General features: G+C 72.4%; 33 protein-coding genes and 1 pseudogene. 4 read left to right on the forward strand and 30 right to left on the reverse strand.

Annotated features, from left to right (window positions below):
- From Q0283_RS14060 to Q0283_RS14075, 4 genes and pseudogenes are all read right to left on the reverse strand, one after another.
- Positions 1-813: pseudogene (locus tag Q0283_RS14060) on the reverse strand (hypothetical protein); the annotation flags it as partial.
- Entirely contained in the window at positions 777-2,249 is a 1,473-nt protein-coding gene (locus Q0283_RS14065) for a chromosome segregation SMC family protein (RefSeq protein WP_298045194.1), read from the reverse strand. The gene Q0283_RS14065 and the pseudogene Q0283_RS14060, both read right to left, overlap by 37 nt.
- A 73-nt stretch (positions 2,250-2,322) precedes the next feature.
- A complete protein-coding gene (locus Q0283_RS14070) occupies positions 2,323-3,297 on the reverse strand; it encodes an ABC transporter ATP-binding protein (RefSeq protein WP_183524828.1) in 975 nt (324 codons plus the stop codon).
- Entirely contained in the window at positions 3,294-4,202 is a 909-nt protein-coding gene (locus tag Q0283_RS14075; RefSeq protein WP_298045196.1) for an ABC transporter permease, read from the reverse strand. Before Q0283_RS14075 ends, Q0283_RS14070 begins: the two co-directional genes overlap by 4 nt.
- A 272-nt stretch (positions 4,203-4,474) precedes the next feature.
- Between Q0283_RS14075 and wecB the strand changes: the two genes are divergently transcribed.
- Complete coding sequence (wecB, locus tag Q0283_RS14080; RefSeq protein WP_183524823.1) at positions 4,475-5,635, forward strand: non-hydrolyzing UDP-N-acetylglucosamine 2-epimerase; 1,161 nt, start codon at positions 4,475-4,477, stop codon at positions 5,633-5,635.
- Between the two features lie 100 nt (positions 5,636-5,735).
- Here wecB and Q0283_RS14085 read toward each other — a convergent pair whose 3' ends face one another.
- From Q0283_RS14085 to coaD, 15 genes are all read right to left on the reverse strand, one after another.
- Positions 5,736-6,926 carry a polysaccharide pyruvyl transferase family protein gene (locus Q0283_RS14085; protein WP_183524822.1) on the reverse strand — a complete coding sequence of 397 codons (1,191 nt, stop codon included), beginning with the start codon at positions 6,924-6,926 and terminating at the stop codon, positions 5,736-5,738.
- Positions 6,923-8,164: a glycosyltransferase gene (locus Q0283_RS14090; protein ID WP_183524821.1), complete on the reverse strand. Its 1,242-nt coding sequence runs from the start codon at positions 8,162-8,164 to the stop codon at positions 6,923-6,925. Before Q0283_RS14090 ends, Q0283_RS14085 begins: the two co-directional genes overlap by 4 nt.
- A 3-nt stretch (positions 8,165-8,167) precedes the next feature.
- Positions 8,168-9,988 (reverse strand): glycosyltransferase family 4 protein, encoded by a 1,821-nt coding sequence (locus Q0283_RS14095; RefSeq protein WP_298045198.1) that lies wholly within the window; start codon positions 9,986-9,988, stop codon positions 8,168-8,170.
- A 141-nt stretch (positions 9,989-10,129) separates the two neighbouring features.
- A complete protein-coding gene (locus Q0283_RS14100) occupies positions 10,130-11,338 on the reverse strand; it encodes a glycosyltransferase (protein WP_183524817.1) in 1,209 nt (402 codons plus the stop codon).
- Between the two features lie 11 nt (positions 11,339-11,349).
- Positions 11,350-13,311 carry a glycosyltransferase family 4 protein gene (locus Q0283_RS14105; protein ID WP_298045200.1) on the reverse strand — a complete coding sequence of 654 codons (1,962 nt, stop codon included), beginning with the start codon at positions 13,309-13,311 and terminating at the stop codon, positions 11,350-11,352.
- A gap of 71 nt (positions 13,312-13,382) precedes the next feature.
- A complete protein-coding gene (locus Q0283_RS14110; protein WP_298045202.1) occupies positions 13,383-15,149 on the reverse strand; it encodes a glycosyltransferase family 4 protein in 1,767 nt (588 codons plus the stop codon).
- Complete coding sequence (gene wecC, locus Q0283_RS14115) at positions 15,146-16,396, reverse strand: UDP-N-acetyl-D-mannosamine dehydrogenase (RefSeq protein ID WP_183524811.1); 1,251 nt, start codon at positions 16,394-16,396, stop codon at positions 15,146-15,148. Before wecC ends, Q0283_RS14110 begins: the two co-directional genes overlap by 4 nt.
- 109 nt (positions 16,397-16,505) lie before the next feature.
- Positions 16,506-17,729: a glycosyltransferase family 4 protein gene (locus Q0283_RS14120; RefSeq protein ID WP_298045205.1), complete on the reverse strand. Its 1,224-nt coding sequence runs from the start codon at positions 17,727-17,729 to the stop codon at positions 16,506-16,508.
- A 3-nt stretch (positions 17,730-17,732) separates the two neighbouring features.
- Positions 17,733-18,992: an LCP family protein gene (locus tag Q0283_RS14125; protein ID WP_298045207.1), complete on the reverse strand. Its 1,260-nt coding sequence runs from the start codon at positions 18,990-18,992 to the stop codon at positions 17,733-17,735.
- 66 nt (positions 18,993-19,058) lie between these two features.
- Positions 19,059-19,988, reverse strand: coding sequence for a bifunctional DNA-formamidopyrimidine glycosylase/DNA-(apurinic or apyrimidinic site) lyase (gene mutM / locus Q0283_RS14130; protein ID WP_298045209.1), 930 nt, complete (start codon positions 19,986-19,988; stop codon positions 19,059-19,061).
- Positions 19,981-20,745 carry a ribonuclease III gene (gene rnc, locus Q0283_RS14135; protein ID WP_298045211.1) on the reverse strand — a complete coding sequence of 255 codons (765 nt, stop codon included), beginning with the start codon at positions 20,743-20,745 and terminating at the stop codon, positions 19,981-19,983. The genes mutM and rnc overlap by 8 nt, the downstream gene beginning before the upstream one ends.
- Before the next feature lie 6 nt (positions 20,746-20,751).
- Positions 20,752-20,955: a 50S ribosomal protein L32 gene (gene rpmF / locus Q0283_RS14140; protein ID WP_029139287.1), complete on the reverse strand. Its 204-nt coding sequence runs from the start codon at positions 20,953-20,955 to the stop codon at positions 20,752-20,754.
- A gap of 2 nt (positions 20,956-20,957) precedes the next feature.
- Positions 20,958-21,479 (reverse strand): DUF177 domain-containing protein, encoded by a 522-nt coding sequence (locus tag Q0283_RS14145; protein WP_255459411.1) that lies wholly within the window; start codon positions 21,477-21,479, stop codon positions 20,958-20,960.
- A 283-nt stretch (positions 21,480-21,762) separates the two neighbouring features.
- The gene (galU, locus tag Q0283_RS14150) at positions 21,763-22,674 is read right to left on the reverse strand and encodes a UTP--glucose-1-phosphate uridylyltransferase GalU (protein WP_183524793.1); all 912 of its coding nucleotides are present in this window, start codon (positions 22,672-22,674) and stop codon (positions 21,763-21,765) included.
- Positions 22,675-22,775: 101 nt separating this feature from the next.
- Positions 22,776-23,246 (reverse strand): pantetheine-phosphate adenylyltransferase, encoded by a 471-nt coding sequence (coaD, locus tag Q0283_RS14155; RefSeq protein WP_183524790.1) that lies wholly within the window; start codon positions 23,244-23,246, stop codon positions 22,776-22,778.
- 24 nt (positions 23,247-23,270) lie between these two features.
- Between coaD and Q0283_RS14160 the strand changes: the two genes are divergently transcribed.
- Positions 23,271-24,617 carry an aminotransferase class I/II-fold pyridoxal phosphate-dependent enzyme gene (locus tag Q0283_RS14160; protein WP_183524787.1) on the forward strand — a complete coding sequence of 449 codons (1,347 nt, stop codon included), beginning with the start codon at positions 23,271-23,273 and terminating at the stop codon, positions 24,615-24,617.
- Here Q0283_RS14160 and rsmD read toward each other — a convergent pair.
- Genes rsmD through Q0283_RS14180 form a run of 4 tightly spaced genes read right to left on the reverse strand, consistent with a single transcriptional unit; the run spans position 24,606 to position 29,927 of the window.
- On the reverse strand, positions 24,606-25,235 hold the full coding sequence (gene rsmD / locus Q0283_RS14165; protein WP_183524784.1) for a 16S rRNA (guanine(966)-N(2))-methyltransferase RsmD: 630 nt from the start codon (positions 25,233-25,235) through the stop codon (positions 24,606-24,608). The two genes, Q0283_RS14160 and rsmD, sit on opposite strands and share 12 nt — an antisense overlap.
- Positions 25,236-25,244: 9 nt before the next feature.
- Complete coding sequence (locus tag Q0283_RS14170) at positions 25,245-27,464, reverse strand: ATP-dependent DNA helicase RecG (protein WP_298045214.1); 2,220 nt, start codon at positions 27,462-27,464, stop codon at positions 25,245-25,247.
- A complete protein-coding gene (locus Q0283_RS14175) occupies positions 27,461-28,456 on the reverse strand; it encodes a DAK2 domain-containing protein (protein ID WP_183524780.1) in 996 nt (331 codons plus the stop codon). Before Q0283_RS14175 ends, Q0283_RS14170 begins: the two co-directional genes overlap by 4 nt.
- A 10-nt stretch (positions 28,457-28,466) precedes the next feature.
- The gene (locus Q0283_RS14180; RefSeq protein ID WP_298045215.1) at positions 28,467-29,927 is read right to left on the reverse strand and encodes a polysaccharide biosynthesis tyrosine autokinase; all 1,461 of its coding nucleotides are present in this window, start codon (positions 29,925-29,927) and stop codon (positions 28,467-28,469) included.
- A gap of 583 nt (positions 29,928-30,510) precedes the next feature.
- On the opposite strand from Q0283_RS14180, the gene Q0283_RS14185 reads away from it, so the two are divergent.
- Positions 30,511-31,110 carry a DUF3515 domain-containing protein gene (locus Q0283_RS14185; protein ID WP_255459410.1) on the forward strand — a complete coding sequence of 200 codons (600 nt, stop codon included), beginning with the start codon at positions 30,511-30,513 and terminating at the stop codon, positions 31,108-31,110.
- Positions 31,111-31,146: 36 nt separating this feature from the next.
- On the opposite strand, the gene Q0283_RS14190 is transcribed toward Q0283_RS14185, so the two are convergent.
- From Q0283_RS14190 to leuC, 6 genes are all read right to left on the reverse strand, one after another.
- Positions 31,147-32,247, reverse strand: coding sequence for a D-alanine--D-alanine ligase family protein (locus tag Q0283_RS14190; protein WP_183528257.1), 1,101 nt, complete (start codon positions 32,245-32,247; stop codon positions 31,147-31,149).
- Between the two features lie 71 nt (positions 32,248-32,318).
- Positions 32,319-33,422 (reverse strand): NAD(P)H-dependent glycerol-3-phosphate dehydrogenase, encoded by a 1,104-nt coding sequence (locus tag Q0283_RS14195; protein WP_298045217.1) that lies wholly within the window; start codon positions 33,420-33,422, stop codon positions 32,319-32,321.
- Positions 33,419-34,141, reverse strand: a complete 723-nt coding sequence (locus Q0283_RS14200; protein ID WP_183524773.1) for a 1-acyl-sn-glycerol-3-phosphate acyltransferase — start codon at positions 34,139-34,141, stop codon at positions 33,419-33,421. The genes Q0283_RS14195 and Q0283_RS14200 overlap by 4 nt, the downstream gene beginning before the upstream one ends.
- Positions 34,142-34,150: 9 nt before the next feature.
- Positions 34,151-35,479, reverse strand: coding sequence for a UDP-N-acetylglucosamine 1-carboxyvinyltransferase (gene murA / locus Q0283_RS14205; protein WP_183524769.1), 1,329 nt, complete (start codon positions 35,477-35,479; stop codon positions 34,151-34,153).
- A 116-nt stretch (positions 35,480-35,595) separates the two neighbouring features.
- Positions 35,596-36,198 carry a 3-isopropylmalate dehydratase small subunit gene (gene leuD / locus Q0283_RS14210; protein ID WP_183524766.1) on the reverse strand — a complete coding sequence of 201 codons (603 nt, stop codon included), beginning with the start codon at positions 36,196-36,198 and terminating at the stop codon, positions 35,596-35,598.
- A gap of 2 nt (positions 36,199-36,200) precedes the next feature.
- Positions 36,201-37,679, reverse strand: a complete 1,479-nt coding sequence (leuC, locus tag Q0283_RS14215; protein ID WP_298045219.1) for a 3-isopropylmalate dehydratase large subunit — start codon at positions 37,677-37,679, stop codon at positions 36,201-36,203.
- A 138-nt stretch (positions 37,680-37,817) separates the two neighbouring features.
- Here leuC and Q0283_RS14220 point away from each other — a divergent pair, with 138 nt between their 5' ends.
- Positions 37,818-38,546 carry an IclR family transcriptional regulator gene (locus Q0283_RS14220; RefSeq protein ID WP_183528254.1) on the forward strand — a complete coding sequence of 243 codons (729 nt, stop codon included), beginning with the start codon at positions 37,818-37,820 and terminating at the stop codon, positions 38,544-38,546.
- A 58-nt stretch (positions 38,547-38,604) separates the two neighbouring features.
- On the opposite strand, the gene Q0283_RS14225 is transcribed toward Q0283_RS14220, so the two are convergent.
- Positions 38,605-40,746 (reverse strand): acyltransferase family protein, encoded by a 2,142-nt coding sequence (locus tag Q0283_RS14225; RefSeq protein ID WP_298045222.1) that lies wholly within the window; start codon positions 40,744-40,746, stop codon positions 38,605-38,607.
- Between the last annotated feature and the right edge of the window lie 375 nt (positions 40,747-41,121).

Raw genomic sequence — 41,121 nt, forward strand, 5'->3', positions numbered from 1 at the left:
CAGCCGGTCCTGCAGCCCGGCGAGCTCGGCACGCTGGCGGCGGGCGCCCTCGTGGGCACCGGCCAGCTGCTCGTTGAGCCGCGCCAGCTGTTCGGTGACGGCCGTGAAGCGGGCGTCCGAGGCGTTCAAGGCATCCAGCGCGGACCGCTCGGCGGCCTCGGCCTCCCGGACCTCCCGGTCCAGGCCCGCCCGGCGGAACCGCAGGCGCTCCACCTCGTGACCCGCCTCCGCGGCGGCCCGGGTGGCTTCGTCCGCGGCGGCCTGGCGCTCCAGGCGGCTGCCGGCACCGGAACCGCGCGCGTCGGTCCAGCCGGGTCCCACCACGTGCCCGTCCCGCGTGGCCAGGCGCAGCGGGGCACCGTGCAGCCGGCCGGGTAGGAGCCCGGAGTCCAGCCAGGCCACGGCGGCGTCCAGGTCCTCCACCAGCGCCGTGCCGGCGAGCAGGGTGCGCACGGTGCCGGCCAGTCCCGTCCCGGCACCCGGAGCGTCCATGGTCACCACGGCCAGGGCGTCCACGAGCCCCTCGGGCAGGGCCTGTGCTGTGCTCCCGGGGTCCTGGTGACCGCGGGGCTCACCCGAGTACAGCAACCTCGCGTCACCGGCCCCCTCCTCGCCCAGCCGGCCCGCGGCCTCGACGGCGTCGGCGGCCGAACCGTGACCGGGCAGGACCAGCTGGTCCGCCGGTCCGCCCAGGGCCGCCGCGACGGCCGCCTCCCACCCTCCGTCCACGTGCAGGACCTCGGCGAGCGCGACCGGTGCGAGGTCGGCGAGCGCCGTCACGGCTGCGCCCGCCTCGGGCTCGAGCGCCTCCACCAGGGCGTCCCGGCGGGCGATCGCCGCCCCCTGGGCGGACTCCGCCGCGGCCAGGGTCTCCTCGAGGCGGCGCAGGCGGTCGCGGAGCTCGTCGGCCGTGCCGGAGGCCTGCTCGTAGGCGGCGTCCAGTTCCTCCTCGGACTCGAGCGAGCCGGCCAGCCGGTCCTGCTGGTCGGTGAGTTCGGCACGCAGGGAGGCCGCCGCCGCCTCGGTCTCGGCCAGCCCCGTTCGGTGGCCTGAGGGGCCTCGACGCGGCCGGCGGCGACGGCGGCCTCCCGGCGCCGGTCGGCGGCCTCCTGCACCAGCCGCGTGTAGGCGTCGGAGGCGCGACGGGCCTCCTGCTCGGCCTGGTCGCGGTCCCGGCTGGCCTCCTCCAGCTCCCGGCGCGCCTGGCCCACCCCGGCGGCGGCGGTCTTGGCCTCGACGGCGGCGCGGCGGGCCAGGTCCTCGGCCGTGTCCGGGTCAGGGCCCGCGGGGGCCGGCGCCGGGGTGCGGCGGGACCGTTCGCGCTCGGCGGCCACTGCGGCCAGGGAACGGTAGCGCTCGGCCAGGGTGGAGAGCTGGTACCAGTGCTCGCGGGCGGCCGTCGAGGCATGGGCCGCCGTGGCCTGGCGGGCGGCGACGGCTGCGGCGGCCTCCTCGGCGAGGGTCACCTCGGCCTCGGCCTGGGACACCGCCTCCTCGAGGTCCCGGTCGCCGGCGCCCAGTCGTTCCAGTTCGGCCTGCTGGCGGTGCACGTCGTCGGCCAGCAGCCGCGAGCGGGCGTCCCGGACGTCGAACTGGATGCGCTGGGCCTTCCGGGCGGTCGTGGCCTGCTTCGACAGCGGTCCGAGCTGGCGGCGGACCTCCTCGGACAGGTCCCGGACGCGGTCGAGGTTGCCGCGCATCGACTCGAGCTTGCGGACACTGCGTTCCTTGCGCCGCCGGTGCTTGAGGACACCGGAGGCCTCCTCGATGAAGCCGCGCCGCTCCTCCGGGCTGGCCTGCAGGATCCGGTCGAGCTGGCCCTGACCGACGATCACGTGCATCTCGCGGCCCAGGCCGGAGTCGGAGAGCAGTTCCTGGATGTCCAGCAGGCGGCAGGACGAGCCGTTGATGGCGTACTCGGAGCCCCCGTTGCGGAACAGGGTGCGCGAGATGGTGACCTCGGAGTACTCGATCGGCAGGGCGCCGTCGGAGTTGTCGATGGTCAGGGAGACCTGGGCGCGGCCCAGCGGGGACCGCCCCGAGGTGCCGGCGAAGATGACGTCCTCCATCTTCCCGCCGCGCAGGTTCTTCGCGCCCTGCTCCCCCATCACCCAGGCCAGGGCGTCCACCACGTTCGACTTGCCCGAGCCGTTGGGGCCCACCACGGCGGTCACGCCCGGTTCGAAGTGGAAGGTGGTGGCCGAGGCGAAGGACTTGAAGCCGCGGACGGTCAGGGTCTTGAGGTACATGGGTCCGGTTCGGGTCGTGGACGGGGCCGGTCGGCATCACCGGCCAGGTCAGCGGAAACGTGCGGGTCTCGTCTCAGACCCGGACGACCTCCACGGGTCGGTAGTCCCTGCGCAGGCCCATGATGAACTCCTCGGCCTCCTCGAGGCGCTGCTTGGCCAGCAGCCAGTTGTACTTGCGGTAGTGGTACATCGTCTCCTCGGTCTCGCCGTCCGCGATGACCCGGCCGGCGTCCAGCCAGAGGACCCGGGTGCAGGAACTCGTGATCTGCTTGGCGTTGTGGCTGACCAGGACCACGGCCCCGGCTTGCTCGCGCAGCTTCTCCATCCGCGCCTTGGAGCGGTCTCGGAACTGGGCGTCACCGGTGTTCAGCGCCTCGTCCAGGACCAGGATGTCCGGGTTCTTGCTGGTGGCGATCGCGAACCGCAACCGCCCCCCCATCCCGGACGAGTAGGTCTCCATCGGCAGGTGGATGGCATCGCCGAGACCGGCGGACTCCTCGATCTCGGGCAACCGGGCCATCACCTCGGACCGCGGCATGCCCATGGCCAGGCACCCCAGGATGATGTTCTGCCGCCCCGAGATGCTGGGCACCAGGGCAGGGGACACCCCGAGCATCTGCGGGGTGCTCCGGGCCCACACCTGTCCGGTGGTCGGGGTCAGCTTGCCGGCGATGATCCGGCTCAGGGTGGTCTTGCCCGAGCCGTTGCGGCCCACCACCCCGAGGGACTCCCCGGTGCCCACCACGAGCGAGAACTGCTCCAGGGCGTAGACCGAGACCCGCGGTTCCCGGCGCACGGCCCCGTACACGATCCGCTTGTGCCACGGCAGCCTGCCCTGCAGTTCCTTCTTGGTCGACGAGACCTTGAAGGTCATCGAGATGCCATCCAGGACCAGGGCCGGATTCTCGCCGCGGTCGACGGCCGGAGGCACGGCGCGCTCGGCGGCCGCCGCGGTGTCCTGGTCGCCGGACGGGTCGAGCAGGTCGTCCTCGTCGTCGTCATCGTCGGCCTCGGGCATCTCGAGGCGCTTCTTCGGGGCCGAGGTCATCGGGTCTCCTCCTTGCCGTACTTCTCGTCGGCTCGCCAGAACACGAGGGTGCCGACGACCGCCAGTCCCAGCGCCCATCCTCCGAGGATCAGCCAGTTGTCCCACCCCGGCGTGGTGGAGTACAGCAACGACTCGCGCGTCATCGTCAGGACCTGGTGCATGGGGTTGAGCTCGAGGATCGCCAGGATGTCCGGGTCGCTCACGAACCGCTCCACCGAGTAGAACACTCCGGAGCCGTAGAGCCAGAGCCGGATCGCGAAGGTGATGAGCTGCGCCACGTCCCGCACCCGGGACACCCAGCGGGCCAGGATCAGGCCGATGCCCAGGCCCATCAGGACCTGCAGGAAGAGGATCGGCACCAGCAGCAGCCACCGCCAGGTGACCTCCTCCTGTTCCGGGAGGACCAGGATGAGCAGGAACATCATCACCAGCGCCGGCAGGAAGGCGAACAGTTCCTTGACCACCGCCGAGATGGGCATGGCGGCACGCGGGAAGTCGAACGCCTTGACCACGGCCCGGTTGGCCACCAGGCTGTTGGCGCCCTGGGTCACGCACCGCGAGGTGAACTGGAACATGAACACGCCGATGACGAGGAAGCCCAGGTAGTTCTCCACACCCCGGCTGGTCTGCAGGAGCACGCCGAAGACCAGGAAGTAGGTCAGCCCGTTGAGCAGGGGGGTGAGGACCAGCCAGACGTTGCCGAGCAGGTTGTTCCGGTTGCGGGTGCCCACGGAGGCGCGCGCCTCGAAGACGATGAAGTCCCGGTACCGCCACAACCGGGCGAGGTAGTGGTGCAGGGGCAACCGGGCCCCCACTCGCTCCAGGCCTGACATGCGCACCTGCACGTGTTCGGGTCCTGCCGCGACGGCCACCTTCGCATCGGCCCGTTCGGCGCTCTTCGGCACGTGCTCTCCGTTCATCTGAAGCAGGACGCCGCCGCCGGGGGCTGGGGACGGTCATCACTGCCGAACAGTATAGGGCGGTCACGGCCGTGGACCCGGGTCACCGCGGACCTGGCCGGACACCGCCGGCGGGGACCAGGGCGGGCCGATGGGAACTGCCGGCCCGGCGCCGTCCGGACGGCGTGCCGCCGTCCAACCCCGCGGTACACGGTTGCGGCGGTAGCATCGGACCGGACCGTATCCATCCTGAGCACCACCCAGCGAGGAAGCATTCGATGACGCGCAAGAAGATCATGCCGATCTACGGCACCCGCCCCGAGGCCATCAAGATGGCCCCCATCGTCCGGGCGCTGAACGCCGACGAGCGCTTCGACTGCTTCACCACCGTGACCGGCCAGCACCGCGAGATGCTCGACCAGGTCAACGACCTGTTCGGCATCACCCCCGATGCCGACCTGAACATCATGCTCCCGAACCAGACCCTCAACGGGATCATGGGTCGCACCCTGTCCGGTCTCGACAGCCTCATCCAGGAACAGCGGCCGGACGCCGTGGTGGTCCAGGGTGACACCACCACCTCGACCGCCGGTGCGATCGCCGCGTTCTACCTGGGGGTCCCCGTGGTGCACGCCGAGGCCGGGCTGCGCAGCGGCAACCTGTTCTCCCCGTTCCCGGAGGAGGCCAACCGCAAGATCACCTCCCAGATCGCCTCCCTGCACCTGGCCCCGACCTCCACGTCGAAGGCCAACCTGCTGCGGGAGGCCGTGACCGAGGAGGACGTCGTGGTGACGGGGAACACCGTCATCGACGCCCTGCTGACCACCGTCGAGAAGAAGGTCCCGTTCACCGACCCCGAGCTGGGCGCTCTCGCGGAGCGGGTGGCCTCCGGCACGGGACGCGTGCTGCTGGTCACGACGCACCGGCGCGAGAACCAGGGCGATGCGATGCGCGGGGTGGGCCGCGCCCTGGCCCGGCTGGCGGCCCGGTTCCAGGACGTGACCATCGTGCTGCCGGCCCACCGCAACCCCGTGGTGCGCGAGGCCGTCCTCCCCGCGCTCGAGGGCCTGGACAACGTCCTGGTGACCGAGCCCCTGGCCTACGGCGAGTTCACCCACCTCATGGACGTGTCCGAGGTCGTGCTGACCGACTCGGGCGGAGTCCAGGAGGAGGCCCCGTCCCTGGGCAAGCCGGTGCTGGTCATGCGCGAGAACACCGAGCGCCCCGAGGCGGTCACGGCCGGAACGGTCAAGCTCATCGGCACCGACGAGGAGCGGATCGTCTCGGAGGTCTCCGAGCTGCTGACCGACCGCGCGGCGTACGACACCATGGCCCAGGCCGTGAACCCCTACGGCGACGGACGGGCCGCCGAGCGGACCGCGGCCGCCATCGCCCAGCTGCTCGGGGTCGGAGAGCGCATCGACGAGTTCGGCGTCTGAGCGTACGGACCCGCCAGCGGCGGGGACAGGGGCCCGTCGGCCGGGTGGTGTGCAGCCGCGCCGCGGCAGCACACCACCCGTCGGCTCCCGTCCGGCGCCGCTAGCGCCTCCGGGCGCGCTCGTTCTCCCGGTCGATCCACGCCAGGCGCATGCGGCGGCGTGCCAGGCCGGTCGCGGCGGGCACCACCTCGTCCAGCGCGGGGAGCACCTCCGACCATGAGCGCGGCCACCAGGACCCCGGGTTCAGCTGGAGCCGCATCTGGCGCACCAGCGCGTCCAGTGCCGCCGTGCCATCCCGCTCCAGGCCCCGGATCACCCTCGTGTCCAGGGGTGCCTCCAGGCCCCCCAGCCGGGGGGCCAGGTCCAGTCCGGCGTCCAGGTCCCCGATCAGGTCCGGGCGGCCGATGGAGTTCAGCAGGGCGGAATTCTTCGTGTTCGGTGACAGGGCCAGCGAGGGGATGCCGTAGCGCAGGGCCACCAGCAGGCCGTGGAACTTCATGGTCGCGAAGGCCGTCAGGGCGCCGATCGCCGCGGAGATCTCGTCCGGGGTCCGCCCCGAGACCACCGAGTCCGGGGTGAACGGCAGTTGGGCCATGGCCGGGGCGTCCCGGTGCCGCTGCCTGCCGTTGCCCAGTTCCAGGACACTGATGGCGTAACCGTGGTCCCGGGCCGCCTCGACGAGCCGTGCGAGCCCGGAATAGTCATTGTCCTGGTCGAACTTGCCCTGCCGTACGCTGATGCCCAGCGTCGGCCGGCCCCCCGTGCCCAGCAGGCCGGCGTCCGGCTCGGGCAGCGGCAGGCCGAACACCAGGTCCGGGTGGACCTCGACCGGCACGCGCGGCCGCAGCTGGGCACGGATCCACGCGGCCGATTCCTCGTCCCGGGCGCTGATGTACTGCACGTTGGGATGGCCGAAGAACTCCGCCATCTCGTCGATGACGGGCTGGCGCCGGAGCCGGTCGTGCAGGGTCACGCCGACGCCGCACACGTACACCGGCCTCCGCAGCCATTCCCGGCGCCAGTACAGCTCGGAGACGCGATCGGTCAGCACCAGGTCACCGCCCCCGATGACGATCGCCTCGTAGGCGTCCACGACGGTGCCCGGGTCCCGGCTCAGGTAGGGCGGGACCAGGACGTCGTGCGCCACCGATACGTCGAAGTGGGGCGAGAGCACACGTCGCCAGAGCTGCAGGAACAGCTCATCGCCGTAGTTGCCCCAGCCGAAGAAGCCGACCAGCCCGACCGCCGGCCGGTTCCGGTAGGCGGCCACGAGGTCCCCGCGACGCCTCATCCCGCGATGCCGGGGCCGGCACCCCGCGCGGCCCCGGTGGCGGTGGTTCCGGCCTCGGGCGGTGCGGCGTCCAGGCCCAGACCCTCCCGGATGGCGAGGGCCAGCTGCGGGGAGACCACGCGCCAGTGGTGCCGTTCGGCGAAGGCCCGGGCCGCGGTCCGGGCAGCGGTGGTCGTCAGCCGCTCGGCCCGTTCCAGGGCGTCGGCGACGTCCCGGGCGGAGCCGCCGTCGAAGAACTCGGTGAACTCGCCGGAGAGCAGCGACGGCAGCACGCCGACCCGGGCGGCCACCAGTGGCAGGTCGAAGCTCGGCCCGAGCAGGGCGCCCCCGGAGTTCAGGGCCCGCTCGTGCGGCAGGACCATGACGTCGGCGGCGCGCAGCAACCGCTGCACGTGGTCTCCCGGGACGCGGCGGTCCTGGACCAGGACGTAGGGATGCATCCGCAGCTGGCTCACGAGTGCACGGGTCTGCCGGTCGGATCCCGCGCCGCCGGCGATGATGAGCCGGCGGGGCCGCGCGGACCGCTCCAGGAGCAGGTTGAAGGCCTCCACCAGCCGTTCGATCCCCTTGTAGGCCTTGATCGCCCCGACCACGGCGTAGACCATCTCGTCCGGCTCGATGCCGAGCATGATCCGGGCGTGGTCCCGCGGCAGGTAGTCCTCGTAGGAGCCCAGGTAGGAGGGGTGCGGCACGCAGACGATCCGGTCCGCGGGCAGGGACAGGACCTCCTGGACCAGTTGCGGGGTGTCCTCGCTCATGACGTGGATGAGGTCCGCGACGTCGGCGACGGCCTGCTGCAGGCGCAGTTCCTCCTCGAGGAAGGCCGCGTCGTGGTTGACGACGTTGTGCACGGTCCACACGAGCCGGCCGCCGGCCTCACGGAAGCGGTGCACCTCGGCCAGGAACCGGTCGATCCTCACGGCGGCGTCCTTCGCGCTGGTGGCGCCCTGGGTGACGAACGCGAGCCAGTGCAGGTGGTAGATGACGCCACGGCTCTGGCCCTGCAGCCGGGCGAGCGTGCCGAAGGACCAGGGATCGGTCACCGGGGTGACCGCCAGCCCGTGGTCGCCGAACGAGGCGTAGGACAGGGCCTGGTAGGGATTCATCCGGGCCACGGGTCCGTACCCGAACAACCAGGGTTCGGCGTTGTCCCGGATGGTGTAGTAGCGCGCGGCCGAGACGGCCTCGTGCACCGGCGAGCCCTCCTCGGGCACCATGCCCTTGAACTGCAGCTCCACGTCCTATGCTCCTTCGGTCGTTGCGGTGGCGCGACGTCGCGCCCGCGTGATGACGGACTCGAACACGGTGCGGTACCGCGGCCCGTTGTGCTTCCACTGCCGTTCGGCCTCGACCCAGTCCCGGCCCGCGCGGCCGAGCCGGGCGCGCTCGGCCGGGTCGGCCAGCAGTCCCTGCACGACGTCGGCCAGGGAGACGTGGTCCTCCGGCTCGAACAGCAGCCCGCGGTGCGGGGCGTCCACGATCTCGGCCAGGGCCGGCAGGTCCGAGACGACCACGGGCCGTTCCAGGACCATGGCCTCGAAGGGCTTGAGGGGCGTCACGTAGGTGGCCGCCCGCTCCCGGACCCGCGGGACGACGAAGACGTCGATGAGCCGGTAGTAGTCCGGAACCCTCTCGTGCGGGACGGGGCCGGTGAAGACCACCCGGTCGCTCACCTTCAGCGCGGCGGCCAGCCCCTTGAGCTCGGTGACGCGATCTCCCCCGCCCACCAGGACGCACTGGGCCCGGACGCCCCGTTCCTGCAGCAGGGCCGCTGCGCGGACCAGCAGCTCCTGGCCCTCCCGGTAGTGGTCCATGTTGGACACGTAACCGAAGGTCGGCATCGTGATCCCGTGCCGTGACGCCAGGTCCTCGTCCCTCTCGCCCGGGGAGAAGTTCTCGAGGTTCACCCCGTTGGGCACCAGGCTGATCCTCTCCGGCGGCACGCCGCGGGAGACCAGTTCGTCCCGCATGGCCGTGCCGAGGGTCAGCACGTGGTCGGCCTCGCGCATGCACACGTTCTCCACGGCCACGCGGCGCCGGAAGATCTCCGAGTCGTCCTCGACCTCCGTCTCCGAGGTCCAGTTGGACTCGAAGAAGGACCGCACCTCGTAGACCACGGGGATCCCGGTCTTGGCCTTGAGTGCCAGGGCCACCAGCGCCGTCTCGAAACCGCGGCGTCCGGAGGAGACGTGGATGACGGCCGGGCGGATCTCCCGGACCTTGCGATAGGCCAGCCAGGCGAAGTCCTCGAGCCAGCGGTCGCTGGGCACCGTGCCGTAGCCGATGCCGGTGTCCAGCCGGTGATGGACGATGCCCTCGAAGTCCTCGACCGGGGCGAAGGCGTCCCCCACCACGCTGCGGGGGAAGCCGGGTTCGGTCAGCACGACCGGTTCGAGGCCGGCGGCCTTCTCGGCCTTGAAGTTCTCGTGGCTGCGGGAGGTGAAGCCGTTGGAGAAGAACGGCCGGGATTCCTTGACCAGGTGCAGCACGATGTTGTCCGCGGCCGGCGTCACGGGGTCGACCGGGCCGGGGATCCTCGGGAACCAGCCGGACAGTTCGCGGGCCCGGCCGTTGACCTGGGCGAGGTTCTGCCGGAAGGCCGGGTCGGTGCCCGCCAACCGCGCGGTGGCATCGAGCTGTTCGGTGATCGCGCCCGCGCGGATCGCCAGTCTGCGCGAGGCGAGCTCGAAGGCGCGGTCCCCGCCGAGGTCCTCGCCGAGCACGTCCCGCCACAGCAGGCCCACCCCATAGCCCTCGGGCCCCTGGGGCGCCAGGGCCTGGTTGCCGGCCACCGACGGCCCGGCCGCGGCCAGGCGCCGGACCTGCCGGAGGTCACGGGCCCACTCGACGGGTTCGCGCAGGGTGTTGTAGTAACCGATCCGGGCGAGTGTCCGGCCGGCGGCGGGCAGCGAGAGCTCCCCAGCGCGCACGCTGCCGCGGAACCGGACCAGGTGTTCCCTCAGCTTCCGGGCCCGGCGCCGCAGCTCCCTCTTCGGGCGCAGGCTCTCCACCCCGAGCGGGTGCTTCCACAGGGCGGTCAGGGCGTTGCGCTCGGCGGTCACCTCGGTCAGCTCCGCGTGGGCCCGGCGCAGTTGTTCCCGCAGGAGCCGATTCTGCCGGGACTCCGACGGGCCGTGCTCGTCGGTGATGATGTGGTGCTCGATGGTGGTCTCCCGAGGTGGATGGTCTGGCTCGACGCGATTCTAGCGAGCGGGGTTCCCGGCGCCGAAAACCCCGGTCCCGGCGCCCAACCGGTCGCGGACCTGCCGCGCCAGGTCGGCGCTGACGCGTTCCGCGTGGTGCCGCGCGGCGAAGGCGCGGGCGGCCGCCCGCGCCTCGGGGACCAGCAGGCGGTCTGCGCGCTGCAGGCTGGCGGCCACGTCATCCGGCGCGGAACCGGTGAGGAACTCGGTGAAGGATCCATCGAGGGTGCCGGGCAGCACGCCCACCCGGTTGGCCACGAGGGGCAGGTCGAAGCTCGGTCCGAGCATGGCGGCACCGGAGTTGAGGGCCACCTGGTGCGGCAGCACCATGAGGTCGGCGGCTCGCAGCAGGTACTGGACCTGGTCGTTGGGCACCTTGACGTCGTGCAGCAGCACGTGCGGGTGCATGCGCAGCCGCCGCAGCAGCCGGCGCGTCCTGGCGTCCCGGTCAGGTCCGCCGGCGATCACCAGGCGGCGCGGGACGTCCGAGCCGGCCACCAGCCGGTCGAAGCCGGCCACCAGGGTCTCGATGCCCTTGTAGGCCTTGATGGCCCCGAAGACCACGTAGACGACCTCGTCCTCGTGCAGGCCGAGCATGGTCCGGGCCTGGTCGCGCGGGACGACGTCCGGGTAGGCGCCCAGGTAGCTGGGGTGGGCAGACACCACGGTCCGGGCCGGGTCGAGCACCAGGAAGTCGGCCACCAGCTCGGCGGTGTCCTCACTCATGACGTGGACGATGTCCGCCAGGTCGGCCACGGACTGCTGCAGGGCCCGCTCGACGTTGAGGTAGACGGCATCATGCGGGGCCAGGTTGTGGACGGTCCAGACGAGGCGACCGCCGGCGTCCCGGAACCGGCGCAGGCGCTCGAGGTACGTTCCCATCAGCGCCTCTGCCTGCTGCTCGGACTTCGCGCCGCGCAGCACCGTGTTCAGCCAGTGCAGGTGCAGCACGATGCCCCGGGTCTGGTCCATCAGGGGGATCAGTGCCTCGAAGGACTCGGGGTCCAGTACCGGGGACACGGCCAGTCCCTCGTCGCCGAAGTGGCGGTAGGTCAGGGCCTGGTAGGGGTTCATCCGGGCGACCGGGGTGTAGGCCACCAGCCACGGCCGTTCCCCGCCGGCCGCAACGGTGGCGTTGCGCACCGCGGCCAGTGCCTCGTGGACGGGGGACCCTGGCTCGGTGCGGAATCCCTGTAGCTGCAATTGCACGGCCGTGCTCCTTAGTCGGTTCCCTGGTGGTCGGCCGGCTGGTCGGCGGGGACGCGGTCCACGCTGGGCCCGGCGACCCGCTCGAAGACCTCCGCGTAGCGGGGGCCGTTGTGCTTCCACTGGCGCTCGGACTCGATCCAGGCCCGTCCGGCCCGGCCCAGCCGTTCGCGCTCGGCGGGGTCGTCCAGCAGCTCGGCCACGGCCCGGGCCAGCGACGGCACGTCCTCGGCGACGAACGTGCGCCCGCGCTCCGGGGCCGCCACGATCTCCGTGAGGGCCGGGAGGTCGGAGACCAGGACGGGCCGTTGCATGGCCATGGCCTCGAAGGGCTTGAGCGGGGTGACGTAGACGGCGGCGCGTTCCCGGATGCGCGGGACCACGAAGACGTCGATGAGACCGTAGAGGTCCGCGATCTCGGTGTGGTCCACCGGGCCGGTGAAGATCACCCGGTCCTCGATCCCGTGCCGGGCGGCGAGCCCCTTCAGGGTCTGGACCCGTCCACCGCCGCCCACCAGCACGCACTGGGCGTCGATCCCCTGCTCCTTCAGCAGCACCGCGGCCTCGATGAGCAGCTCCTGGCCCTCCCGGCGGTGGTCCATGTTGGAGACGTAGCCGAAGGTCGGCATGGTGATCCCGTAGCGCTCGGCGAGGCCGGCATCGCGCGGTCCCGGGCGGAAGTTCTCCAGGTTCACGGCGTTGGGCACCAGGGACACCTTGGCGGCGTCGACGCCGCGGGAGATGATCTCGTCCCGCATCGCGGTCCCGAGCGTCAGCACGTGGTCCGCGGCCTGCATGCAGCGGGTCTCGACCTCCATGCGGCGCCGGAAGATCTCCCCCGACTCCTCCATTTCCAGGTTGGGCGTCCAGTTCGCCTCGAAGAAGGACCGCACCTCGTAGACCACGGGGATCCCGGTCTTCTCCTTCAGGGCCAGGGCCACCAGGGCGGTCTCGAAGCCGCGGCGGCCGGAGGAGACGTGGATGACGTCGGGGCGGATCCTGCGGACCTGCTGCCAGGCCAGCCAGGCGAAGTCCTCCTGCCAGCGGTCGGCGGGGACCTTGGCGTAGTCCACGCCGGTGTCCAGCCGCCGGTGCTCGATCCCGTCGTAGACCTCCACGGCGTCGAAGTCCCCTCCCACCACCGACCGGGGGAACCCGGGCTCGGTCAGGACCACGGGCGTCCAGCCCGCCTGCTGTTCGGCCTTGAAGTTCTGGTGGCTGCGCGAGGTGAAGCCGTTGGAGAAGTAGGGCCGGGACTCCTTGACCAGGTGCAGCACGACCCGCCGGCCGGCCGGTTCCACGGGCTCGAACCCGCCGGGGATCCGGGGCAGCCAGCCGGAGAGCTCGGCGGCCCGCCCGTTGACCTCGGCCAGTGCGCCGGCCATCCGGGGCGCCCGGTGCGTGGACTGCGCCAGGGTGTCCAGGGACGTGGAGATGCTGCCGGCCCGGTTGGCCAGCCGGCGCAGTTCGTCCAGGTAGGCACCGTATGCCGTCGAGTCCGGGTCCTGGCCGTACCGGTCGGCCAGCAGGTCCAGCCACAGCCGGGCGCGGGGGCCCTCGAGCTCGGCCGGGTCCAGGGCCATCAGGGGGCCGGCCCCCGCGTGCCGGTGGGCCCGCGCCCGGCGGCGCAACCGGACCAGTTCCGCCAGGGCCTCGGCCGGCACGCTGCCGAGCTGGTCGTAACCGATCCTCAGGGCCTCGCGCACGGCGGCCGCCGGGGCCAGCCGGCCGGAGGCGGCGTCCCGGACCACGCCCACACCCCGGCGGCGCAGCTCCCGGGCCCGCCCGCGCAGCGCCCCGGCCAGTCCCCCGGGCACGTCCAGGGTCAGGGCGCTGAGCCGGCCGCGCAGGGCCAGGCGTTCGGACGTGCGTTCGGTCAGTTCGTCGTGCAGGGTGTAGAGCTCCTGCCTCAACAGCTCGACCTGGGTCTGCAGGTCCGGCTCGGCCGGCATCTCGTCGATCGGCTGCTGCGGCACGGTGGCTCCTTCGGTCGGCGGGTGGGGTCGGCGGGTCCCGGGTGTCGGGCGCCGGGAGGACGCGGTCCGGGTCAGGGCCGCTCGCCCGGTTCCACGCCCAGGGCGGCGTAGACGGCGGTGTAGGCCTCGGCGTTCTGCTGCCAGGTCCGGGTCCGCAGGGCCCATGCACGTCCGGCCTCCCCCAGTCGCTGACGTCGTCCGGGGTCGGCCAGCAGCCCGGACAGGGCGTCGGCCAGGGCCGCATCGTCCCCGGGCGGCACGAGCAGGCCGGTGAGCCCGTCCTGGACGAGTTCCGCCAGGGCGGGCAGGTCGGAGGCCACCACGGGCCGGGCGGAGGCCGAGGCCTCCACCGTCTTCATGGGCGTGACGACCCGGGTGACCGGCAGGTCCCGGCGCGGCACCACGAAGACGTCGAGGGCGGCGTGGTTCCAGCGGGCCTCGGAGCGCGGCACCCGGCCGGTGAACTGGCAGCGGCCCTCCACGCCCAGGTCACGGGCCAGCACCCGCAGCGCCGGCAGGGACACCCCGTCGCCGACGACCCGCAGCCGCAGCCGCGGGTGCTGCGGGGCGAGCCGGGCCACGGCCCGCACGAGCACGTCCAGTCCCTCATAGTCGACCACCGAGCTCACGGTCCCGACCAGGACGTCGTCCGGGTCCAGGCCCAGGTGCGCACGTGCCTCGGCCCGCCCGGGCGGTTCGGGGACGAAGGCCTCGTCGACGGCGTTGGGACACAGCCGGATGGATCCCGCGGGCACGCCCGCACCGAGCAGCCGGGCCCGCATCTGCTCGCCCAGGGTCACGACGGCGTCGGCGGCCCGGGCCGCCTCGTCCTCGCGAGCACGGAACTCACGGTAGTACTCGGAGTCCAGGGCCCCGGCCGGACGCGTGGCGGCCCAGCTGTCCGCCCGCTGGCCGCGGACCTCGTAGACCCAGGGCAGACCGTGGGCGCGGGCGACGGCGTCGACGACGAGGGCGTTCGTGAAGTGCGTGGTGGTGTGGAGCAGTGCCGGGCGCAACCGTTCGACCTCCGCCGAGAGCAACCGGGCGTGCTGGTCCAGGCGGGCGACGGCGTCCCGGGCCAGCGCGCCCGGCAGCAGCCGGCGGTAGTGCACCCCGTCCACCTCGTCCTCGCGCCGCGCCCACGGGATGCCGACCTCCACCGGGTACCCGGGGCGGGTGACGGCGTGGACGTCGAAGCCGGCACCGGCCAGTGACCTCAGGACACCGTGGCTGCGCTGGGCGTAGCCGCTGGTGGTGTGCGGCAGGGAACTCGTCAGCACGTGCAGGACCCGGCCGGGCACCGCGGGGGCGCCCCGGACGGGCCCGGGGTCGGGGCGGTGTCCGGCCAGCACGCGCCGTTCCGCCTCCAGCCGGGCGGCCAGGGCGCGGTTGCGCCCGTGGCGCCGGGCCAGGTCGACGGCACCCGTCACGTCACCGTGGTACAGGGCCACCCGGGCCGCCGCCGCGTGCCAGGGGGCCGTCCGGACGGCCTCGGGGACGGACGCCAGCAGGGCCCCGGCGGTCGCGGCGTCCCCGGAGCCCAGGGCCGCGGTCGCCATGACCGCGGCCCCCCGGGCCCCGGGTGCGCCGGCACCGTCCAGGGCGCGGCGCGCGGCGTCGTCGTGCCCGAGCACCTGGTGCCCGACGGCGGCCACGGCCCCGCCGGCGAACGTGCCGGTCCTCGTCAGCAGCCCGGCCACCGGCCGGGTGACGGAGTCCGGCAGGCGTCGGGACAGCTGCAGGGCGAACTGCACCGGGTCCTGGGACACCTCACCGCGGACGGTGCGCAGGGTGGCCCGGGCGTTGGCCAGCCAGGGGGTACCGGCTCCTCGCGTCACCGCTTGCGCCACTGCCCCCGGGTGTCCACGACCCGCTTGTCGGCCACGCGGTCGCCGAGCCCGGCGAAGGCCGTGTGGTCCACGAGCAGCACGATGATGTCGGCGGCCTGAACGGCCTCCTGCGTCTGGGCCAGGCGCAGGTTCTCGTACCCGGCCAGGGCGGCCGGCAGCTCGTCCACGTGCGGTTCCACCGCCAGGATCGTGGACCCGGTGAACTCCTGGGCCATCCTGGCGGTGATGCTCAGTGCCGGGGACTCGCGCAGGTCATCGATGTTGGGCTTGAACGCCAGCCCCAGCGCGGCGATCACCGGGGCCCGGCCGGTGGCGTTCTGCACGTCGAAGGCCTCGGCCTTGACCTGGCGCACCACCCACTCGGGCTTGGCGTCGTTGATCTCCCGGGCGCTGCGGATCAACCGGGCCTGGTCCGGGGCGGCATCGACGATGAACCACGGGTCCACCGCGATGCAGTGCCCGCCCACGCCCGGACCCGGCTGCAGGATGTTCACCCGCGGATGGCGGTTGGCCAGCTCGATGAGCTCCCACACGTCGATGTCCAGCTCGGCGCAGATCATCGACAGCTCGTTGGCGAAGGCGATGTTCACGTCCCGGAACGAGTTCTCCACGAGCTTGGCCAGCTCGGCGGTGCGGGTGTCCGTCAGCAGGATCTCACCCTGGCAGAACGTCTCGTACAGCGCCTTGGTGCGCTCGGCCGCCTCCGGGGTGGACCCGCCCACGATCCGGTCGTTGCTCACCAGCTCGGTCATCACCTTGCCCGGCAGCACCCGCTCCGGGCAGTGGGCGAACTGCAGCGAGCGCTGCCCGGCCAGGTCCGGGCGCTCGGCGTAGACCACCTGGGCCAGCTGCTCGGTGGCCCCGGGCGGGGAGGTGGACTCCAGGATGACCAGTTCCCCGCCGCGCAGCTGCGGGGCCAGCCCCCGGCCGGCGGCCTCGATGTAGGACAGGTCCGCGCTCTTGTCCGCGTGGAACGGGGTCGGCACGGCCACGATGTAGGCATCGGCCGCCGGGGTCTGCGTGCTGGCCGAGAGCAGGCCCTCGGAGACCGCCTTGCGCACGTAACCGTCCAGGTCCGGCTCCACGAACGGGACACTGCCGGCGTTGACCGCGTCGACCGTGCGCTGGGACACGTCCACGCCGTACACGCGGATCCCATTGCCGGCCAGCACGGCCGCCGTCGGCAACCCGATGTAACCCAGGCCGATCACGGCGACGCTGGAGATGTCTGTCATGTGAGAAGTCCTTCAGTCGGTGGAGCCGGGCGGCAGGCCACCCCGTGGGGCGCACCGTGGGACACGGTGTCCGCTGTTCGTGGGGGCCGGGGACCGCTGGCGAATCCGGTCAGAGGCGATTATAGGGTCTGGCCCCGGCGGTCCCGCGCATCACGGCCTGCCGGGCCAGCCCCACGAACCGCCGGCCCAGCTCGGGCAGGTCGGCGTTCCGGCGCACCCAGTCCCGGCCACGGTCGTCGACGGCGGTGCTCGCCGGATCGGCGGCGAGCCGGCGCCAGCAGGCGGCCAGGACCTCCGCGTCCGCGGGCACGAGAGTGGCGGCACCGGAGGACTCGAGCACCCGTGCGGCCTCGCCGGTGACCATCCCGGTGATGTGCCGGCCGACGGCGAGCAGTTCATAGGTCTTGGATGGGATCGTCCACTCGAAGCTGGGCCAGTCCGGGCGCAACGCGACCAGGCACGTGTCGGCCCACTCGTACTGTTCGCGCAGCCGGGCCCCGTGCACCGGCTCCAGCATCTGCGCGGGTCCGCCCAGCGAGTCGTTGAGGGCCGCGAGCGCCTCGCGCCGCGTCCCCGATCCGACCAGGCGCACGGTGATCCGCTCCGCACCGTCCCGCACCAGTGCGGCCGCGCGGATGACGGTCTCCAGCCCCTGGCTCTCTCCGTGGTTGCCCAGGTAGAGCACGTTGAGCTCCCCCGCCGCCCGCGCGCGCGCCGGCACGGACCGGAGCTGCCGCAGGGGCACGCCGTTGCCGACCACCTCCACCGGGGAGATGCCCCGCTCCACCAGGCGCTCGGCGAAGCCCTCGGTCACGGTCACCACGAGGTCGGCCGCCCGCTGGGTGCCGGTGACGAGGGACTCCATGATCCGGCTCAGGGCCCCCGCGGAGACCCCGGACTCCCGGGCCAGGTCCGGCCACGCGTCCCGCATCTCCACGATCAGCGGCACCCGGCGCAACCGGGAGAGGGTCCACCCCGCGACGACGGTCGGCAGGGCGGGCACGGTGATCACCAGCACGTCCGGCCGGTCGGCGCGCAGGGCCACCGGAACGGCGGCCAGGGCGTGGACGATGTGGCCCAGGAACCGGCCGTCGCGGCTGCCGGCCAGGGCGGGAAGCCGCAGGGTCCGCAGGATCCGTTCGCCGTGCGGTCCCCGGCGCCGACGGGCGTCGACGGCGGTGGTCCCGCCCGGCACCTGCGCGGGGTCGGCCGGCGGGGCCACCACGTCGACGTCCCAGCCCTCCTGGCGGAAGGCCTCGACGAAGGCGGTCCATCGCCGCTCGGGCGGGGTGCGTTCGGGCAGGTAGGAGTGCGTGATGAGCTGGACGCGCACGGGTCAGGACCCCACGCAGGGGTTGACCGGGACGACCGGCTCGGCAGAGGTCCCGCCCGGGGTCCCCGTGCCGCCGTCCCCGGGGGTCGGCGCGTCCGAGGTGCCCGGACCGCCGGTGGCGCCGGGTTCGTCCGTCCCGGTCGTCGCGGGAGCGGAGGACGGTTCGGCGGACGGCGCCGGGGAGGTGGCCTTGCCGGACGGCGTCGCGCCGCCGTCCGGGCCGTCCTGGCCCTCCTCGGTTCCGCCGGACAGGTACTCGTCCAGCTGGTCGTCCCGCAGGGCACGGCGCAACTCGGCCATGGCCTCCTCGTCCTGTTCCACGATCGAGGCACCGCCCGGGCCCTCGGTCGGGGACCCGTGCGGCACGGTGAACGTGTGGATGTCCCCGGAGCGGATCCCGTTGAGCTGGAGTCCGTAGCCGGCGATCGTGGCGGCGTCGAGGCCCTCGTCCACGGTGATGAACGGCACGATGGCGTTGATCACGTCCGTGAGTTTCTGGGGGTTGGCCAGCGTGTCCACGGTGAGGACCTGGTCCACCATGGCCGAGACGAACCGCTGCTGGTTGGCCACGCGCTCGAAGTCACCGCCCATGAAGGCCTTGCGCTCGCGCACGTAGCGCAACGCGTCCGCCCCCTGCAGCAGGATCTCCCCCTGCGGGAAGTACGAGGGATTGATCTGCCCGGAGGAGAAGGTGTTGGGGTTGCAGACCTGGACGCCTCCCACGGCCTCGGTCAGCCCGTTGAAGCCCTCGAAGTCGATCACGGCCAGGTGGTCGACGTTCACGCCCACGAGGTTCTCCACGGTCGCGGTCACCAGCGGGTAGCCGCCCAGGCCCAGCGCCGCGTTGATCTTGCGCTCTCCCTCGCCGGGGATCTCGACCCAGAGGTCGCGCACGAGGGACATGACGTAGACGTCCTGGCGGTCCTCCGGGACGTGGACGAGCATCATGGTGTCCGAGCGCTCCCCGTCCTCCCCCTTGTTCTCCGCCGTGTCCATGCCCTCGCCGCGCGAGTCGGACCCGAGCAGCAGCACGTTGAGGGCGCCGTCGTCGACCGCGGCCTGGGTGGCGATGCCCGCATCCACGGTCTGGCGCTTGTCGTTGAAGGCCGTGGCGATCGAGGCGACGTAGATGCCCACGACGACGAGCACGACCAGCACGAGGGCAGCGGCCACCAGGAGCGCGTTGCGGACGGTGTGGCGCCGCCGGGTGGGCTTGCGCACCTCGCGTCGGGGCGCGTACTGACCGGGGTCGGGTGAGGACACAGGGGTTTCCTAACGACTACAAGAGGATCCGTCCCATGCTAGCGCCCGCGCGGGACGACGGCGTGACTACCAGCGGGCCCGTCGCGGCACCGGTTGGCAGCGGGGACAGTATGCGGAGGACCGGTTCATGAACCGGTCCCGGACGATGATCGACTCGCGTCCCTGCCGGGCACAGCGGCGGCAGGGCTGCCCGGCCCGCCCGTAGACGTCGAGGGAGCGGTCGAAGTAGCCGGAGTCCCCGTTGACGTTGACGTAGAGCGAGTCGAAACTGGTCCCGCCCTGGGACAGTGCCTCCGCCATGACCTCGCGCACGGCCTCGAACAACCGCGACGACTCGGTGCGGTTCAGGGTCTCGGTGGGGCGGGCGTAGTGCAACCGGGCCCGCCACAGCGCCTCGTCCGCGTAGATGTTGCCGATGCCCGAGACGAGTGTCTGGTCCAGCATGGCGCGCTTGAGCCCGGTCCTGCGCAGCCGCAGCCGGCGATGCACCGCCTCCGGGTCGAAGACCGGGTCCATCGGGTCGCGGCCGATGTGGGCCACGGAGGCCGGCAGCAGCTGTCCGGGGCGGTCGGCCGCCTCGACGAGGGGGTCCAGGAACAGTCCGCCGAAGATCCGCTGGTCCACGAAGCGCAGCTCACGGGAGCGGTCCTCACCGTCTCCCGCGTCCTCGGCGGGCTCGAGCAGGAGCCTGATGCGCAGGTGCCGCGGTTCGGGGTCGCCGGGCTCGCTGACCAGCAGCTGTCCGCTCATGCCCAGGTGGGCGACCAGGGAATGCGCGTCCGGTCCGCGGTCCGCCAGGGGGATCCAGAGGTACTTGCCGCGCCGCTCGGGCACCGCCAGCCGCGCCCCGGTGAGCCGCTCGGCGAAGTCGGCCGGGCCGGCGTCGTGGCGGCGGGTGGACCGGGCGTCGAGCACCTCCACGGCCGAGACCGGCCGGCCGGCGGCCCAGCGTTCCAGTCCCCGGCGGACGACCTCGACCTCGGGCAGTTCAGGCACCGGCACCCGCCGGTGGTGCGCTGCGGGCCTGTGCCGCGGCGGACACCCGCTCCCAGGAGTTGGCGGCGGCCAGTCGTTCGGCCTCCTTCTTGGATCCGCCGGAGGCCGAGGCGTAGTCGACGCCGCCGATCACGAGGGTGGCGGTGAAGACCTTGTCATGGTCCGGACCGGTGGACTCCATGCGGTACTCGATAGCCCCCAGGTTCCCGCCGGCGGCGGCCTCCTGGATGAAGGTCTTCCAGTCCGTCCCGGCACCCATGGCCGAGGCGTCGTCGAGCAGCGGCAGCACGAAGCGGTGCACCAGCCCGTGCGCGGCCTCCAGGCCGAGGTCCACGTAGGCGGCGCCGATCAGCGCCTCCAGGGTGTCGGCGAGGATGGAGTCCTTGTCCCGGCCGCGGGTGCGCTTCTCCCCCTCGCCGAGCAGGATGGACGGGCCGACGCCGATGGACCGGGCCACGGACGCCAGGGCCCGGGTGGACACGACGGCGGCCCGCATCTTGGCCAGGTCGCCCTCGGCCAGGTCGGGGTGGGTGCGGTACAGGTGGTCCGTGACGACGAAGCCGAGCACGGAGTCGCCCAGGAACTCGAGGCGCTCGTTGGTGGGCAGCCCGCCGTGCTCGTAGGCGTAGGACCGGTGTGTCAGGGCAAGAGCGAGCGTCCCGGCGGCGATATCGACCCCGAGACGCTCGAGAAGGTCTTCAGTTGTCGCCCGGCCGGTCACGGCCGGCCGGTGCTCACCGGACGAACTGGGTGCCATGGGCACTCAGGCGTCGGCGACCTTGCGGCCCTTGTATTCCAGGAACAACGGCGTACCTGCGGAGTCGGTCACGACCTGGGCCTGGTGCGGCAGGCGGTAGGTGACGCGACCGTTCTCCACGGACTTCACCAGCGGGGGCACGGTGGCCTTCCACTGGGAGCGGCGGGCACGGGTGTTGGAACGGGACATCTTCCGCTTCGGAACTGCCACGGCTATCTCTCTTCTGTCTCGTCGGATGAGGTCTTCTGGTCCGGACCGGCGGTGCCGGCCTCGGCTGGGTTGGTCAGTGCAGCCAGCGCCGCCCAGCGCGGATCCAGCTGTTCGTGGGCGTGGTCCGCGGGCGCGTCATCCAGTCGGATGCCGCAGTCGGGGCACAGGCCCTGGCACTCGTCCCGGCACACCGGCTGGAACGGCAGGGCCGTCACCACGGCGTCCCGGAGGACGGGTTCCAGGTCCACGGTCTCGTGGACCACCAGGCGCTCTTCGTCGCTGTCACCCTCGGGGGCGGCAGTGAGGAACAGCTCCTGCAGGTCAACGGTGATCCCGTCCCGGATCGGGTCGAGGCAACGACTGCACTCGCCCACCAGCTCGGCATGCGCCTCGCCGGTGACCAGAATGCCTTCGTGGACCGATTCCAGACGCAGCTCGACGTCCACGGGAGCATGCTCCGGGATGCCGATGAGCGGAGTGGACAATGCCCCGGGGGCCGGCCACTGCTCCTCCAGGGTCCTCATGGACCCCGGGCTGCGTACCAGGTCCTTGACGGATACCACCCACGCGCCGCTGGCAGCCGGGGACGATGACGCGGACATCAGCATTCCTTCCGGATGGACAGTAGACGACGGTTCGGATCCCCCCCAACGAGGAATCCGGGCAGGGAAGAACCCGCAGGACCGGCTCACCAGTCTAGCGGTTCGGCCCCATCGGTCCAAATGACGTACCGGTCCCCGCCCGCGAGGACGCGGGCGGGGACCGGGCGTCCGCGGCGCGGGGACGGCTGAGGTGCCCGGGAGCGGGTCAGATGGACGCGGCGAAGTCCTTGAGCCAGGGGCGCAGTTCGGGTCCCAGGTCCTCGCGGGCGCTGGCCAGCTCGATGACGGCCTTGAGGTAGCTGAGCTTGTCCCCGGTGTCGTAGCGCTTGCCGCGGAACACCACGGCGTGGACCCCGAAGCCCTCCCCGGTGCCCTCGGCGAGCACCTGGAGGGCGTCGGTGAGCTGGATCTCGTTGCCCCGGCCGGGGCCGGTGCGCCGCAGGATCTGGAACACCACCGGGTCCAGGACGTAGCGGCCGATGACGGCCAGGTTGGACGGGGCGTCCTCCGCGGAGGGCTTCTCCACCAGCCCGGTCACCTTAACCACGTCCTCCGGTCCGCCCTCCACGGCGGTGACCTCGGCGACCCCGTAGGCCGAGATGTTCTCGCGCGGGACCTCCATCAGGGCGATGACGGAACCGCCCTTGGCCTGCTGGACGTCGATCATCCGCTGGAGCAGGTTGTCGTTCTCGTCGATGAGGTCGTCGCCGAGCAGCACCGCGAACGGCTCCTCGCCCACGTGCTGGGCGGCGCACAGCACGGCGTGGCCCAGGCCCTTGGGATCGACCTGGCGGATGAAGTGGATGTCCCCGAGGTTGGTGGCCTCCTGGATCTTGTCCAGCTTGGAGAAGTCCCCCTTGAGCTCCAGGGTGCGCTCCAGGGCGGGTACCCGGTCGAAGTGGTCCTCCAGCGCCCGCTTGGACCGGCCCGTGACCATCAGCACGTCGTCCAGGCCCGCCGCCCGCGCCTCGGAGATCACGTACTGGATGGCGGGCTTGTCCACCACCGGGAGCATCTCCTTGGGCATCGCCTTGGTGGCCGGCAGGAAACGGGTGCCCAGGCCGGCGGCCGGGATGACGGCCTTGTGGGTGCGGGGATTCTTGGAACGGGAAGTCATGGGGGCAGGATAACCCGGCCAGGTGACCGGCACGGTGACGGATGGCGCCGGATGACCGCCGGGGGCGTCCGGCCGCCGGGGCCGTCAGGGCCGCCGGCGCCTCAGGGCTCGGCCAGCCGGCGCATCACGGCCCGGGGGACGAACTCGGAGATGTCACCGCCGAGCTGGCCGACCTCCTTGATGAGGGAGGAGGACAGGTGGGCGTAGCGCCCGTCCGAGGGCAGGAACACGGTCTCCACACCGGTCAGGTGGCGGTTCATCGCGGCCATCGGCATCTCGTAGTTCAGGTCCGTGGTGTTGCGCAGGCCCTTGATGATGGCATTGGCCCCGGCCTTGCGGCAGAACTCCGCCAGCAGCCCCTCCCCCATCGGCACCACGGAGATCCCCTGCAGGGACGAGACGGTCTCCCGGATCATCTCGATGCGGGTCTCCGGGTCGAAGCGGTGGCTCTTGGCGTAGTTGGTGGACACCGCCACGATGACCTCGTCGAAGAGGTTGCTGGCGCGCGCGATCACCTCCACGTGCCCGTTGTGCAGGGGGTCGAAGGATCCTGGGCAGACGGCGCGACGCATGCACCGAACATACTATGGAGCACCATGGGAACCACAGCGCCCGCCCGAGGCCCGCAACCTGACGACACGGGGCCCACGCGGCACCCGTCCACGACCCGGGACGGACGCCCCGAGCCCTGGCGGCGCACCGCCGCGGCGGCGGGGCTGCTGGCCGGAGGCGTCCCCACGCCCACCGTCTTCGAGGCCATGACCGCACTGGCCACCCGGCACGGGGCCGTGAACCTCGGCCAGGGCTCCCCGGACGAGGACGGGCCGGCATGGATCCGCGACCGTGCCGCCGAGGCGATCCGCACCGGCGCGGACCGGGCCAACCAGTACGCCCCGGGGTTGGGCCTGCCCGTCCTGCGGCAGGCGGTCAGCGCCCACCAGCGGCGCCACTACGGCCTGGAACTGGACCCGGACCGGCAGGTCCTGGTGACCACGGGAGCCACCGAGGGCATCGCGGCCGCCCTGCTGGCCCTCGTCGGCCCGGGCGACGGGGTGGTGGCCTTCGAGCCGTACTACGACTCCTACGCGGCCATGACGGCGCTGGCCGGTGCCCGGTTCACGGCCGTCCCGCTGCGGCCCCCGCACTTCCTGCCGGAGCCGGAGGCCCTGGAACGCGCCCTCGGCCCGGACACCCGTGTGGTGGTCCTCAACACCCCCCACAATCCCACGGGTGTGGTCCCGGACCCGGTGCTGCTCGGCCGGCTCGTCGAGGTCTGTGCCCGGCACGGGGTCCTGATCCTGTCCGATGAGGTCTACGAGCACCTGGTGTACGACGGCCGGCACCACCCCGTCTCGGCCGTCCCCGGGGCGTGGGAGCGGACCCTGACCGTGTCCTCGGCCGGCAAGAGCTTCTCGCTGACCGGGTGGAAGGTGGGCTGGGTGACCGGGCCGGCCGAACTGGTGGCGGCCGTGCGGGCGGTCAAGCAGTTCCTCACCTACTCCACGGGCCCGGCCTACCAGTCGGCCATCGCCGGGGCCCTGGCCGACGGCGACGTCTTCCTCGCCGGCCAGCGGGACCGCTTGCGTGCCTCCCGCGACCGGCTGCTCGCCGGGCTGGGGGCGGCAGGCCTCGATCCGGTCGTGCCCGCCGCGGGCTACTTCACGGTGACCGACCTGTCCGCCGTGGGCCTGGACGATGCCGCGGCGGCCACCGAGGCGCTCGCCGCCCGGGCCGGCGTCGTGGGCATCCCGGTGAGTGCGCTGTGCACACCCGGCCCCGGGACCGGTGGCCCGGAGGGCACCGCCGGTGGTCCCGACGACGGCGACGGAGACGGTGCGCGCCGCTTGCGGTCCTGGATGCGCTGGGCGTTCTGCAAGCCGATGGACACCATCGAGGACGCGGTGCGCCGGCTCGCGGCACTGCCGGCGGTCTCAGCCGGCTGAGTGCCCCGCGCCGTCCCCGGCGCCAGCGTCGGGGTCGCCGGACGCCGTATCGTCCGGGCCGAGACAGTAGTACAGCACCGTCTCCCCGTAGGTCCGTGCCTCGAGCACCTCGATCCCCGCGGGCCACTCGGGCTCGACGGACCGGACGGATCGCTCGAGCACCAGCAGGCCCCCGGGGGCCATCACCGCCGCGATCCGCTCCAGGGTCGCGGTCAGCGCCGGCCCCTCCAGCGGGTACGGCGGATCGGCCAGCACCAGGTCCCAGGGCCCGGCACCGGCAGGCCCGGACAGGACCTGGTCGACGGCCCCGACGGCCACCTGGACCACGTCACGGCCCAGCCGGTGGTTCACGGCCGCGGCGTTCTTCCGGCACACCCCGGCGGCCCGGCGGTCCCGCTCCACCAGCAGGACCCGTGCGGCCCCGCGGGAGGCGGCCTCGCCACCGAGCGCCCCCGAGCCGGCGAACAGGTCCACCACGGCCGTCTCCTCCAGCCAGCCGCGCGCCGCGAGCCACGAGAACAGCGCCTCCCGCGTGCGGTCGGTGGTCGGCCGGGTCCCGTCCCCCGGCACCGATGACAACTGCAGTCCACCGGCCTGGCCGGCGATGATCCTGGGCATATGCGTCCCTCAGCCCTTCTCCAGGTAGTCGCCGCTTCCGACGTGCCCGGCCTCCCAGGCGGCAACGGCCGCGGCCAGCGCCGGGTGGCCCTCCAGCGTCCCGTCGGGGCCCTGGTGGTCCTCGATCCAGCCTGCGGCGAGGTCGATCAGGTCGGCGTGACGCAGCACCTTGAGCACCTTCAGCCGGCTCCCCCCGTGCTGGGCCGCACCGAGGATGTCGCCCTCCCCCCGCTGCATCACGTCGGCCCGGGCGATCTCCAGCCCGTCCTGGGTGCCGGCGACCACCTCGAGGCGTTCCACCGCCGGGTGACCGTCCGGCAGGCGGGTCGCCAGCAGGCAGATGGACGGGGCGGTGCCCCGCCCCACCCGGCCACGCAACTGGTGGAGGGTGGACAGGCCGAACGCGTCGGCGTCCAGGATGGCCATCACGGTGGCGTTGGGCACGTCCACGCCCACCTCGATCACGGTGGTGGCCACGAGCACGTCGACCTCACCCGCCACGAACCGGCCCATGGCCTCTGCCTGCGCCTGCTGGTCCTGCCGCCCGTGGAGACCGGCGATCCGTGCACCCCGCAGCGCGGGCAGCTCCCGCAGCCGGGGCACCATGTCCTCCACCGCGGCGTCGTGACGACGGTCGCGGGACGCGGCCGCGCCGCCGTCCCCGTCTGCCTCGTCGGCCGCGCCGGCGTCGGTCGGGTCGATCTTGGGACAGACCACGAAGGCCTGGTGGTCGGCGGCCACCTGCTCGGCGATCACCTCCCACACCCGGGCGATGATCCGCGGGCCGTGGGCCATGCGGGCGACGTGGGTGGCCACCGGCTGCCGTCCCGAGGGCAGCCCCGGGAGCACGGTCAGGTCGAGGTCACCGAACACCGTCATGGCCACGGACCGCGGGATCGGGGTGGCGCTCATGACCAGCAGGTGGGTTCCGGGGTTCGCCCGGCGCAACGCCTCGCGCTGGTCCACGCCGAAGCGGTGCTGCTCGTCCACCACGGCCAGCCCCAGGTCGGCGAACTGGACGGTGCCGGAGAACAGCGCGTGGGTGCCCACCACCAGCCCCGCCTGGCCGGAGGCGATCTTCAGCAGGGCCTCGCGGCGGGCGGCGGCGGGCATGGAGCCGGTCAGCAGCACCACCTCGGTGGCGGGTCCGTCCGGTGCGTCGAGCCGGCCGGCCCGCCCCAGGGGGCCGAGGACGGACACCAGCGAGCGGTGGTGCTGGACGGCCAGCACCTCGGTCGGGGCCACCAGCGCGGCCTGGCCGCCGGCGTCGACCACCTGGAGCATGGCACGCAGCGCCACGAGCGTCTTGCCGGAGCCGACCTCGCCCTGCAGCAGCCGGCTCATGGGATGGTCGCGGGACAGGTCCGCGGACAGCACCTGGCCGGCGGAGACCTGGCCGGCGGTCAGGGTGAACGGCAGGCGTCGGTCCAGCGCGGACCGCAGGCCCTCCTCGACCGCGGGCCGGGCCACCGCCCGGTGGGCGGCGCTGGCGTGCCGGCGCACGGCCAGTGCACCCTGCAGCACGAGCGCCTCGTGCAGGGCGAACCGGCGGCGCGCCCGGTGGGCGTCGCGCACCTCCACGGGCCGGTGGATGTCCCGGTACGCCTGGGCCAGGGACGGCAGGGGGACGCCGTCGTCCGCGGCGTCCTCAAGCAGGGCGGCCGGCACGGGATCCTCGACGCCGGCCCAGTCCAGGGCGTCCAGCACGGTGGACACGGAACTGCGCAGCACCCAGCTGGGGACCTTCGCGGTGGCCGGGTACAGGGGAACCGGGGCGAGGTCCTCCCGGTCCGGTTGCTCGGAGTCGTCCAGCACCGAGAAGTCCGGGTTGTTCAGGGTCAGCTCACCGCGGTAGAGGGCCGTCTTGCCGTGGAACATCGCGCGCAGCCCGGGCTTGAGGCGGCGCTGGGCGTCGTAGCCGTTGAAGAAGGCCATGTCGAGGCTGGCCGGACGTGAGGTGTCGTCGTCCGTCACGGTGACGTCCACGATGAAGCCGCGCCGGGAGTGCATCGGACGCCTGCTGGCGGACACCACCCGGGCGACCACCGTGACCTGCTCGCCCACGGGCAGGGAGGCGATGGCGGTCATCTCCCCGCGCTCGATCCAGCGGCGCGGGAAGTGCTCCAGGAGATCCCGGGCCGTCCGCAGGCCCAGCTCCCGCTCCAGGCGCTGAGCGGTCTTGCCGCCCAGGAGCCGTTCCAGCGGCTGGTCGAGCGGGTCGGGGCTCACCCGGACTGCCCCGGATCCTGCAGCGGGGTGACGACCAGGTTCTCCGGGGTGCCGGCCTTGCGGACCAGCGCCTCGGCGGAGGCGTGGTCGTCCACGTGCACGTGCAGTCGCCAGCGGACGGGCCCCTCGCCGTCGGCCGGGGCGTCCACCGGGCTCATGATCACGGAGTCACCCACCTCGTTGAGCTCGAAGCGCAGCGTCGCGGCGGTCAGCGGGTCCAGGGAGATGCTGCACATCAGTTCGTAGCCGACCGGCGACTCCCTGCCCTGGTGGATGTGCGGGTCCCCCGCGGAGAATCCGTGCAGGCCATCCAGCAGTCCGGGGTCGATGCCGGTGCCCAGGACGGTGGCCCGCAGTGAGTCCAGCACCAGCAGCAGCCCCAGGCCGCCGGCGTCCACCACATGGGCCTCGGCCAGTGCGGGCAACTGGCCCTCGGTGTTCACCACGGCCTGCCACGCGGCGTCCACCACCGCGTCCAGGGCGTTGCCGAGTTCCTTGCGGCCCCGGAGCTGGTCGTCGGGCAGGTCGGCGTGCCGGGAGACGTACTCGGAGGCCGCCCGGGAGGCCGTGGCGAGCACCGTCAGCATGGTGCCCTCCTGGGGGTCGGACAGGGCGGCCCAGGCGCTGGCCCGGGCGCGGTCCAGCGCCACGGCGAGGGAGGGCGCGGTCATCCGCTCATGACCGGTCAGCGGTTCGGACATGCCGATGAGCATGACGGCCAGCAGGGTGCCCGAGTTGCCCCGGGCCTGGTCCAGGGCCGCGCGTCCGGCGATGGACAGCGCCTCCCCGACGTCGTCCGCGGACCGGTCCTCGAGGGCTGCCCGCGCGGCACGGACCGTCCCGTAGAGGTTGGTGCCGGTGTCCCCGTCCGGGACCGGGAAGATGTTGATGGCGTCCATCCGGTCCGAGGCGTTGCCCAGGGCGGTCTCCGACAGGGCGAGCCACCGGTGCACCCGGGAGGTGGCCCGGGGGGACTGTGCCTCCTCCGTCATGCCGGGTACCTCAACGCAACCGCATGTCCGTCAGCGCCTTCTGGCCGTTCCGGTCACTGGACTCGGCGGATCCGCGGCCACCCTGGGCGCGCCGGCTCGAGGTCGGCTCCACGACGTCGGACTGATAGGCGTACTGGTAGGCGTAGTAGGTGCCGCGCTGGTTCGGCACGCGGGTCAGGACCAGGCCCAGCAGGCGCGCGTCCACGGACTCCAGGCTGTCCAGCCCGCCCTGCAGCTGTTCGCGGTGCACGTAACCGTCCACGCGCGTGACGAGCATGACGCCGGAGGCCATCGCGGCCAGGACCGTGGGATCGGTGACCGGCTGCAGCGGAGGTGCGTCGAGCAGGACCATGTCGTACCGGCCCTCGAGCTGGTGCATGAGCCGCCGCATGGCGTCCGAACCGAGCAGTTCCGAGGGGTTCGGCGGGATCTCACCCGAGGTGAGCACGTCCAGCTCGCCGTCCGGCCCCCACGGCTGGATGGCGTCCTCGAGGTCGATCTGGCCCGACAGGACGGTGGACAGCCCGACGGCCCCCTCCAGGCCCAGCGTCTTGGCCACTCGCGGACGGCGCAGGTCGGCATCGATGACCAGCACGCGGCTTCCGGACTCGGCGAGCATGATGCCCAGGTTGCAGGCGGTGGTGGTCTTGCCCTCGCCCGGGATCGGGGAGGTCACGACCACGGACTGGGTGCCGCCGTCGACGTTCGTGAACTTCAGGTGGGTGCGCAACTGGCGGTAGTTCTCGGCCCGCGGGTCGAACTGGTCGTCCAGGGAGATGATGGCCTCGTCCTCGGCGTCCTTGTGGTCGGCGAAGGCACCGAGCACCGGGGCGTCCGTGACCCGCTCGACGTCCTCGCGGCTGCGGATACGGGAGTCCAGCAGGCTGCGCAGCAGGGCGAAGGCGACGCCGAGCGCGGCACCGACCACGAGGCCGAGCACCAGGTTGAGCGCCACGCGGGGGCTGGACGGGGACACCGGCACGTCCGCGCTCTCCACGACGGACAGGTCCACCAACGGGTCGCCACCCCCCTCGGGATCCTCGACCGCGTAGACGGTGGCGATCAGGGACTCGGCCACCGCGTTGGCGATCTCGGCCGACCGGGCCGGATCCTCTTGGCTCGCGGACAGGTTGATCAGCACCGTCTGCGGCGGGGCGGTGGCCTCCACGGTCGCGGCGAGCGCCGTGGGGCTGGCGTCCAGGCCCAGCTCGTCGATGACCGGCTGCAGCACGCGCGGGCTCTTGGCCAGGGTGACGTAGGACGTGACGCGCTTCTCCGAGAAACTGGAGCCCTGCAGGATGTCAGTGGCGGTCTCCCCCGAGTTCACCGCGACGAAGATCTGGGTCCGCGCCGTGTAGGTGGGCTTCGTCAGCGCCGTGGCGCCGGCCGCGACGGCGACGCCCAGGAGGGTGATCAACAGAATCGACAGCCAATTGTTCCGCAGGATCCGGATGTAGTCGCGCAGGTCCAAGTCGCGATCCTTTCTGGTTGGTCCCGGTCACCGACCGGTTCGATACGACGCCATCTCGCCCTGGCCCAACGCTGGGCCGGTGGTCGCGATTGCCTGTACGTCCGGCCAGGCGGCCGATTGTCCCCGCACCCGGCCGACGCCAGGGGTCGGCAGCGTGAACATGTCGGCGTCGCCGGACCGGAGGTCTGTCATGGTCCTCCCCCGGCCGGCCAACGTGCCGACGGTGGGGGAATCGTCCATGGTCAGGTAGGGGGATAGCTCCGTGACCACATCGGTGATCCTACCCGGAGTTCCCGTCACCACCGGCGTCAGGAACGCGGGGTCGATCGCTCGCGGGGGGCAGGGCCGATCCGTCACCCGGACCTCACCGCATCCGGCGGTCGAGGCCACGTCGGGGAGATGTCCCACCGTCTCGGCGTCACGGCGCACAGGGTGGGACAAGGGGGTCCTCCGCGATCGGGCTGGGTCGGCATGTCGGTGGAGAGCGCACACCTGGGGACCCGGCCCGGGACGACCCCCCTCTTCCGCGGCGCTGGGAACCATGCTACGTCACGGTCACGGCCAGCCGTCGTAGGCTGGGTGGATGCTTTCGCGCGGTGTTGACTCCGAGGTTCGCGTCCGATCCGCCGGTTCCGGCGGTCCGGCCCAGGCCGGTCTCCCCTGCCGTCCCGCGGGGCGGCCGCGCGCCGCCGGGCGCCGGAACGCCGCGCTCGGCGTGGGGATGGTGGCCGCCGGCCTCCTGGTGACCGGTTGTGCCGCGCCGGTGGCCGACGTCGAGCCCGCCCCGGAGGCCACTGACCCGGTGTGCGCCGAGGCCATGGTGGCCCTGCCGGACGCCGTCGCCGGCCTGGACCGGCGCGAGACGGACAGCCAGGCCACGGCGGCCTGGGGCGAGCCCTCGGCCGTGATCCTGCGCTGCGGGGTCCCGACCCCCGGGCCGACCACCGAACACTGCGTGACCGCCAACGGGGTGGACTGGGTGACCCGGGACGACGGCGAGTTCTGGACGCTGACGACCTACGGGCGCACGCCGGCGGTCGAGGTGCTGTTCGACGACACCCGTGCCGCCTCGAGCTCGGTCATGGTGGACCTGGCCCCGGCCGTCTCGAGGATCCCGGCGACCGGGGGCTGCACGTCGGCGCCCACGGAGACCATTCCGGCGACGCCCGGACCGACCGGGTAGCGCGGGCCGACGGGGTGGTGCGGGCCGGCGTGGACGCTAGTGCAGGCCGGTCCCGCGCTCCACGGCCAGGGTGATCAGTTCGTCGATGAGCTCCCGGTAGCCCAGGCCTGAGCGCTCCCACATGGCCGGGTACATGCTGATCGGCGTGAACCCCGGCATCGTGTTGATCTCGTTGATCACGAACCGCCCGTCCGGGGTGTAGAAGAAGTCCACGCGGGACAGGCCCTCCGCGTCCACGGCCTCGAAGGCCCGCACGGCCAGCTCCTGGACCTCGGCGATGGCGGCCTCCGGCAGGTCCGCGGGGCAGGACAGGTCCGCTGCCGTGTCGTCCTGGTACTTGGCCTGGAAGTCGTAGAACTCGTGCTGCTGGGCTCCGGCGTGCACCACGATCTCACCCGGCAGGGAGGCCCGGGGACGGTCCGTGCCGTGGCCGTCCAGCACGGCGCACTCGATCTCCCGGCCGGCGATCCCCGCCTCCACGACGACCTTGGGGTCCAGCTCCCGGGCGACCCCGACGGCGGTGCGCAGGCCCTCGCGGTCGGTCACCCGGCTGATCCCCATCGACGACCCGGCGCGGGCGGGCTTGACGAACAGCGGGTAGCCCAGGGCCTCGGCCCGGTCCAGGGCCCGTTCCGGGGCGGTCAGCCACTGCCGGTCGGTGATGGTCTCCCAGGGTCCCACCGCGAGCCCGGCGGCCTGGAAGGCGATCTTCATGAAGTGCTTGTCCATCCCGACGGCGGAGGCGAGCACGCCGGGGCCCACGTAGGGCACGTTGGCCATCTCCAGCATGCCCTGCAGGGTCCCGTCCTCCCCGAAGGGGCCGTGGAGCAGGGGGAACACCACGTCGATGGGCCCGTGGGACTCGGCATCGGTGGCGGACGTCAGTTCGTGTCCGCCGTCCGGGGTGGCCCCCAGCACGAGGGGCTGGTCCGGTTCCGGGACGGAGGGCAGCTCGGTGCCGGTCAGGTTCCACTGGGCGGTGTCCGCGGCGACCGCCGACCAGCGGCCCTGCGTGGTGATGCCCACGGGCACCACCTCGTACTTCTCCGGGTCCATGGCGTTCAGGACACCGGCGGCCGTGATGCAGCTGATGGGGTGCTCGGAGGAGCGGCCGCCGAACAGCACAAGCACGCGCAACCGGCCGTCCCGGCCCGAACCCGGGCAGTGCTTGTCTCCGACGCTGCCGGGACGGAGGGCTGGGTCCTGGGTCAATGTCGTCCTTCCGGTTTGAGGTCGCGGGCCAACAGGAGCCCCGCGAGGGTGTCGACGTCGAGTCTGCCAGCGATGACGGCGTTGATCGCCTCGCTGATGGGCATCTCCACGCCGTGTCGGCGCGCGAGGTCCACCACGGCCGAGACCGACTTCATGCCCTCGGCGGTCTGGCGCAGCCGGGCCGTGGTGGCCGCGACGTCGAGCCCCTGTCCGAGGAGCCGGCCGGCGCTGCGGTTGCGGGACAGGGGCGAGGCGCAGGTGGCCACCAGGTCCCCCAGGCCGGCCAGTCCGGACAGGGTCTCCGCCCGGCCGCCGAGCCGCACGGCCAGGCGTGAGGTCTCGGCCAGTCCGCGCGTGATGATCGACGCCTTGGAGTTGTCGCCGAGGCCCTGTCCGTCGCAGATGCCGACGGCCAGGGCGATCACGTTTTTGACGACCCCGCAGATCTCCACGCCGACCACGTCCGTGTTCGTGTAGGGCCGGAAGTAGGGGCCGTAGACCCGTTCGGCGACCCAGGCGGCGGTCCCGGGCGAGGCCGAGGCGACGACGGTCGCCGTCGGTTCCTCGCGCGCGATCTCGAGGGCCAGGTTGGGTCCCGAGACCACGGCGAAGCGGTCCGCGGCCAGGCCGAGCCCCTCGGCGCACAGCTCGCTCATCCGCGCGTCGGAGCCGCGCTCCAGCCCCTTCACGAGGGAGACCACGACGGCGTCCGGGGCCAGGTGCGCACGGATCTCGGGCAGGTGCCCGCGGACCTCCTGGGCGGGGATGGCCAGCACCATGCCGGCGCCCGCCACGGCCGCGGCGAGGTCCGTGGTCGCGGTCAGCGCCTCCGGCAGGTCGATGTCCGGCAGGTAGTCCGGGTTGCGGTGCGCGGCGTTGATGCCGGCGGCCACGTCCGGGCGGCGCGCCCAGAGCACGATCTCCGGATCGGCGAGGCCGCGCTCGGCGGCGCTGTCTGCCAGCACCTTGGCGAAGGTCGTCCCCCAGCTGCCGGCACCGACGACGGCGATCCGTTCGCTGCGGGGGGTCTCGGGTGCCGGGCCTGCCGGGGCGCGGTCCGCCGCGACCGGGGGCCCGCCCGGCGTGCGGGAACCCGTCATGCCTGGACCGTCTCCCGCTGGCCGGTCCGCGGGTTCCAGCGCCCCTCGGGTGCCTTGTCCCCGCGCAGGACCTCCAGCTCGGAGGAGATGGCGGACATGATGCGTTCGCTCGCGGTCTCCAGCACGGCCCGGGTCAGCGGCGCCTCCCGCAGGTCGTCCAGGGACACCGGCGTGCCGACACGGATCCTGCCGGTGTGGCGGGGCCGCACGGAGGGCACCGTGGCGGTCTGCGGCAGGACCTCCTGGATGCCCCACTGGGCCACCGGGATCACCGGGACCCCGGTCTTCAGGGCGAGCCGGGCCGCCCCGGTCTTGGCCTTCATCGGCCACAGGTCGGGGTCGGAGGTCAGCGTGCCCTCCGGGTAGATGATGATGGCCCCGCCCTGGGCGAGGACGGCGTCCGCGGCCAGCAGGGAGTCGTTCCCGCCGCGGGAGCGGTCGACCGGGATCTGCCGCATGGCGGTGAGCAGCCCGCCGATCACCGGCAGCTGGAACAGTTCGGACTTCGCCAGGAAGTGCGGGAGGTGGCCCTGCTTGTACACGAAGTGGCCCATGGCCAGCGGGTCCAGGTTGGACACGTGGTTGGCGCAGACGATGAAGCCCGAGTCCGGGATGTTCTCGGTGCCCTGCCACTCCTTGGCCATGATGGCGTTGAGTCCGGGACGGACCAGGAGGGACGCGGCGAAGTACCCGGCGCGGAGCCCGGCTGGTGCGGTCAAGACAGTCTCCTAGCGGCTGATGCGGCTGAGCTCGACGTCGGCGCCGAGGCCGGTCAGCTTGTCCATGAACTTCTCGTAGCCCCGGTTGATGATCTCGATGCCGGTGGCCTGCGAGGTGCCCTTGGCGGCCAGGGCCGCGATGAGGTGCGAGAACCCGCCGCGCAGGTCCGGGATGTCGAAGTCCGCCCCGTGCAGCTCGGTGGGTCCGGAGATCACGGCCGAGTGCAGGAAGTTGCGCTGCCCGAAGCGGCACGGCACCGAGCCCAGGCACTCCCGGTGCAATTGGATCGAGGCGCCCATGCGTACCAGGGCGTCCGTGAAGCCGAATCGGTTCTCGTACACGGTCTCGTGGACGATCGACACCCCTTCCGCCTGCGTCAGGGCGACCACCAGGGGCTGCTGCCAGTCGGTCATGAATCCCGGGTGGACGTTGGTCTCGAGCACCAGCGGCTTGAGCGCGCCGCCGCCGTGCCAGAAGCGGATGCCCTCGTCGTCGACGTCGAACTCCCCGCCAATCTTCCGGTAGGTGTTCAGGAACGCCGTCAGGTCACGCTGCATCGCGCCCTCGACGTAGATGTCGCCCTGGGTGACCAGCGCGGCGGAGGCCCAGGAGGCGGACTCGTTGCGGTCCGGGATGGCGCGGTGGTTGAAACCGGAGAGCTTGCTGACGCCCTCGATCCGGATGGTCCGGTCGGTCTGGACGGTGATGATCGCGCCCATCTTCTGCAGGACGGCGATCAGGTCGTGCACCTCGGGCTCGACGGCCGCGCCCTTGAGCTCCGTGATGCCCTCGGCCTTGACGGCGGTCAGCAGCACCTGCTCGGTGGCCCCCACGGAGGGGTAGGGCAGCTCCAGCTTGGCGCCGGTCAGTCCCTTGGGCGCGGAGATGTGGATGCCGCCGGGACGCTTCTCCACGACGGCCCCGAAGCTGCGCAGCACCGTGAGGTGGAAGTCGATCGGCCGGTCGCCGATCCGGCAGCCGCCGAGGTCCGGGATGAACGCCTCCCCGATCGAGTGCATCAGCGGCCCGCAGAAGAGGATGGGGATGCGGGAGTCCCCCGCGTGGGCGTCGATCTCCGAACTCGTGGCGGACTTGGTCTGCGCCGGGTCCATGGTCAGGTCACCCGAGACCGGGTCCTTGCTGACCTTCACGCCGTGCACGGAGAGCAGTCCGGTGACGATGTCCACGTCCCGGATCTCGGGGACGTTGCGCAGCACGGACGGCTTGTCGCCCAGCAGTGAGGCCACCATGGCCTTCGGCACCAGGTTCTTGGCGCCCCGGACGCTGACGCGCCCCTCGAGCGGCTTGCCGCCGTTGATCGTCAGCAGATTTCCCATAGACAGTGGACATCCTCCGTGGCCCGCCGGGTCGGGCCGTAGCTTCGTGATGGATCCACTGGGGTGGTTCGCCCGGGGGCGCGGATCCGCATCCCAGCATACGGCCCGAAGAGGGGTCAGGCCGTGCGTGCGGGCAGCGTGGCGGGCTTGAACGGGGGCCTGGCGGCCTCGAAGGCGGAGATCTCGGCCTCTGTGCGCAGGGTGAGGCCGATGTCGTCCAGCCCCTCCATGAGCCGCCACCGGGTGTAGTCGTCCAGCTGGAACCCGGCCGTCACGGCGCCGCAGCTGACGGTGCGGCCCTGCAGGTCCACGGTGACCTCGGTGCCCGGGTGGTTCTCGAGCTCCTTCCAGATCAGCTCGATGTCCTGCTGGTCCACCTCGGCGGCCACGAGGCCCTGCTTGCCGGCGTTGCCGCGGAAGATGTCCGCGAAGCGCGCCGAGAGCACGGCCTTGAAGCCGTAGTCCTTCAGCGCCCACACGGCGTGCTCGCGCGAGGATCCGGTGCCGAAGTCCGGGCCGGCCACCAGCACGGACCCGGAGTTATACGGCTCACGGTTCAGGACGAATTCCGGGTCCTTGCGCCAGCCGGCGAAGAGGGCGTCCTCGAAACCGGTCCGGGTGATGCGCTTGAGGTAGACGGCCGGGATGATCTGGTCCGTGTCCACGTTGGACTGCTTGAGCGGGACACCGATTCCGGTGTGACGGGCGAACGGTTCCATGATCAGGCCTCCTGGAACTGGGACTGACCGGCGGTCAGGTCGGACGGGGATGAGAGCGTGCCGCGGATGGCGGTGGCGGCCGCGACCACCGGGGAGACGAGGTGCGTCCTGCCCCCCTTGCCCTGGCGGCCCTCGAAGTTGCGGTTGGAGGTGGACGCGCAGCGCTCCCCCGGTGCCAGCTGGTCCGGGTTCATGCCCAGGCACATGGAGCAGCCGGCGAAGCGCCACTCGGCGCCGAAGTCCTTGAAGACCCGGTCCAGGCCCTCGGCCTCGGCCTGCAGGCGCACCCGCGCCGAGCCCGGGACGACGATCATCCGCACGTCCTCGTCCTTGGCCTGCCCCTTGATGATGGAGGCGGCGGTGCGCAGGTCCTCGATGCGGGAGTTGGTGCAGGACCCGAGGAAGACCGTGTCCACCCGGATGTCCTTCATGGGTGTCCCGGGCCTCAGGTCCATGTACTCCAGCGCCCGTTGCGCGGCGGCCTGGGCGTTGGGATCCTCGAACTGCTCCGGGGAGGGCACGGTGTCACTGAGGGACACGCCCTGGCCCGGGTTCGTGCCCCACGTGACGAAGGGCTCGAGCGTGTCGGCGTCGAGGAACACCTCGGCGTCGAAGCTGGCACCCTCGTCGGTGGGCAGACTGCTCCAGTACTGCACGGCCGCGTCCCAGTCCTGTCCCTGCGGCGCGTGCGGGCGATCCTTGATGTACTCGAACGTGGTCTCGTCCGGGGCGATCATCCCGGCGCGGGCGCCCGCCTCGATCGACATGTTGCAGATGGTCATGCGGGCGTCCATGGACAGGGACCGGATGGCCGAGCCGCGGTACTCCAGCACGTAGCCCTGGCCGCCGCCGGTGCCGATCTTGGCGATGACGGCCAGGATGATGTCCTTGGCGGTGACGCCGTCGCGCAGCGTGCCCTCGACGTTGATCGCCATCGTCTTGAACGGCTTCAGGGGCAGGGTCTGGGTGGCCAGCACGTGCTCGACCTCCGAGGTGCCGATGCCGAACGCCAGCGCGCCGAAGGCCCCGTGCGTGGAGGTGTGCGAGTCGCCGCAGACCACGGTCATGCCCGGCTGGGTCAGGCCCAGCTGGGGTCCGACGACGTGCACGATGCCCTGCTCGGCGTCGCCCAGGGAATGCAGCCGGATGCCGAACTCGCGGGCGTTGTCCCGCAGGGTCTGGATCTGCTTGGCCGAGACCGGGTCGGCGATCGGCTTGTCGATCTCCAGCGTGGGCGTGTTGTGGTCCTCGGTGGCGATCGTCAGGTCGGGCCGGCGGACGGGGCGTCCGGCGAGCCGCAGGCCCTCGAAGGCCTGGGGGCTGGTGACCTCGTGTACCAGGTGCAGGTCGATGTAGAGCAGGTCCGGGGTCTGCGCCTCTCCGGCACCCTCACCGGGAACGACCACGTGGTCCTGCCACACCTTCTCGGCCAGCGTGCGCGGGGCCGCCGGATTGACTGCGTTCTCGGGGATCTCTGCCATCTCAAGTCCTTCCACCTGTGACCGTTCCACTGTGGCACCGCCTGCGGGGAGCGGCCAGCGCCTCAGACACAATCTCATATATTGAGACGCTAGTATCAGAGTATGGACATCCCTCCCACCTCGCCCCAGCTCCAGGCGTTGCACCGGCCCAGCGGTGTCGGCGTCGTCGACAAGGCCGCTGCGATCCTGGACGCCCTCGAGGCCGGCCCCACCTCCCTGGCCCAGCTGGTCGCCGCCACGGGCATCGCCCGCCCGACGCTCCACCGGCTGGCGGCCGCCCTGGTCCACCACCGGCTGGTGGGACGTGACCTGCAGGGCCGGTACATCCTCGGCAGCCGCCTGGGAGAACTGGCCTCCGCCGCCGGCGAGGACCGCCTGACCTCCGCGGCGGGGCCGGTGCTGACGCGGCTGCGGGACGCCACCGGCGAGAGTTCCCAGCTGTTCCGGCGGCAGGCGGACAGCCGCGTCTGCGTCGCCAGCGCCGAGCGCCCCGTGGGCCTGCGGGACACCATCCCGGTGGGCACCCGGCTGTCCATGAAGGCCGGTTCAGCCGCTCAGGTGCTCCTGGCCTGGGAGGATCACGAACGGCTCGTCGAGGGGCTCTCCGGTGCCGTGTTCACCCCCACGGTGCTGGCCGCGGTCCGGCGTCGCGGCTGGGCCCAGTCCCTGGGTGAGCGCGAGCCGGGCGTCGCCTCGGTGTCCGCCCCGGTGCGCAGCCCGAGCGGCCGGGTCATCGCGGCGGTGTCCATCTCCGGCCCCATCGAACGGCTCACCCGCCAGCCGGGACGGGTCCATGCCGAGACCGTCATGCGTGCCGCGCTCAACCTGACCGAGCTGGTGCGCTCGGCCGAGACCACCTCGTCCTGACCCGTGTGTCCGTCCGGCGGCCGCTCAGGAGGACGCCAGGACGGCCCGTTGCGGCTCGTCACTGGTCCAGCAGGCCGAGCAGGTCCTCTTCGAGGAAGGGCGTCAGGGACCGGGCGTAGGTCGAGGAGATGTGTCCGCTGGCGTCCCGGTAGACCACGGTGTTGCCGATCACCGCCGGACAGAGGTCCTCGGTGCAGAAGTACTCGGTCAGGTCGACCACGGCGGCGCCCTCCACGCGGGAGGCCGCCCGCGGCAGGGGATCCACCCTGGCCAGGGCCTCCTCGCGGGGCACCCCGCAGTCGTTGTCCGTGACGGAGAACCCGATCCGGGTCAGGCACTGGATGGACTCCTCCGTGGCGGCGGGCACGTCGGTGACCGCGATGATCCGGGTCCCCCGGGCCGCCACGGGCTCCCAGGCCCGGACGTACAGGTCGGTCCGCTCCTGGAGCGGCCGGGAATCGTCGTAGCGCGAGGAGGTGACCAGCACCGCGTCATAGGGCTCGCCGGTCAGGAGGGCCTCCTCGGCGTCCTGCAGGGGGCCGTAGCAGTTGTCCCCCGCCTCGTGGGCGTACCAGTGGCAGGCGAAGCCGGTGAACACGTCCAGCTCCCAGCCGTGGCGTTCCGCCACCGCCTCGACGGCCGGAAGGAACGAGGCCGCGTGGCTGTCCCCGATGAGTGCCACCCGGAGCGTCCCGCCCGGGTCACCCAGGTCGCAGTCCGGGAAGGCGGGCCCGTCCTTGGACCGCCAGCACTGGTACTGGCCGCCGGTGTCCTCGGCGAAGGTCTCCAGGGACGGCAGCAACCGGTCCCCCAGCAGGCCGGCGCAGTCCTCCCCGGCCGCCATCGCCGCAGCCCCCAGGCACCCGCCCTTCACGGTGGGGGCCGGTGCCGCGTCGATGGCCTCGGCCGAGCCGGCCAGGACGGACTCCTGACCGGAGGGTCCGCCCTCCGCTGTCGCGGCGTGGTCCCAGCGGACCGCGAACGCCGCCAGGACGACGCCGGCGCCCGCCACGCACACCACCGCGACGGCCGCGACCGTCCGCAGCGCACCGGGTCGGCGCCCCAGCCGGCCGTGCTCCCCCTCGCGGGTGAACCACGCCTCGCGGCGAAGCGGGTCCTCCACCAGGTGGTAGCTGCAGACGGAGAGGACGGGCACCAGGATGAGCGACCACAGGTAGTACCGGATCCCGTCACCGGGCGTCAGCGCGGTGACGAGGACCATGACCGGCCAGTGCCACAGGTACAGGGAGAAGGAGATGTCACCGACGTAACGACTCACCGGGTTCGTCAGTGGCCACGGGCCGGTGGACCGTGCTCCGATCCCCGCGGCGATGACCACGGCGACCGAGACCACCGGGAACAGCGCCAACGGCGCCGGGAAACCCACGTGGCCCGGCGCGAGCCAGAATATCGACACGACCATACCCGTCAAGCCGAGCCATGCCAGCGGGGAACGCAGTCGTTCGGGGAGCCGGGCGAAGACAGGGGCCAGGACGGCCAGGAGTGCACCGACCCCCAGTTCCCAGGCCCGGGACGCCGTCGAGAAGTAGGCGACCGTCGGGTTCAGGGCCGTTTCCGCCTGCGCCCAGGAGAACGAGGCGACGATCAGGGCCAGGACCGTGACGGCCAGTACTCCACGCCGGACGGCCAGGGTGCCCCGGGCCCGTGCCACGATGGCCAGAACCACCAGCAGGAGCCACGGCCAGACGAGGTAGAACTGTTCCTCCACGCCGAGAGACCAGTAGTGCTGCAGCGGCGAGGGCAGGGCGCCTTCCTGGAAGTAGTCCGAGCCGCTGATGGCGAACCGCCAGTTGCCCGCGAAGACGAGGGACCACAGGGCATCACCCATCGTGGTGGCCGTCCTCGTCGTGGGGAAGAGCAGGCTCGCCATCACGACGGTGACGAAGAGGACCAGCACCGATACCGGCATGATCCGCTTGAACCGGCGCACGTAGAACGAGCGGAACGAGATGCTCCCGGTGCGTTCATACTCCCGGAGCAGGAGGCCGGTGATGAGGAAACCGGAGATCACGAAGAAGATGTCCACCCCGACGAAACCACCCCTCGGCCAGCCTGCGAGGTGGTCCATCAGGACGGCCAGGACGGCCAGGGCCCGGAGTCCCTGGATGTCGCGACGAGGGGACGTGGGCAGGCCACCGGGAGGAGACTGCCGCTCCTCTGCGGCCAAGGCCTCGGTCATGGCTCCCCCGTATGTCAGCGACGCGATGGCCACAGCATAGGTTCACCACGGAGGGGCGCCCCTACTCGATTTACACTTGCTGGATCCGCCGGGCCCTGCGGACCGCGGCCAGCGCTGAGGCGTCCGTGACGTGGAGTTCTCCTCCCGTTGGCCCGGTGTTCGACCGCAGGTTCGGCCGATCACCGGTTCGGCCCTTATCCTGCCCGGAGACCGCCCGCGGTCTGGACAGTTTCCCCGACCGGACAGGAGCGACTCCCGCCGTGACGACCCTTCCCGCACCCCAGGACGCCCAGGGCCCTGCCACCTCCCCCCTGCGGATGTCGGTGGTGGGGACGGGGTATCTGGGGGCGACGCATGCGGCGTGCATGGCGGAGC

The sequence above is a fragment of the uncultured Citricoccus sp. genome (assembly GCF_937871995.1).
In the GTDB taxonomy this organism is placed as follows: domain Bacteria; phylum Actinomycetota; class Actinomycetes; order Actinomycetales; family Micrococcaceae; genus Citricoccus.

Excerpts from the sequence above, each read along its gene's own strand:
- Q0283_RS14065 (WP_298045194.1), bottom strand. The coding sequence starts at position 2,249 with ATGTACCTCAAGACCCTGACCGTCCGCGGCTTCAAGTCCTTCGCCTCG.
- Q0283_RS14070 (WP_183524828.1), bottom strand. The coding sequence starts at position 3,297 with ATGACCTCGGCCCCGAAGAAGCGCCTCGAGATGCCCGAGGCCGACGAT.
- wecB (WP_183524823.1), top strand. The coding sequence starts at position 4,475 with ATGACGCGCAAGAAGATCATGCCGATCTACGGCACCCGCCCCGAGGCC.
- Q0283_RS14085 (WP_183524822.1), bottom strand. The coding sequence starts at position 6,926 with ATGAGGCGTCGCGGGGACCTCGTGGCCGCCTACCGGAACCGGCCGGCG.
- wecC (WP_183524811.1), bottom strand. The coding sequence starts at position 16,396 with ATGACAGACATCTCCAGCGTCGCCGTGATCGGCCTGGGTTACATCGGG.
- rnc (WP_298045211.1), bottom strand. The coding sequence starts at position 20,745 with ATGGCACCCAGTTCGTCCGGTGAGCACCGGCCGGCCGTGACCGGCCGG.
- Q0283_RS14145 (WP_255459411.1), bottom strand. The coding sequence starts at position 21,479 with ATGAGGACCCTGGAGGAGCAGTGGCCGGCCCCCGGGGCATTGTCCACT.
- galU (WP_183524793.1), bottom strand. The coding sequence starts at position 22,674 with ATGACTTCCCGTTCCAAGAATCCCCGCACCCACAAGGCCGTCATCCCG.
- coaD (WP_183524790.1), bottom strand. The coding sequence starts at position 23,246 with ATGCGTCGCGCCGTCTGCCCAGGATCCTTCGACCCCCTGCACAACGGG.
- Q0283_RS14160 (WP_183524787.1), top strand. The coding sequence starts at position 23,271 with ATGGGAACCACAGCGCCCGCCCGAGGCCCGCAACCTGACGACACGGGG.
- rsmD (WP_183524784.1), bottom strand. The coding sequence starts at position 25,235 with ATGCCCAGGATCATCGCCGGCCAGGCCGGTGGACTGCAGTTGTCATCG.
- Q0283_RS14175 (WP_183524780.1), bottom strand. The coding sequence starts at position 28,456 with ATGACGGAGGAGGCACAGTCCCCCCGGGCCACCTCCCGGGTGCACCGG.
- Q0283_RS14185 (WP_255459410.1), top strand. The coding sequence starts at position 30,511 with ATGCTTTCGCGCGGTGTTGACTCCGAGGTTCGCGTCCGATCCGCCGGT.
- Q0283_RS14195 (WP_298045217.1), bottom strand. The coding sequence starts at position 33,422 with ATGACGGGTTCCCGCACGCCGGGCGGGCCCCCGGTCGCGGCGGACCGC.
- murA (WP_183524769.1), bottom strand. The coding sequence starts at position 35,479 with ATGGGAAATCTGCTGACGATCAACGGCGGCAAGCCGCTCGAGGGGCGC.
- leuD (WP_183524766.1), bottom strand. The coding sequence starts at position 36,198 with ATGGAACCGTTCGCCCGTCACACCGGAATCGGTGTCCCGCTCAAGCAG.
- leuC (WP_298045219.1), bottom strand. The coding sequence starts at position 37,679 with ATGGCAGAGATCCCCGAGAACGCAGTCAATCCGGCGGCCCCGCGCACG.
- Q0283_RS14225 (WP_298045222.1), bottom strand. The coding sequence starts at position 40,746 with ATGACCGAGGCCTTGGCCGCAGAGGAGCGGCAGTCTCCTCCCGGTGGC.